This window comes from Amycolatopsis sp. NPDC051716 (assembly GCF_040681595.1).
Lineage (GTDB): Bacteria > Actinomycetota > Actinomycetes > Mycobacteriales > Pseudonocardiaceae > Amycolatopsis.
Map to the genome: position 1 here is coordinate 55,640 of NZ_JBFAZA010000018.1, position 57,671 is coordinate 113,310.

Sequence of the window (57,671 nt, forward strand, 5' to 3'; positions counted from 1 at the left end):
GGCTTTGGCGCCGTTTTCGCAGAACTCGGCCAGCTTGCGCTTCTCGCCGTCGACTTCGCGGGGTTCCGGCCACGCGCAGCCGGGGCAGTCGAAGCCTTCGCGCTGGTTCAGCAGCCGCAGCGCCTTGATCGTCCGGCCGGTGCCCATCTGCTCGACGCTGCGCGCGAGCGACACGGCGACACCCGGTATCCCGGCCGCCCAGCCCTTCGGCTTGCCCACCTCGAGGCGGGTTTCGTCCACGTCCTGCGCCGGCGCTTCACGGGTCATGTGTTCATCGTGCGCCTCGATGATCGCCCGGCGCCACGAGGGTCAGGCCTTTTCGGCCCGCAGCCCGCGGTCGGGGACGGTGACCACGAGCAGCAGCCCGCTGATGACGACCAGCGCGACGGCCAGCCGGTGCAGGCCGGCGGAGTCGGCGTGCGGGCCGTAGCAGAGCGCGATCAGCGTCGAGGCCACGATCGCGCCGAGGTACTGGGCCGTGCGGAACAGGCCGCTCGCGGTGCCCATCTGCTCGGCGGGTGCCTCGCGGTAGAGCGTCGTCTGGTTCGCGACGCTGGTCAGGCCCTGGGCGAGGCCGAACAATGCGGCCAGCGCGAGCAGCGCGCCGACCCACGTGCCGTCGTGGACGAGCAGCAGCAGCGCCGAGCCGCCGGCCAGCGCGACGGCCACGGTGACCAGCCGCGCCTTGATCCCGGACCCGCGTCCGGAGAAGGCCGCGGCGCAGACGGCGGTGCCCGACATCGGCAGCAGCATCAGCCCGGCGGCCTCCTCGGACAGCCGCCGGGTGGTCTCCAGCCACTGGACGTACCCGAACATGATCGCGTAGATGGCCATGAAGCTGAGCGCCTGCCGCAGGTAGGTCCGCAGGATCGCGCCGTTGGCCGCGAGCATCCGCAGGTCGAGGAATGGGGTGTCGCGCCGGAGCTCGACCAGCGTGAACGCGGTCCCGAAGGCGGCGACGACGGCGAGCAGCCAGACCTCGGCGCCGGGGTCCATCAGGAAGAACAGGAGCGCGAGCAGGGTCGCGGAGAACAGGGCGATGCCGAGCACGTCGATCCGGGTGGCGGTGCGCTCGCCGCGGTCGTCCTTCGGCACCCACAGCAGGGCCAGGACCAGCGACAGCCCGGCGAGCGGGATGTTCACCGCGAAGATCGCCGGCCAGCCGAAGAGGCCGATCAGCAGCCCGCCCAGCGTGGGGCCGATCACCATCACCGTCTGGGCGGACATCGACAGCAGCGACAGCACCCGCGCGGGCACGCCCTGGCCGTGCGCTTCGGCGTGGTGGCGCAGGACGGCCATCGCGGCCGGGAACCCGGCACACGTGCCCAGGCCCAGGACGACGCGCACACCGGTCAGCCAGCCGACCGAGACGGGGATCATGCCCGCGATCCCGGCGACGATCACCAGGCTCGCGCCGCCGAGCAGGACGCGGCGGGCGCCGTGGCGGTCGACCAGCAGGCCGACCACCGGCTGCCCGACCGCGGTGGCCAGGTAGAGGGCCGAGATCAGCCAGGCGGTCTGCCCGGGGCCGGCGCCGAAGCTCTGCCCGATCGGCACGAGCGCGACGGCGATGAGCGTGGAGTTGATCGGGTTGAGCACCGCGCCGGCCACCAGCGGGGTGACCAGGCGGGCGCCGAACTTGGCGGGAGCGGTGACGGTGCTCGTGAGAACTCCTCTAGTGCTGGGCCACGCGCTGCAGCAGCGGCAGCGCGCGCGTGACGGCGTCGAGCTCGGCGGGGGACAGCTCGTCCAGCAGCGCCTGGGCCAGCCACTCGTCGCGGTGCTGCTGGATGCCGCGCACGGTGTCGCGCCCGGCGTCGGACAGGCTGATCACCACCCGCCGCCGGTCGGCCGGATCGGGCGTGCGGCCGAGGTAGCCGAGCTCGTCGAGGACCCCGAGGGTGGCGGCCATCGACTGCTGCCGCACGTGCTCGGCGGCGGCGAGCTCGCCCTGCGTGGCCGGACCTTCCCGGTGGAGCCGATGGAGCACGGCGGACTGCGACGGCGTCAGGATCCCGGCGTTGTCGACTTGGCGCAGCCGCCGGTGCAGCTGCCCGACGACCCCGCGGATCCAGCCGGCGCTCTCGGCGACGTGCGGAGGTACTTCGCCCATACACACAGTCTAACTGTTCAGTCCAGGCTGTGTATCTTCGAGGTTGCGAGTGAGGGTGGCCGTCGAGGGGCGGATCGGGTACTTCGGGGCGTAGTAGCCGGAGGCGTCCTGATCACCGGTGGCCGGGAGGCTGGTGGGCGGGTTCGCGTAGCCGGGGCCAGGTAGCCCTCCTTGAAGGCGGCGCAGCCCACCGCGAGAGCGTGCTATGCCCGCCGTCGTCCTACGGGCCTCGGCTGGTCTACGCGACTCCGGAGCCGGTGGCGTTCATGTACGTCTCGTCCGCGCGCGGGAAGCTGACGATGTCGTTCGGGCTGGTCAGCGACTTGGGCCTCCGTGACCACATCGGGCTTGAAGGCGCTGATTGCGACGGCGGCCGGGGATGAGGCCGTCGAGGCCTTTCAGTCAGACGTCGGCTGGGGTGCGCACGGCCGGGCGGTGAGGTCGATCGCCGTTGTGCCACGGCGAGGACCAGCAGGAACGGGGCGACGAGCCACCAGTGCCGGCGTGGGCCCGTTCCGCTGCTCGCGCGCTGCTTCAGGTCCAGCCCAGGCGTGCCTCTGGTCCATGTGCATCCCCCTGGGTCGACGATCGATCATCGACGGCGGAGGGCGGGCGTCAGCCGAAGTACGCGAGTTCGTTGACGCCGAAACCCTGCAGCTGGTGCACGATGATCGCCGCGGCGACCAGTCCGACCACGATGAGCAGGGCCAGCACGCCCGGCCAGCGGCTGTGCCCGGGCTGCTGGAAACCGCCCGACCGGCGCTCGCGCTTGCGGCGCTTCTTCAGGTCCTTCTTCGCGCCCAGCCAGGCGTCCCGCTGGGCGTGCTTCTGCCAGTCCGGGTTCATCAGGTCCGGGTGCGTCTCGAGGCGCCGGTCGTCCGGATCCTGCGGCTGCTGAGGCTCTGCCATCCCGAGTGCCTTCCCCCTGGGTGACCCGCCGTGACGGGTTCGTAGACTTGTCCATTGTGACCGAGAACGCTCCGCAGCAGACCACCGACCTTCCGGGTGCCTGGGACCCGGCCGCCGAGGAAGCCCCGATGTACGACCGCTGGGTAGCGGCCGGGTACTTCACGGCCGATGCTTCGTCGGGGAAGCCGCCGTTCTCGATCGTACTGCCGCCCCCGAACGTCACCGGCAGCCTGCACATGGGCCACGCCCTGAACCACACGCTGATGGACGCGATGAGCCGTCGCCGTCGCATGCAGGGCTACGAGGTGCTGTGGCTGCCGGGCATGGACCACGCGGGCATCGCGACGCAGAACGTCGTCGAGCGGCAGCTGGCCGGCGAGGGCCTTTCGCGCCACGACCTGGGCCGCGAGAAGTTCGTCGAGCGCGTCTGGGAGTGGAAGGCCGAGTACGGCGGCAAGATCCTCGGCCAGATGAAGCGCCTCGGCGACGGTGTCGACTGGTCGCGTGAGCGCTTCACGATGGACGAGAACCTGTCGAAGGCCGTCCAGACGGTGTTCAAGAACTTCTTCGACGAGGGCCTGATCTACCGGGCCGAGCGGATCATCAACTGGTGCCCGCGCTGCCAGACGGCGCTGTCCGACATCGAGGTCGACCACAACGACGACGACGGCGAGCTCGTGTCGATCCGCTACGGCGACGGCGACAACGCCATCGTGGTGGCCACCACCCGCGCCGAGACGATGCTGGGCGACACCGCGGTCGCCGTCCACCCGGACGACGAGCGGTACGCGCACCTGGTCGGCACCGAGGTCGAGCTGCCGCTGACCGGCCGCCGCATCCCGATCGTGGCCGACAAGCACGTCGACCCGGAGTTCGGCACCGGTGCGGTGAAGGTCACCCCGGCGCACGACCCGAACGACTTCGAGATCGGCCGCCGCCACGACCTGCCGATGCTGACGATCATGAACGAGCGCGCCGAGATCACCGCGCCGGGCCCGTTCGAGGGCCTCGACCGGTTCGAGGCGCGGCCGGCGGTCGTCGCGGCGCTGCGCGAGGCCGGCCGGATCGTGGCCGAGAAGCGCCCGTACGTGCACGCAGTCGGGCACTGCTCGCGGTGCGACACGGTCGTCGAGCCGCGGCTGTCGCTGCAGTGGTGGGTCAAGGTCGAGGAGCTGGCCAAGCTGGCCGGCGACGCGGTCCGCGACGGCCGCACCAAGATCCACCCGCCGGAGCTGGGCAAGCGGTACTTCGACTGGGTCGACAACATGCACGACTGGACGATTTCGCGCCAGCTGTGGTGGGGTCACCGCATCCCGGTGTACTACGGCCCGGACGGTGAAGTGGTGTGCGTCGGCCCGGACGAGCAGCCGCCGTCCGGTGAGGGCTGGACGCAGGACCCGGACGTGCTGGACACGTGGTTCTCGTCGGGCCTGTGGCCGATGTCGACGCTCGGCTGGCCTTCGTCTTCGGAGGACCTGGCCAAGTTCTACCCGACCAGCGTCCTGTCGACCGGCTACGACATCCTGTTCTTCTGGGTCGTCCGGATGATGATGTTCGGCGTGCACCAGATGGACGGCAAGCAGCCGTTCGACCACGTGTACCTGCACGGCCTGATCCGCGACGCCCAGGGCAAGAAGATGTCGAAGTCGCGCGGCAACGTGATCGACCCGCTGGAGTGGATGGACGCGTACGGCGCGGACGCCACCCGGTTCACGCTGGCCCGCGGCGCCAACCCGGGCGCGGACATGGCGCTGGCCGACGAGTGGGCGGCCGGTTCCCGCAACTTCTGCACGAAGCTGTGGAACGCGACGAAGTTCGCGATGATGAACGGGGCTTCGGTCGCTTCTGAGTTGCCTCCCGCCGCTTCGCTGACCGAAGCGGACCGCTGGATCCTGGGCCGGCTCGGCGCGCTGGTGTCCGAAGTGGACGGCCTGCTCGAGGACTTCCAGTTCGCGAAGGTGGCGGGCGCGCTCTACCAGTTCACCTGGAACGAGCTGTGCGACTGGTACCTGGAGCTGGCGAAGGTCCAGCTGTACCAAGGCGATGACGCGCGGGTGGCCGCGACCCGTGCGGTGCTGGGCCACGCGCTGGACACGGTGCTGAGGTTGCTGCACCCGTTCATCCCGTTCATCACGGAGAAGCTCTGGACGGCGCTGACCGGCGGCGAGTCGCTGGTGGTCGCTTCCTGGCCGGTTCCGTTCGAGGGCTACGCGGATGCTTCGGCCGACGCGCACATCGCGGACGTCCAGAAGCTGGTGACGGAGATCCGCAGGTTCCGCGCGGACCAGGGCCTGAAGCCGGGCCAGAAGGTGGCGTCCCGCTTGGCGGGTTACGCGGGCGGCCACGAGCCGGCGATCCGTTCGCTGGTCCGCCTGACCGAGCCGGCGGACGACTTCGCGGCGAGCGCGTCGCTGGAGGTGGCCCTGCCGGACGGCGTGGTGACGGTGGAGCTGGACCTGTCGGGCACGGTCGACGTGGCGGCGGAACGCAAGCGTCTCCAGAAGGACCTCGCGGCGGCGGAGAAGGAGCTGTCGCAGACCGAGGCCAAGCTGGGCAACGAGGCATTCATCGCGAAGGCCCCGGAGCAGGTGGTGGCCAAGATCAAGACCCGCAAGGACACGGCGGCGGCGGACATCGACCGCATCACGGCTCGCTTGGCGGCTCTGCCGGCTTCCTGAGGTTGTTGACAAGCCCGGCACTTCCTGATGGGAGTGCCGGGCTTTGTCGTACCCCTCGGGTAGCGTGGAAAACGGGGGCTGCTCAGTTCGTTCTGGTGCGTATACCGATGCCCCTGAACCGGGCGAGCTCGAAGCCCGCGGAATTGATTTGAGACTGCGCCGACAAGTGGAAGCCGGTCTTTCCGTTCGGACATACTTGCTGCGGGCGCACTGAATACCGGTCTCACGGTCGCCTGAACTGTCAGTTACACCGAGCAGGAGAGCCGAGGATGTCCAGCAATTCCGTGGTGCCGGTCGTGGCATCGCGTCCACACGGGACCACCGCACGAGCCATGCGGTGGCTGTACTTGACCGTGTTCACCAGTATTGCCCTGCTGACGTGGATCATTCAGCACGACGGGGTCGCGTTCCTGGCGGCTTTGACGGTGGCGAACGGGGAAGCTGCCGTCGTGGTGGCCCTGGTGAACAGCCTGCTCAAGACCCGGTGTGGCGGAGTCTCGATGGTTCCGTGCTCGAAGCATGCCGGTCGCCCCCGGCCGCCGGCTTGAGGGGAACCGGATGATGGCGAAGCCGGGGCGCCCGGAGTCGAATCTGGATCTCGGGTCCGGTCCCGAGGCCCGGTTCGGCGCCGCCCTGCGTCAATTGAGGGAAAACAGGGGCAGCCCGACTTACCGGGAACTGGCGGCGCGTCCCGGAGTGCACTTCTCCGCGTCCGTCCTGTCCACGGCGGCGAACGGTAAGAAGCTGCCTCGGTGGGAGCACGTCCTTGCCTACGTGATTGCCTGCGAGGGTGTGGACTGTACGGGCGCGATCAAGTATTGGAAACGCCAGTGGCGGCGATACTTCGCGGAACTGCACGGGGATTGCGGAGAATCGGAGATACCGCCAGGCGGCGATGCTCCACTGCCGGTGAACCAGAGGAAGGGCTGCCGGCGTCGGCTTATCGCGACCGCGGGAACGGTGGTCGCCGCTGTCGCCGCCGCCGTTCTCATGGCGTCGGGGGAGACTTCGCTGCCGCCGGCCACCCGATTGGAGCTGGGAGTCCCCTGCGAGTCCGTCGGGGCGGGTGGGAATGCCGCCAGGCCGGTTCGAGTGCCGCCCGGTTACCTGGACGGGCTGCACTACGAGGTCGGATATCGCTTCACCCTGCGAAGCGGCGGGGGCGTTCAGAAAGTTGCTTGTGCTGTCAACCACGAGGTGAACTCCGTGTCTCCCCGTCCCGTCCTGGGGATGATCAAGGTCAGGGTGGGCCTGCCTGACAGGTCGGTGAGCGAGACGGCGGTCACCGCGCGGATCGCCGGCGGCCCCGGATCGATGAACGATGTCGAGACCTTCGGTGGTCAGGGGGGCAGGCATCCCGCGGACGTCGTTCAGGTGTTCTCGGTTCGACCGGGCTCGTCCGTGGAGCGAGTGGTCTTCGAGTTCGAGACCCCTCCTGGCGCCGGGGAAGTAGCCGTGGTGATCGCTGATCCGGACTTCAAGATCCTCTGGGGAACGGACGGCTGGTAGCCGGTGCTTCGGTGGCCCGCGCCGCTTCGATCAACGCCACCAGTTCCGGCGTCAACCGCCGCTCCGAGGACGTCGCCAGGTACGTCGGCATCCGCGGCGAAGGATCCCGAGGCGGCCGGAACACCACGCCCGGCACCGGCAGCAGGTTCGCGTGCGCCCGGTAGAACACCGTCCAGTGTGGACGGCCGAAGCCCAGCGTTCCCAGGGTGTCCTGCGCTGTCGTGAATTCCTTCCCGAGCACCGGCTCGAACCCCGCCTCCCGGCAGGAAGACATCACCAAGTCGTACAACGGCTGATTCCGCGAAGGCGGACTCAATCGCGCCGGAAGCGAAGCCAGCGAGGCGAACTCGACGACCGGCGAAGAAGCCAGTGGATGCGAAGCGGGAAGCGCCACCCAGACCTCGTCCATCCACAAAGGAGTGAAGTCGAGTCCCGGGGAAGGCCATGACCCTCGCACGATGGTCGCGTCCAGGGACCCGTCCCGGACCCGCTGAAGCCGCTGAAGAGTCGGCGCGTGAAGCAACTCCAACGAAGCCGAGGGTGCCAAGCGGGCGAACGCCCCCAGTAAAACCTCCAGCCGGTCACCCAGACCCTCGCTCGTCCCCAGCCGGACCAAGGCCCCGGAAGGCCGGAACTCCGCAACCGAGTCCACCGCGCGGTCCGCGGCCGCCAGGACCGATCGCGCCTGCGGCAGGAACCGCTGTCCCGCCTCTGTGAGCGCCACCGAACGTGTCGTGCGCGCCAGCAGTGTCACCCCCAGTTCCCGCTCCAGCCGCCGGACCTGCTGGCTCACCGCCGGCTGGACGATGTGCAGCCGCTCGGCCGCCCGGCCGAAGTGGAGCTCCTCCGCCACCGTGACGAAATACCTCAGCTGACGCAGCTCCACGACCGGCCCCATTCATCAGGTTTCGTGATCAGTGTAGGAGCGGACTGCCCATCGAAAACCCGGACCGCAGCGACTTCCATGACCCTCATGCCGTTCCTGGAAGTCAACGAAACCCGCCTCCACTACGAAGACGCCGGCACCGGGCCCACCCTGCTGTTCCTGCACGGCTGGGGGACCAGCGGCCGCGTCTGGCAGTCGTGCCTGCCCGATCTGGTGCGCGACCACCGCGTCGTCACCCTCGACTGGCGCGGGTGCGGCCGCTCGGACCACCCCGCCGACGGCAACACCATCGCCGGTGTCACGGCCGACCTCGTGCAGACGATCGAGGCGCTGCGGATCAAGCCCACCGTCGTCGGGTCGAGCATCGGCGGCCTCTTCGCCACCGAGCTCGCCCTCGCCCGGCCGGACCTGGTCGAACGCGTCGTCGCGGTCGACAGCCCCGGGTACTGGCCGAGCACCGGCATGCTCGAAAAGGTCCACGACCTGCGGAAACGGCTCGTCGACGACCGGGCGGGCACGCTCGAGGACTGGGTGCCGAACTGGTTCGCCCCGGGCACCGGGCGCGGGCTCGTCGACTGGACGATCCGCCAGCTGCTCGACTCCGGCGTCTACATCGACGAGCTGTTCACCGAATGCACCACCTACGAGCCGCGGCGCCGGCTCAAGGACCTCGCCGTCCCGATCACCTACCTGCACGGCGAGCTGGACGCCGAGATCCCGCTCGAAGTGCCGCGCAGCTGCGCCGCGGCGACCCCCGGCGCGCGCGTGCACGTGCTCGCCGGCTGCGGGCACGTGCCGCACCAGGAAAACCCGCGCGCGTTCACCGCCGCGCTCCGGACCATCGCCGCCTGAAGGAGACAACCATGCCCAAAGTGACGCTCGGAGACACCGTCGTCCACTACGACCGGACCGGCGACGGCCCCGCGCTGCTCCTGCTGCACGGCACCGCCGCCTCCCGCGAACAGTGGGCGCCGCTGACCGCGCAGGCGGCCGGCTTCACCGTCCTGGCCCCCGACTTCCCCGGTTCCGGCCTGACCACCGACGACGGCGGCCCGATCACCGTCGAAGCCCTCGCCGCCCAAGCCGTGGCCGTCCTGGACCACGCGGGAATCGGCACCGCCCACGTCGCCGGGCACTCGCTCGGCGGGGTCGTGGCGGCCCACCTGGCCGGCACCCGCCCGGACCGGGTGCGCTCGGCGGTGCTGCACGCCGCCTGGCCGGCCACCGACGTCCGGCAGGACGCCGAGTTCCGCTACTGGCTGGACCTGCTCGAAACGGGGACCTTCGCGCGCATGCTCCCGCTGATGGCGTTCGGCCCGCGCTACTGGGAGCAGGCCACCGCCGAGAGCAACGAACAGCTCGTCAAGACCCTGGAATCGGTGATCGAGCCCGGCGCTGGCCGCCAGATCGAGACCGATCGCGCGGTCGACCTGCGCCCGGTCCTCGGCCGGATCACCGCGCCGGTGCTGGTGCTCGGCAGCGCGCACGACCGGATCATCACGGCGGACCAGCAGCGGGAGCTGGTGGCCGCGATCCCGGACGCACGCGCCGCCGAGATCGACGCGGGTCACGGCGCCCCGGCCGAGCTGCCGGACGAGTTCGCGCGGCTCGTGCTGGACTTCGTCAGCGCAACGCCTTGAGCACCACCCCGGCCATCCCGGCCCGCAGTGGGTGGTAGGCGGCCGCCTCGGTTCGTGCGCCAGGCTCGGAGGGCGACCTCGGCGTGGGCCGTGGCCCGACCTGCCGGCCGTAGGGAGAATTATCCGAGGGGCGGCCCACCCGGCCGGGCGGCCGAGATCGACGCGGGCCACGGCGCCCCGGCCGAGCTGCCGGACGAGTTCGCCCGGCTCGTGCTGGAGTTCGTCAGCGCAACGCCTTGAGCACCACCGCGGCCACTCCGGCCATCCCGGCCCGCAGCGGGTGGTAGGCGGCCGCGGCGAAGAAGTTCTGGTCCTTGCCGTTGATCCACGCCGAGCCGCCGCGCGCGCAGGCGTCGTGGCCGCTCGACGGGCCGAAGGTGTCGACGTACTCGGCGGCGCTGTTCAGAGCCGCGTCCGAAAGGGCGGCGTTGAGGTCGCTCTCGACGCGGTTCAGCCAGGCGTAGTCGCCGTCCGCGAACGGGAGGGTGTCCGGGCAGGAGCCGCTCTCCGGCGCGATCCGCGGGTAACCCACGACGACCACCCGCGCCCCGGGCGAGCGCTGGTGGATCGTGGCCAGGACGGCCTGGATCCGCGGCTGGACGGCGGTGATGGCCAGCTGCACGGTTTCGACGCCGTTGACCGTGAAGTGCTGCTCGCAGGGGTTGCCGGCCGGGGCGCTCGCGCGCAGCCCGGGCACGTCGCGATCAGCCGGCCGATCAGGTCGAAGTCGTTGCCGCCGATACCGAGGGTGACCAGGTCGGTGTCGAGGCGCAGGGCATCCAGCTGCGGGGGGTTCGTGGCGTTGAACGCCACCTGCTGCGGTGCGGTCATCGAGCCCGTGTCGGCGCCGGAGCAGCTCACGTCGGTGAACACGGCGGGGTGCAGCGCGGCCGCCACGACCGACGGGTAGTTCGCCGTCGACCGGCCGCAACCCAGCGGGTCGGAGCGCTGGAGCGGGATGAACGGCCCGGAGGTGTAGGAGTCGCCGAGGGCGACGTAGTGCTGGATGCCCTCGGCCGAGGCGGCGGCCGCGGTAGCGGTGAGCAGGATGGCTGCGGAGGCGACGGCGACGAGCAGCCGGGTGGTGCGCATGGAGACCCCGTTCTGTTCCGGAAACGCTCCTTCCACCTCTAGCGAGTGCCGGCCGGTTCGGGGCGCGGTTTCACCCGCCGATCGGGTCACCCTCACCGTGCTCACGGTAAGTGATCAAGGTGCGCCAGAAGAGCAACGGCCGGACCGTGCTCCCGGGCAGCAGCCGGGCCGCCTCGCGGCGCAGCTCGGCCAGCGACGGGTAGTCGTCGGCCACCGGGGCCGTCGGGCCTTCCTCGGCGCCGCCGTTCAGCCGGTCCCCGGCGTGGACGACCAGCCGCGCGAGCGCGTTGAGCGGAACCGCCGCGGCGGCGCGCGCCCAGTCCGCCGGCGTGCTCGGTTTCGCCAGGCCGAGCACCACGAGGACGCCGCCCGGCACCAGCGCGCGGCGCAGCTTGGTCACCGTCTCGAACGGCATGTGGTGCAGCGACGCCAGGCACGAGATGTAGTCGTAGTGGGCCTCGGGCAGGGCGTCGGTGGTGACGTCGGCCCGCCGGTAGACGATCTCGCCGGGCCCCGGCGACCCCAGCCCCGCCGCCGCTTCGACCATCGCCGCCGAGACGTCGACCGCCTCCACCGCCATGCCCGTCGCGGCCAGCCGCCGGGCGAACCGGCCGGTGCCGCACCCGACGTCCAGCGCGATCCCCGGACCGGGCGGCAGCAGATCCAGCAGCAGCGGGTGGTAGTGGTGGTTGTGGTTGAACGGCATGCGTCGAGAGTGCCATCAAGCACGCACGTAGACTCGGATCGCCAGTGCGAAAACCCCAGGCCGGAGGAGATTCAGTGCCGCAGGATGAGACAGGTCGCAGGCCGGACCTGTCGGATCTGGACAGCTTCGCGGGCGTCGACGAGCTGGGTGCCGAAGGGTACGAAGACTCCGACGACCACGACCCGGAGCTGGACGCGCGCGACACCGCGTTCGACGTCGGCGGCGGCTCGCGCGGCGGCATCGGCGGCGTCGGGCAGCTGGGCGACAACCTCGCCACCGGCCCGGTGCCCGACCTCAGCGTGCCCGAGGACGCCGAGCTGCACGAGCTCGACGACCAGGGCGAACCCGAGGTGTACGGCAACCCGGACGGCCCCGAGGCGCGGCGCGAGCTGATGGCCGTCGAGGCCGAGCTGAACCAGCGCTGGCCGGAGACGAAGATCGAGCCGTCGCTCACCCGGATCTCGGCGCTGACGCAGCTGCTGGGCGAGCCCCACCGCGGCTACCCGGTGCTGCACGTGGCCGGCACGAACGGCAAGGGCTCCACGGCCCGGATGATCGACGCCCTGCTGACCCGGATGGGCCTGCGCGTCGGCCGCTACACCAGCCCGCACCTGCAGCTGGTCACCGAGCGGATCGCGCTCGACGGCCGGCCGATCTCCGCCGCCCGCTACGCCGAGCTGTGGAACGACATCGCGCCCTACGTGTCCATGGTGGACGGTGCCGCCGCGGACGGCGTCGCGATGAGCAAGTTCGAGATCCTCACCGGGATGGCGTTCGCCGCGTTCGCGGACGCTCCGGTGGAGGCCGCGGTGCTCGAAGCGGGCCTGGGCGGCGCCTGGGACGCCACGAACGTCGCGGACGCCGACGTCGCCGTCATCACCCCGATCGGCCTCGACCACGTCGAGTACCTCGGCCCGGACATCCTCGGCGCGGCGCGCGAAAAGGCGGGCATCATCAAACCCGGCTCGGTCGCGGTGATCGGCGAGCAGGACCCCGAGGTGCTGAAGGTGCTGCTGGAGCGCGCGGTCGAGGTCGACGCCGCGGTCGCCCGCGCGGGCAGCGAGTTCGGCGTGCTGGAGAAGGAGATCGCCGTCGGCGGGCAGCTGCTGAAGCTGCAGGGCCTCGGCGGCGTGTACGACGAGATCTTCCTCCCGCTGCACGGCGCCCACCAGGCCGCGAACGCCGCTCTGGCGCTGGCCGCGGTCGAGGCGTTCTTCGGCGCGGGCAAGGACAGGCAGCTGGTCGTCGAGGCGGTGCGCGAAGCGTTCGCCGAGGTCGAAACCCCGGGACGGCTCGAGCGCGTCCGGTCGGCCCCGACGGTCCTGCTCGACGCGGCCCACAACCCGCACGGCGCCCGGGCGCTGGCGAAGACGGTGTCCGAGGAGTTCGCCTTCCGCCGCCTGGTCGCGGTGGTCGGCGTGATGGCCGAAAAGGACGCCCACGGCATCCTCGACGCGCTGGAGCCGGTGGTGTCGGACATCGTCGTGACGCGCAACTCCTCGCCCCGCTCGATGCCGCTGGAGGAGCTGAACGAGCTGGCGATCTCGGTGTTCGGCGAAGACCGCGTCGTCGCCGAGACGGACCTGGAGACGGCGGTCGAGACGGCGATCGCGCTGGTGGAGACCAACGACGACCCCGAGGAGCCCCTGGCGGGCGGCGGCGTGCTGGTCACCGGTTCGGTGGTCACGGCGGGCGAGGCGCGCACGCTGTTCGGGAAGGAGCCGGCGTGAGCTCGGAAACTCCCAAGCCGAAGGACCCGATGAAGGGCTTCCGCGGCGTGATGTCCGGAACGCTGATCATGGAGGCGATCACGGTCGCCCTGGCGCTCCCGGTGGTGAACAAACTCGGCGGCGGCATCTCGACGGGCACCGGCTGGACGGTCATCGCGGTGGCCGTGGCGCTGATCGTGACGTGCGGGTTCGTCAAGCGCCCGTGGGCGGTGCCGCTGATCCTGGCGCTGCAGGTGGTGCTGATCGCGCTGGTGTTCTGGCTGCCGGCGATCACGGTGCTGGGTGTGATCTTCCTGGCGGTGTGGCTGTGGCTGCTGTGGCTGCGCCGGGACGTGGCACGCCGCATGGCGGCCGGGACGTTGGCGAGTCAGCAGCCCCAGCCGTGACGTTTCGCTCCCGCCGTGCGACTCCCTGAGGGAATCGCACGATGGGAGCGAGTCTTGGCCAGGAAAGCCTTTCTCATCAGCTCTTCGCCATACGAACCGGATGTGCTGCGGCTGAGCGAAATCCTCCGTGATCCGGACATCGGCCGGTATGGCGAAGTCGAGTACCTCATCGAAGCGCCGCTTCGGGACATTCAGGCGCACCTGAGGCGGTTCTTCTCCTCGGCCCAGCCGGATGACGAACTGTTCCTCTACCTCACCGGGCACGGGTTCGAATCCGAGCTCGGTCCCGCCGGCTACTTCCTCGCCGCTGCGGACACCGACCTCACCAGGCCGATGACGACCGGACTGAACTGTGGTTTCGTCCGGGGCTGTCTCAGGGACAGCCAGTGCCTCAACCGGGTGATCGTTCTCGACTTCTGCTACTCGGGCTCGTTCATGGCGGCCTTGGAGCTGCCCATGGAGTACTGGCAGCGGACGCTGGTCGTCACGGCCACCGAGGTCCACCGGGAGCTCAGGGTAGCGCCGGGCTGGTCCGAGGGGATGCTGACCGGTGTCGTGATCGAGGGGTTGCGGACCGGTGCTGCGGACCTCGACGGGGACGGGATCGTGAGCGGGGACGAGTTCGCTGGGTATTTGGCCGATCACGCCCGGACGGCCGCGCAGGAGCCGCAGGTTTCCCGGGGAGACGTGGTCGATCACCTCGTGGTTGCCTGGCGCCCGGGGTCGTCTCCGAGCCGGCAGCCCGCGGCCGAAGCAGTCGCCGTCGACGAGGTGACTCAGGACGACCCGCCGGATTCGGATGTCGACTGGCTCAGTGACACACCGGCCGACCACGACCTGCTCGACCGCAAGGCCCTCGCCACCGTGGTCCGCGACCGCCTCGCCCGGATCGCCGGCGAACGGCCGGAGTCGTCGTTCCTCGTCCACCTCGACGGCCGGTGGGGGACCGGGAAGAGCACCCTGCTGAAGTTCCTGCGCGAACGCCTCGAACCGGACTTCCTCGTCGTCGAGTTCGACGCCTGGCGCCAAGCCCGGCTCGCCCATCCCTGGTGGTTCCTGCTCACCGCCGCCCGGGAGGCGATCGCCGGGGACCTCGGGTGGTGGCGCCGGAAGAAGTTGCGGATCAAGGAGATCTTCGACCGGGTGCGGCGGACCGGGGCACCGTACGTCGCCGCTGTCGCCGTCCTGCTCGTGCTGGCCGGAGCCATCGCCATGTGGCTCTGGCCACGGCAGGGCACGTCGGACCAATGGGGCTCGGCGGCGAAGGTCGTCAGCGCCGTCGCCGGGGCGCTGATCCCGTTGTGGGCCGGGGCGCTCGTGGCGAGCCGGTTCCTGCTGTGGAACTCCGCCCGTGGGGCGAAGCTGTTCGAGCAGTCCGGGACCAATCCGCTGCACGAGGTCTCGGCGCACTTCTCCTGGCTGCTCGGGCAGACGCGCAAGCCGGTGGTCTTCTTCGTCGACGACCTCGACCGCTGCCCGCACGCGCAGGTCGTGGACCTGCTGGACACCGTGCAGACGCTCTTCCGCGACGCACCCCGCCGAACGGGGGCCAAGGATGTGCCGGCGCCGTTCTTCGTCGTCGCGGCCGATGGTGCCTGGCTGCGCAAGAGCTACGAGCTGACGTACGAAACCTTCGGTGACTGCGTTGCCCTGCCGGGGAAACCGCTGGGTTACCTGTTCCTGGACAAGATCTTCCAGCTGACGGTCCGCATGCCCTTGCTCACCGAAGCGAAGCAGCAGCACTACGTCGACCGGCTCCTGCGGATCGGCGACCAGGACGAGACGGCTGTGACCGTCGAAACGGAAGACCTGCGTCGGCGGCTGAACGAGGGACAAGGCCGGGAAAGCGAGATCCTCGACCTCGTGGCGGAAGCATCGCCGGCGGCGAAGGCCGCTGTCGCCGGCGACGCGGCCATGGCGCTCCTCCAACCGGAGGTCGTCCGGCGAACCGAACACGAAATCCGGAAGTTCCGCCCCTTGCTCGGCGAGAACCCCCGTGGCATGAAGCACTTCTTCAACACCTACAGCATCTTCCGCTGCGTCCGCACGCTCGAAGGGAACACGCCGAGCCGGGACACACTGGCGTTGTGGAGCATCGTGCGGATGCGCTGGCCGAGCTTGTTCGACTACCTGGAGGCCTCCCCCGACGCCGCGGCCGGGGTGCTGGAGCCCATCCTGGTGGCCGACCACTTTCCCGCGACCCTGCACGACGTGGCCACCTCGCTGCCCGTGCGCCAAGTGTTCCTCTCGGCGCTGGGCGGCCCGCTGACGGCCGCCAGGATCCGGCAGTGCGCGGGGCACCCGTGACGCTCACGCGTGCGGCGCCGCCTGGCAGGCCCGCACTTCGGCGGTGAGCGCGTCGAGCGCGTCGAGGGCATCGGTGGGTACGTCGAGGCGGTAGATCCGGTGCGGGCCCGCCCGGCTCACCGCCAGCAGGCGGGCGTCGAGCAGGATGCGCAGGTGCCGGGACACCGTGGACTGCGGCAGCCCGAGCGCCGCCTGGACCTCGCCGACCGTGGCGGATCCGCCCCGGTCGATGAAGACTCCGACGATCTGGACCCGGGTCGCTTCGCCGAGCGCCCGCAGCACGGGCAGCGCCGTGGTGAGTGCGTCCTGGATCATGCGCTCACCCCCGCCAGAAGCTCTTCGAGCTCGCCGGTCGGGAGGCCGTGGCGCCGGCCGAGGTCCACCCAGTCCCGCAGCATCCTGGCCGTCTGCGGGCCGTGGCCGCCGAAGTGGTCGCGGAGGTAGTGCGGCACGTCGAACGGCGCCAGCCGGGGCAGCACCGCCAGTGCCGCACCCACGGCCTGCGGGCGGACCGGGCGGGGGCTCGGCCCCCCGAAGCCGGCCGCGACCGCGTGCCGTGCCTGGGTCGCGGCCGCGGCGAGCTGCCGGGACGACCGGCGGGCGGCCGCGAGGTCGAAGCCCACGGCGTGCAACCCGGCCACGACCGGCATCATCGTCGCCGCGGACACCAGCGGAGCCGCGAGCGGGGCCGTCCGCGACCACCGCGGGCGGGCGAACACCGACCGCAGTGACGCCGACGCGGGACCGGCGATCGTGAACCGGGCCCGAGCCGGCGGCCACCACCACGTCGGATCGGTCCCGGCGGCGAAGAACTCGGGTACGACCAGGCCCCACGGCCGGTCGCCCGCCAGTTCGCGAAGCAGCTCCACTTCCGACGGCACCTGCGTGACCGCCGCGACGATCGCCGCCTGCCCGAGCAGCTCGGCGACGCCGGGCGAAGCGGGCGAGGCCGTGCTGATCACCACATCCCAGCCCGGTGCCGGCTCGCCGGCCGGCACCAGGTCGACGCTCCGCCGCTCGACCGGCCGGGCGCTGCGCAGCCGGCGCGTCCCGACGAGCCGGGCTTCCGCCGTCCGCTCGCGCACCGCGAACCCGACCCGGTGCCCCTCGGCCACCGACGTCGCCAACACCCGGGCCACCGGGCCCTGTCCCACCACCAGAACATGCACGTCCGCACTATATCCGCATATCCGGATGTAATGCTAGAGGTAGTCGCCGTGCTCTATGTCGTCGAGCAGGTCCGGCCCGGTGGGCGACCAGCCGAGCAGCTCCCGCGTGAAGGTGCTGGAGACGGGCGCGTCGAAGCCGTAGACCGTGGCCATGAACGGGCTCGCGTAGTGGCCGGCGGCCTCGTCCGGAGTCAGGGAAACCACGGGCAGGTCCAGGCCGCGCCCGATCGTCTCGGCAATGCTCCGGAACGGGACGTTTTCCGCCGCCCCGTGCAGCACGCTGCCGGCCGGAGCCGCTTCCAGGGCCAGGCGGAACAGGACCGCCGCGTCGAGCCGGTGCACCGCGGGCCACCGGTTGGCGCCGTCGCCGACGTAAGCGGACTTCCCGGTCTTGCGGGCGGTGTCGGCGAGCATCCCGAGGAAGCCGTAGTCCCCGGGGCCGTGGACGGTGGGCGCGAGCCGGACGACGCTCGCCCGCACGCCGCGCCCGGCGAAGTCCAGGCAGGCCCGCTCGCCGGCGATCCGGAACGCGGCGAGCCCGGCCGGGTCGGGCTCGTCCCGCTCGGTGCTTTCCCGGCCGGCGGGCATGACCAGCGTGCCGGACGTGCTCACGAACGGCTTGCCGGAGTTCACGAGGACCCGGCCCAGTGTCTCGATCGCCGTCCGGTCGCGGCGCATCATGTCGCCGGGATCGCTGAAGTCGCCGCCGAAGGCCATGTGCAGGACACCGTCGGCGGCTTCGGCACCCGCACGCAGGCTGTCGAGATCGTCGAGCGAGCCGGGGTGCGGGGTGGCGCCCAGCGACTCGAGCCGCGCGGCGGCGGCGTCCGAACGTGCGAGGCCGGTGACGGTGTGGCCGGCCGCGATCAGCTCGGCGACGACGGCGGGGCCGGTCAGGCCGGAACCGCCGGTGACGAAAACGTGCATGGGGACTCTCCCGGTAGCGACAGTGACTGACGCTACCGACTGTACCTCGTAGTGTCAGTCACTGGCGCTACCGGTATGCTGAGGGCGTGCCACGCAGCGGAGAAGAAGCGCGCCGCCGCCTCCAGCAGGCGGCCTTGGAGCTGTACGGAGAGCGGGGTTTCGACGGGACCACCACCGCCGAGATCGCCGCCAGGGCCGGCGTCACCGAGCGCACGTTCTTCCGGCATTTCCCGGACAAGCGCGAAGTGCTGTTCGACGGCGAAGCCGCCCTGCGCGCGGAGCTGACCCGCTCGGTGGCTGACGCGCCCGAAGGCTTGCCACCGTTCGAAGTCCTGCTCCGCGCCTTCCGGAAGGCCGGGCGGATCCTGGCGGAGAACCGGCCGTTCGCCGAACCGCGGCTGGCGGTCATCGCGGCCACCCCGGCGCTGCGGGAGCGCGATCTGGCCAAGGCGGCGGCGATGGCCGACGCTCTGGCGGCGGCGCTGCGTGAGCGGGGGGTCGGCGACCGGCTCGCCGCGCTGGCCGCCCACGTCGGCTGGGTCACCTTCCACCACGCCGCCGGGGCCTGGATCCGGGAATCCGCACGCAGCTTGAACGAGCACCTCGACGAGGCCTTCGCCGATCTGCGCGCGCTGTCGGCGGAGACGAGCGGCTAGCGCCCGCCTCCGCCGAGGCCGTCAGCGCAGCACCACGACCCGCAGCGCGGGGGAGCGCAGGATGTCGGCTTCACAGAACCGGCCCTTCACCCACTCGCCCCGGCTGTAGAGCTTCGTCTGGTCGCTGAAGTACGGCGACGCCGGATTGGCCGACTGCGAATACGTCAGCAACGTCGAGGAGTCCGGGCACCCGCGCTCGCTGAACCCCACCACCTGGATGAAGCTGGACCCGTGCGCGACCTCGGTGTTGCCGCGCGCCGGCTCCCACACCGGGGTCATCACGTTGAGCACGCCGAGCTGGCCCTGCGCGCCGTGGATCGGGATGCGCTCGCCGTTGCGGGTGACGGACTGGCCGTCCCGCAACCGCGCGTCCGGCGCGAGCCCCGCCGCGCGCAGCTCCACGAGCGCGTCCCCGAACGCCCGCTGGATGCCCGGGTCCCCGACGTTGAGCGTGTTCGGGGTGGTCAGCGGCGCCTGCGGATCGAACGGCACGGTGAACCGGGGGAGCCCGCCGAGCCGCGCGGCGAACCGCTGGAACAGCAGCGAACCCCGGCTGTCGAGCGAATACGTGTGGTCCCAGTTCGCCAGCGCGGTGCACGCCGGGCCGACCGGCACCGGGCCGGACGACGACGGCGCCTGCCCGTCCGGGAACGACGCGCACAGCTTCGCCAGGTCCGACGCCGCCAGGTCGGCGAGCAGGCTGTGGTCGGTGAAGAGCATCTTCTTCATCGACTCCGTGCTGAACCCGCCCTTTTCGGCCGTGAGCAACGCTTCCCGGGTGCGTGGGTTGCGCTCGGTCGCCTGGTCTCCGACGATGTGCGGGTACCCCGTGATCGGCGCCTTCGCGTTCGCCAGCCAGGCGCTGTCGTTCGTGTTGAGTTCGTAGTCACGGCGCTGCTGCTGCGGTAGCCGCGACGGCGCGAAGATTCCCGGTTCCAGCGCTCCGGGGTCGGAACCCCACTGGCAGGAGGATTTCCCACCGTCCAAAATGGCCAGTTGATCGCCGGGGAACGTCTGGTGCCCCAAGGGGGTGCTGCACGACTCGGCCAGTGCGTCGGTGACGTGCGGGACGACCTGGATGTCGGCGTAGAGCGCGTTGCCCGTCCGGTCGGTGGCGATCGTGTTGACCCACGGCACGCCCTGCGTGCTGCTGAGCGCGCGGACGACGTCGGCCGTGCTGCGGGCCTGGTCGAGTTCGAACCACGTGTTCAACCCGCGCAGGTTGGTCGCATTGGCGTCACGCAACGCGTACGCCGACTTCGCCGTCCACGGCACCGGGAACCCGCCGACGTCGTTCAGCACCGGCCCGTACCGCGTCGCCCAGAAGGTCTGGTGGACCGGCTTAAGCGAACCATCGGCCTGGCGGACCTGGACCGTGACCTCGCGGGAGGTCATCTTCTCGGGCTTGCCGTCGACCACGTACGTCGTCGGGTCACCGGTGGCCAGCGGCACCTCGAACAGGCCGAACGTGACCGGCGTCGACACCGTGTGCGTCCAGGCCGCGTCCGCGGTGTGCCCGATCATCACGAACGGCATGCCGAGCAGGCTCGCCCCGGCCACGTCCACCCGGCCGGGGATGGTCAGCTGGCTCTGCCAGAACCGCCGCCCGTCGTGCCACGGGTAGTGCGGGTTGCCGAGCAGCACGCTGCCCCGGCCCGCCGCGGTCCCGTCGCTGCCGATGGCGATGCCGTTGCTGCCGAGCCCGCCCTTGCCGAGCCCGTCGCGCAGGCTCGCTGACAACTGCGCGGCCGTCCCGGGGCTCGCGGTCGCCGTGCCGGACGGCGGCGTCGCGAACAGCCCTTCGGTGACGAAGCCCAGGCCGCCGGTGACGGCGATGGAGTAGAAGTGCCGGTAGAAGTCCTGCTCGCTGATCGGCCGGACCCAGTCGGCGCCGCGGCAGGCCGGATCGGTGATCCCGGACCGGCCGGTGCGGGCCAGGAAGGCGTTGAACCCCTTGACGTAGCCCGAAACGATCTGCCGGACCTCGGGCCGCGGCCCCTGCGGCGCGGGTTGCGCGACCAGCCGGTCGACCACGCCGGAGTCGTTGAGCTGCTGGAAGAACAGGTCGCTGTGCAGGTTGTTCTTCGCCTCCGACAGCGACCGGTAGCCCTCGCCGTCCGGGCCGAAGTAGCGCGACCGCTGCGCGCTCACCGTGACGTAGATCTTCGCGAGCTCGCAGACGTTGTCGGTCGCCGCCGCGTAGCCGTACCCGTAGCCGAGGCCGGCGAAGTCCTTGGCGACGATGTGCGGGATGCCGTGTTCGGTGTAGCGCAGGACGGCTTTCGCGCTGTCCTCGCCGGCGTTGGCGACCCCCGCGCCCAGCGTGGAGACAGAGAGCGCGGCCGCGAAAACGGCCAGCGCCTTCCGGATGTGCGTCATTCGTACCCCCTTGTCGTGATCACCAAGCTACCGACGGCGATCGCCGCCGGGTATGGGGGAAAACCCCAATGTTCGTTCATCCGCACGCAAGCCGGTGTTGGCCGCGGCGGGATAGAAACCGCGCATGACCGAACCGACCCACCACTCCCGCCGCACGCTCCTCAAAGCCGGGCTGACCGGCGCCTCCGCGGTCGCCGCCGGCCTCGTCGTGCCGTCCACGGCCTTCGCCGCGGCCCCGCTCGTCCGCGCCGGCCGGCCGCTGCTCACCCACGGCGTCCAGTCCGGCGACGTCACGCCGGGCTCGGCGATCGTCTGGTCGCGCGCGGACCGGCCGGCCCGCCTGGTCGTCGAAATCGCGCGGGACCCGTCGTTCCGGCACGCCCGGCGCGTGCCCGGCCCGCTGGTGGGCCCGGACAGCGGCGGCACCGGCCGCGTGCGCGTCGCGGCGCTGGCCCCCGGCACCGAGTACCACTACCGCGTCACCGCCGAAGCCCCGGACGGGCGCGCCACGAGCGAGCCGCTGACCGGCCGGTTCGCCACCGCGCCGGTGGGCCGCCGCGACGCGCGGATCCTGTGGTCGGGTGACGTCGTCGGCCAGAACTGGGGGATCAACCCGGGCCTGGGCGGGATGACGATCTTCTCCGCGATGGCCGCCCGCTGCCCGGACCTGTTCCTGCACAGCGGCGACACGGTGTATTCCGACGGCCCGCTCACCGAGACCGTCCCCCTCCCCGGCGGCCGGACCTGGCGCAACGTCGTCACGCCCGAGAAGGCGAAGGTCGCCGAGACCCTCGACGAATTCCGCGGCCAGCACGCGTACAACCGGCTCGACGACAACTTCAAGCGCTTCGCCGCGCAGGTGCCCGCCTACGTCCAGTGGGATGACCACGAGGTCTTGAACAACTGGTACCCGGGCAAGATCCTCGACAACCCGGCCTACACCGAGAAGCGCGTCGACGTCCTCGCGCCGCGGGCGTACCAGGCGTTCCACGAGTGGCACCCGATCGACTCGCGCCGGGCCGTCGACGGCCGCGTCTACCGCAGCTTCAGCTACGGCTCCCGCGTCGAAATCTTCGTGCTGGACATGCGGACCTACCGCAACGCCAACACGGCGGCCCAGACCAAGCCGGGGTACATCCTCGGTGACGCGCAGGCCCGCTGGCTGGCCGACGCGCTCGGGCGCAGCACGGCCACCTGGAAGATCGTCCAGGCCGACATGCCGCTGGGCCTGGTCGTCCCGGACGGCACCGACATCGAAGCCGTGGCGAACAACCTGCCGGGCGCGCCGGGCGGGCGGGAGACGGAACTGGCGTGGGTGCTGCGGGAGATCCAGCGCCGCCGCGTCCGCAACGTCGTCTGGCTGACCGCCGACGTCCACTACACCGCGGCGCACCACTACTCACCCGACCGGGCCGCCTTCCAGGACTTCGACCCGTTCTGGGAGTTCGTGTCCGGGCCGCTGAACGCGGGCGCGTTCGGGCCCAACAAGCTCGACCCGACGTTCGGCCCCGAAGCGGTGTTCGTGCACGCCCCGCCGGCGGCGAACACGGCCCCGATCGACGGCTTCCAGCACTTCGGCGAGCTGAACGTCGACGGCGCGAGCGGCGACCTCACGGTCGATCTCCGCGACGCCACCGGGGCATCGCTGTGGTCGAAGACACTGCACCCGGCCGGGCGCTGAGCAGGGTCGGCTACGCTCACGCGCACCGATACGCACCCGTACCAATGACATCCGGGGCTTCGCCCCGAGCCAGGGGCTTCGCCACCCGGACCCCCGAAAAGCATTAAGGAGAAATACCGTCGTGACTGAACGCACGCTGGTCCTGGTCAAGCCCGATGGCGTCGCGCGCGGCCTCGTCGGCGAAGTGATCTCGCGGATCGAGCGCAAGGGCCTCAAGCTCGCCGCGGTCGAGCTGCGGACCGTCCCGCAGGCGCTGGCCGAGGAGCACTACGCCGAGCACAAGGAGCGTTCGTTCTTCGGCGACCTGCTCGAGTTCATCACCTCGGGCCCGCTGGTCGCGCTCGCCGTCGAGGGCCCGCGGGCCATCGCCGCGTTCCGCCAGCTGGCCGGCGGCACCGACCCGGTCGAGAAGGCCACCCCGGGCACCATCCGCGGCGACTTCGCGCTGGAGACCCAGTACAACCTGGTCCACGGCTCGGACTCGCCGGAGTCGGCCGAGCGTGAGCTGAAGCTCTGGTTCCCCGACCTGTGATCGGCACCGGGGCCGCGCACCGCGCGGCCCCGGTTTCCCGGGAGACCCCATGACGACGATGCCGTTCCCCGCCCGCGCGTACCTGCCCGTGCTGCGCGAGCTGACCAGCGCCTTCGCCGAGCGGCTGCGCACCGGCGACCTGGCGGCGAAGGTGCCGGACTGCGTGGGCTGGACGCTGGCCGACCTCGGCACCCACCTCGGGAACGTGCACCGATGGGCCGCCACCGTCGTCACCACCGGGCAATCCCACCCCCAGGACTTCGAACAGGCGCCGGGCGCCGAGCTGGTGTCCTGGTACGCCGAGAGCGCCGGAATCCTCCTGGACGCGCTGGCCGCGGCCACCCCTGAAGACCGGTGCTGGCACTTCGGCGGTACCGAGAAGACCAAGGCGTTCTGGTTTCGCCGCCAGGTCCACGAAACCGCCGTCCACCTCGCCGACGCGGGGAGCGACCACGCGCTCGACCCCGCCGTGGCCGCGGACGGCGTCGACGAGGTCCTCGCCGCGATGCTGCCGCGCGTGACGCGCTGGCACGCCGTTCCCCAGCTGCCCGGGCCCGTCACCCTGCGCGCCACCGACACCGGCGACGTCTGGACCGTGCACCCCGGCGAGCCACCCGCCCTGGGCCCCGCCGCTTCCGGCGGCGCGAGCGTGGAGGGGCCTGCAAGGGATCTCCTGCTGCGGTTGTGGAAGCGCTCCGGGCCGGACCCGCGTGCCACCGGCGAGGCCGCGGAAGCGCTCCTCGCCGCACCGCTGACCCCGTAAGGGTGTTCTAGACCATTCAGGCGGCGTTCACCGGGAAGTCTTCCCCCGGCCGTGCCGCTGCGCTGTGCTGGTCCGGCTCACTCTCACTCGATACTGGGGTACCTGGTGAAGAAGTCACGCGCAGCGCTGCCGCTCGTCGCCCTGTTCGCGACGGCGTTCGTCGTTCCGGCCCACGCCGACCCCCTCGCCGCACCGCTCGGCACGCCACCGGTCGAGGCCGCGCCGGCCGCGTCGTCGGACCACCAGGGCCCGGCCGCCTTCGCCGCCGCGAACCCCGACGACGGGCTCGTCACCGGCAGCGCGACCACCGAGGTCGCGCCCGGCCTGAACCTCACCCAGTTCGACCGGTTCGACCCGGCCGGCTGGATCCGCGGCGACACCCTGACCGTCGACCTGGGCAGCAAGGTGCTCAAGCCGACGTACCTGAGCCCGGGGACGGTTTCCGCGCGCACACCGCTGTCGCAGCAGGTCGCGCGGGCGGGCGCGGTGGCCGGCGTCAACGGCGACTTCTTCGACATCAACGCCACCGGCGCGCCGATCGGCGTCGGCATCGACCGCGGGCAGCTGCAGACCGCCCCCGCCGCCGGGCACAACCTGACCGCGTCGATCACCGACGCGGGCAAGGCGCAGCTCGCGTCGATCTTCCTCGAAGCCACCGTGACACTGCCCGGGGGCACGGTGCCGGCGACCAACTTCAACAGCCCGGTCCTCGGGGCGGACACGATCGGCGTCTACACGCCGTTGTGGGGCGCTTCGGGCCGTCGGACGTCGGTCGCGGGCGCCGCGCGGGTGCGGGAGGTCGAGGTGCGCGACGGCGTCGTCACGCAGGTGCGCACCGCGCCCGCCGACGGCCCGATCGCGGCGGGGACGACCGTGCTGCTGGCCCGCGAAGCCGGGGCGGACGCGCTCGCCGCGCTGCGGCCGGGTGACGCGGTCGGCGTCACCTACGCGCCGCGCTCGGACGCCGGGAAGATCGCGGTCGCGGTGGGCGGCAACGAAGTCCTGCTCCGCGACGGCGTCGTGCAGCCGGTCGACGACGTCGCCATGCACCCGCGGACGGCGGTCGGCTTCTCCGCCGACGGCCGGAAGCTGTGGCTGGCCACCGTGGACGGGCGGCAGGCCGACAGCCGCGGGATGACCGAGCTCGAACTGGCGCGGCACATGAAGAGCCTCGGCGCCGACGACGCCCTCAACCTCGACGGCGGCGGGTCGTCGACGCTGCTCGCGCGCAACGAGGGCGAAGCCGCGCCGAGCGTCCGGAACGCGCCGTCCGACGGCGGGGAACGCCTGGTGCCCAACGGGATCGGCTTCTCCACCGTGCCCGGCAGCGGCAAGCTCGCCGGCTTCGCTCCGGCGCCGGCCGTCGCGACGACCGACGCGAATCGCGTGCTGTCCGGCCTGACCCGGCACCTGGTCGCCGACGGCCATGACGAAACCGGCGCCGCGGTGGCCGCCGACCCGCGCTGGAGCACGTCGGACCTCCGGCGGGCCACCGTGACGCGCGGGGTCGTCACCGGGCACGGCGCGGGTGCCGTCGACGTCGTCGCGCGCTCCGGCCGGGCGGCCGGGAAGGTGGCGCTTTCGGTGCTGGGCAAGCCGGTCCGGCTCGGCACGAGCACCGAGCAGGTCGCGCTTTCGGCCGCGGGCGCGCGAAGCACCTTCAAGGTCTACGGCTACGACGCCGACGGCTACGGCACCTGGCTCGAGCCCGACGACGTCAAGCTCGACTACGACCACTCGGTCGTGCGGGTCGAGCCGTCCGGTGACGGCTACGCGGTGACCGCGCTGACCTCGTCCGGCGCTTCGGCGATCACCGCTTCGGCGGCCGGCCTGACCACGCACCTGGCCGCGTCGGTCGGCACCGTGGCGCGGGTGGCGTCGCCGTTGGACGGTCCGGCGGGCTGGACGGCCACCGTGTTCCCGGCGGTCGTCGGTGCGGCGCTCTCCGCGGCACCCGGCCACGACGGCGGCGCCGGGCTGGCGCTGGACTACCGGCTGACCGGCACGACCGCGACGCGCGCGGCCTACGTGACGCCGTCCACGCCGCTCCCGGTTCCCGACGGCACGCAGAAGCTCGGCCTGTGGGTGAACGGCGACGCCAAGGGCGCGTGGCTGCGGGCGGAACTGCGCGACGCCGCGAATGTGGCGTCCATAGTGGACCTTTCGCTGAGCGTGGACTGGACGGGCTGGCGGTACGTCACGGCCGCGATCCCGGCCGGGCTGCCCGCGGGACAGCGCCTGGCGCGCTTCTACGCCGTCGAGAACGTGCCCGACCAGCAGTACGAGGGCCGGCTGGGGTTCGACGACCTGACGTTCGAGGTGGCGCCGACGACCGCCGTGCCCGCCGATCCGGCCCCGCACGACCCGGCGCTGGTCACCGACGGCGTCCTGACCGGCGGTCTGCGCGTCGCGGTGGTCAGCGACGCCCAATTCACCGCGGACGACCCGGCGGGGCCGCTGGTCGCCCAGGCCCGGCGGGCGCTGCGCGAAGCCGTCGCGGCGAAACCGGAGCTAGTGCTGATCAACGGCGACTTCGTCGACCGCGGCACCGCGCCCGACTTCGCGCTGGCTCGGCAGGTGATCACCGACGAGCTCGACGGCAAGGTGCCCTGGTACTACGTGCCGGGCAACCACGAGGCGGAGGCGGGCAACGGCCTCGCGAACTTCCAGGCCGCCTTCGGGGTCACGCACCGGGTCGTCGACGTCCGCGGCATCCGGCTGGTGCTGCTGGACTCCTCCCGCGGCTCGCTGCGCGCGGGCGGGTTCGACCAGGTCCGGCTGCTGCGGGACGCGCTCGATTCGGCGGCGGCCGACCGGTCCGTGCGCGGGGTCGTCGTCGCCATGCACCACCCGGTCAAGGACCCGAGCCCGACCGGGAACTCCCAGCTCGGCGACCGGAAGGAAGCGACCCTGCTGACCCAGTGGCTGACCGGGTTCGAGCAGGCGTCCGGCAAACCGGCCGCCGCCGTGGCGTCGCACGCCGGCGTGTTCTCCCTGTCGCGGGTCGACGGCGTGCCGTACCTGGTCAACGGCAACTCGGGCAAGGCGCCCGCGGCCGCGCCCGGCGACGGCGGGTTCGTCGGCTGGACGCTGCTGCGCGTGGACCCGGCCGACCGGGCGCAGCCGGTGCGGTTCGAGACGCGGCCGAACGTGGACTCGCTTTCGCTGCCGGGGCCGTCTTCGCTGGCCCGCGGCGAACGCGCGGTTGTCCGTGCTTCCCTCCGGCAGGGCACGCGGGACGTGCCGGTGTCGTACCCGGTGAGCGCCGGCTGGGCGGTCTCGCGGGGTGTCGTCGCGTTCGATCCCGCGTCCGGGGTGCTGACCGCGTTGCGGCCGGGGGTCGCGCGGCTGTCGGTGACGGTCAACGGGGTGACGGCCACGCTGGTCGTGACGGTCCGCGGCTAATCCGCTCGGTTTTTGTCGGTGGCGCGTCCTATGGTGCGGGGTGTGGACGAATCGGAGGACCGGGAACCGGCACTGGTGCAGGCCAAGGCACTGGTGAAGCGCTTCGGCGAGTTCGAAGCGGTGCGCGGGATCGACGTCGAGGTGCGGCGCGGGGAGGCGTTCGGCTTCCTCGGCCCGAACGGCGCCGGCAAGTCGTCGACCATGCGGATGATCGCGTGCGTGTCGCCCCGCACCGACGGCGACCTCCGCGTGCTGGGGCTGGACCCGGAGGTCGCCGGGCCGCGGATCCGCGCGCGCCTCGGCGTGGTGCCGCAGCAGGACAACCTGGACGTCGAACTGACGGTCCGGGAGAACCTGCTGATCTACGGCCGCTACTTCGGCCTTTCGCGGGCGGCGGCGCGGAGCAAGGCCGACGAGCTGCTGGAGTTCGCCCAGCTCGGTGACCGCGCCGGCGACAAGGTCGACCCGCTGTCGGGCGGCATGAAGCGGCGGCTGACGATCGCCCGCTCGCTGGTCAACGACCCGGAGCTGCTGCTGCTCGACGAGCCGACGACGGGCCTCGACCCGCAGGCGAGGCACCTGCTGTGGGATCGGCTGTTCCGCCTCAAGGCCCAGGGCACGACGCTGATCGTCACGACGCACTACATGGACGAAGCCGAGCAGCTGTGCGACAGGCTGGTGGTGATGGACCACGGCCGCGTCGCGGCGGAGGGCTCGCCGGCCGAGCTGATCCGGCGGTATTCCACGCGCGAGGTCGTCGAGCTCCGGTTCGCGCCGGGGGAGCAGGTCGCGGCGGCCCGGCAGGTCGACGGGCTGGCGGAGCGGGTGGAGATCCTGCCGGACCGGGTCCTGCTCTACAGCGACGACGGCGAGGACGCGCTGGAGCACGCGCATTCCCGCGGGCTGCGGCCGCTGTCGAGCCTGGTGCGCCGCAGTTCGCTGGAGGACGTCTTCCTCCGGCTCACGGGCCGGACCTTGGTGGACTGACTCGGGATGAGGGAGAACCATGCTCGCGGAAATCGCTCGCCCATGACCCTCGTCGATGTGTTCTGCGGGGGCGCAGCCCCCGCGCCCCACCCGGGGGCGAGCCCCCGGACCCCCGGCTGTCTTCCGCGGCTTCAGCCGTGCGCGGGGAGGCGGGCATGACCACCGTCGCATCGACCGGCCGCGTGGTCGGCAAGTGGCAGGGCGCCTGGCTGCAGGTCGAGGGCCGCTGGACCTGGTACCGCCGCCACTGGCTGTCCACTTTGTACTCGACCGGGCTGCAACCGGTGCTGTTCCTCGCCGCGATGGGGCTCGGCTTCGGCTCGCAGGTGCGGCCCGGCACGGTCACCGGCGGCCTGTCCTACCTGCAGTACATCGCCCCCGCGCTGCTGGCCGCCGGGGCGGCGCAGCAGGCGTTCGGCGAGTCCAGCTATCCCGTGCTCTCCGGGTTCAAGTGGCAGAAGGAGTACCTGGCGGTCACGGCCACCCCGGTGTCGCCGGGCCAGGTGTTCGGCGGGCACCTGATCTGGTCGGCCCTGCGCCTGACGCTGGCGGGCGCGATCTACGCGTTCGTCGCGCTGTTCTTCGGCGCCTGGACCGGGCCGGGCGTGCTGCTGGTGATCCTGGCCGGCACCGCCACCGGGCTCGCCTGCACCGCGCCGATGGCCGCGCTGGCCGCGCGGACCTTCGACGAGGGCCAGCGGTTCGGGCTGATCTTCCGGTTCGTCGTGATACCGATGACGTTGTTCTCCGGCACGTTCTTCCCGATCGCCCAGCTGCCGGCCGCGATCCGCTGGCTGGCCTGGCTCTCCCCGCTGTGGCACGGCACGCAGCTGGCCCGCGGCCTGAGCATCGGCGGCGTCGGCGGCTGGGCGATGCTCGGTCACCTCGCCGTGCTGGCGGCGTTGTTCGCGGCCGGGTGGGTGCTCGCGCACCGGGCCTTCTACCGGAGGCTGGTGGTCTGAAGTGACGACGGTCGAGGCCCGCGCCGGGCTGCTGCTGCGCATCCTCCCGCCCGGGCTGTACGCCGGCCGGGCCCGCATGCTCGTCGAGCGCTCGGTCATGGTGTCCCGTGCGAGCTGGCTGCTGTTCGTGTCCGGCGCGATCGAGCCGTTCCTCTACCTGCTGGCGTTCCAGCTGGGCTTCGGCAAGCTGGTCACCGAGGTGACGGGCCCGGACGGGCACCCGATGAGCTACGTCGCGTTCGTGGCGCCGGCCCTGCTGGCGACGTCGGCGATGAACGGCGCCGTGTTCGAATCGACGTACAACCTGTTCTTCAAGCTGCGCTACGCGAAGCTGTACGACGCGATGCTGGCGACCCCGATCGGCCCGCTGGACGTGGCACTGGGCGAGATCGGCTGGGCGATGACCCGCGGCGGCATCTACGCGGTGGCGTTCCTCGCGATCGCGGCGGCGATGGGCCTGCTGACGTCGTGGTGGGCGCTGCTGATGGTCCCGGCGGCGCTGCTGGTGGGCCTGACGTTCTCGGCGATCGGGATGGCCCTGGTGACGTTCCTGCGGTCGACGGCCCAGTTCGACTACATCCAGCTGGTCCTGACCCCGATGTTCCTCTTCGCGACGACGTTCTACCCGCTGTCGGTGTACTCGGAGCCGCTGCAGTGGGTGGTCCGCTGCCTCCCGCTCTACCACGCGATCGAGCTGATGCGCGGCCTGGCGACCGGCCTGCTGTCGGGCGGCATGCTGATCAACCTGGCGTACCTGCTGGTCCTGGGCGCTTTGGGCCTCTGGGCCTCGACGCGCCGGATCGCGAAGCTCCTGCTGACGTGACGCCCCGGGGTCAGCGGGCCTGGTCGGGCCGGCCGTCCGGCTCCGCGGCCGGCGCCGGAACGTGCACCATCCCGTGCCCGTAGAACCCGTTGTAGCCCTCGTACCCGGCGCAGTAGGCGTCCTGGAGCCCGTCCCCGGTCAGGTCGTAGTCGGCCGGGCACGGCATCGGCAGCGCCGCCGCCTCCAGTGTCCGGCGCAGCTGCCGCGGCCGGGCCTCCGGCGCGGCGGACGCCAGCAGCGCGAGCACCCCGGTGACGTGCGGGGCGGCCATCGACGTCCCGCACAGCGGCGCGTACCCGCCCGGCACCGCCGACACCACGCAGCCGCCCTGCTCCCCGCCCGGCGCCGTGACGTCGATCACGCCCAGGCCGTACGAGCTGTACCCCGCCTTCACCCGGTCCGCGCCGACGGCCGACACCGCGACGACGTCCCGCAGCCCGGCCGGCAGGGCCTCGCACCCGGTGCTCGCCCCGCGCGCCCCCGAACGCGCCGACGGCGTCAGGTCGACCGCCTCGTTGGTCGCCGCCGCCACGTTCAGCGTCCCCGCCGACGTGCTGTACTCGACCGCCCGGGCCAGCACCTCGTGCACCACGCCGCGGTCGTGGCCGCGGATGCACGACAGCGACCACGGGTTGACGAAGAAGCTGCTGTTCGTCACCCGCATGTGCCGTGAGGCGGCCCACATCAGGCCGCACACCGCGGCTTCCGGGTCGGCGTACCCGCGGTCGTCGATCACCTTCACCGACGCCACCCGCACCCCGGGCGCCACACCCGTCACGCCGTGCCCGTCGTCGGCCGCGGCGATGATGCCCGCCACGTGCGTGCCGTGCACCGACGTCGTCGGCGACCACGCCGACGGCGCCTGGTCGGGCGCCCCGGTCAGGCAGCCGGCGGAGTCGTCGCGGTCGACGGCGTCGCTCAGCTCCGGGTGGTCCGGGTCGATCCCGGAGTCGAGCACGCCGACGACGACCTCCCGGGAGCCGGCCGGCCCGCCGTGCGACCGGTCCGCGCCGATCATCCGCATGTCCCACTGCTGGTCGCTCAGGTCCGCGGCCGGCACCTTCGCGGGATCGGTCGCGGGCAGCGCGGCCCGCGCGGGCTGCGGCTTGGCCTCGGTGACGCGCTGGGCGGCCAGCCGCTCGGCCTGCGCGCTGAACGCGCGGTCGAGCCCGATCCGCTCGCCGAATCCCGGGTCGCCCGAGGTGGCGACCGCGACGGCGATCTGGGGGTAGAAGACGGTGGTGGCCCCGCAGGCGCCGTCGATCTCCGAACGGGCCGCGGCCTCGGTGGTGCCGCGGTCGAAGGTGACGACGTAGCGCAGGGTCCGGCCGTGGGCGCAGCCGTCCTCCCCGGCCACCGCCGGACCGGCGGTGACGCATCCCGAAAGCACCACGACGGTGCACACGGCCGCTCGCAGCGGCCGCGCCAGCAGGGACACCGGACCTCCCACCGGATGCAGGAACCGCGGGTGCCGGCGCGCGAGATCCCGGTCACCCCGAGCCGCACCGTAGCCACCCGGTGCCCGGTGGACAAGCGCTGCGGCGAAGTTCCCCCGGGCGTGGGCGGGTGGGGGGCGCCGCGGCGCGCCCGGATGCCTGCGGGAGGTACCGAGTACACCGGAGCGGTCACCCGGTGTGGGATACTCGGGGTGGCCGCTGGGCCGCGGGGCGCATGTGAGAGGTGCTGCCTGCGGCGTTGTGGCCCGGTGATGTGCGTGAACTCCTGCGACGCGCGTCGCCGCCCGCGAACCGGGCGGCTGGACGACGTGGCGGGCGGCCCGGGGGCCGCGGATGCCTCGCGTACGCCGCCGAGCAGACCTTTGACCGGGTTGCGTCCCACCGGAAGCGGTGGTGCGGCGCCCGGTTGTCGGGCCAGGATTCCCGCCGTTGGTGACCACCACGGCGGAACGAACAGAAAGGGGCCCCTGCGCGGCCGCGTCCCTGCCGGTGCGAACCGGCAGACGCGCCCGGGGGCGGAGGAGACATATGTCGAACGCGGAAACACCCGCCGAGCACACCGGCGGGAATCCCGCCACACCCACGGGCGGCCCGCTGGCCGACCTGCCGCCCCGGATCCGGGTGCACGCGCTGGCCAAGCTGCTGCAGTCGCACAGCCGGGACGTCCTCGCGAAGCTCACCGAGCTGGGCGAAAGCGTGCGCAGCGCGCAGTCGAGCGTGACCAGGGACGTGGCGCTCAAGGTGGCCGAGGCCTTCGCGCCCGGTGAGACCGAAGACACGCCGGCCGAGCCGGAGCCCCAGGAGGCCCGGCCGCCCGCCGAGACGCGCCCGCAGGCGGCCGAGCGCCCGCAGGCGGCCGAGGTGCCGGCCGCCGAGGCCGAGAAGCCGCGGCCGCGGCAGAAGACCCGCGCCCACCTGCCGGTCTTCGCCGCGCCGTCGCCGGTCTTCCTGCCGCCGGAGCCGGCGGAACGCGCGGCCAAGCCGGCCCGCAAGCCGGCCGACCCGTTCGCGGAGCCGCCCTCGCGCCCCGAACCCGAGGTCGCCGAGGAAGAGACCGAAGACACGACACCGGGCGCCGACGTCGGTGCCGACGAAGACGACGACGCCGGCAGCCGCCGCCGTCGCCGCCGGGGCCGTCGCGGCCGTGGCCGTGGCAAGGGCGCCGAGGGCGGCGACGAGACCGCCGAAAACGACGACGACCAGGTCGAAGAGCAGCCTCAGCCCCGCCGCAAGGGCCGCAACGCCGACGAGAAGCCCGAAGCGGAGACCGAAGAGACCGAGGACGCAGAGTCGTCTTCGGAGTCCGAGAGCGACGCGGACGACGGCGAAGGCGGCACCCGCCGTCGCCGCCGCCGTCGTCGCCGCAAGGGCTCGGACGGCGAAGACGCCGAGGCCACCGGCACCGACGACCCGCCGAACACGGTCACCCACGTCCGCCAGGCCAAGGCCGAGGCGGCCGAGCGCGAGCGCCCGGCGCGCGACGAGGTGCGCAGCGTCCGCGGGTCCACCCGGCTGGAAGCCAAGCGCCAGCGCCGCCGTGACGGCCGTGAGGCGGGCCGCCGCCGCGCCCCGATCCTGTCCGAGGCCGAGTTCCTCGCCCGCCGCGAGGCGGTCGAGCGCACGATGGTCGTCGCCGAGCACGGCGACTCCACCCAGATCGCGGTGCTGGAGGACGGCGTCCTCGTCGAGCACTTCGTGACGCAGTCGGGCTCCGGCTCGATCGTCGGCAACGTCTACCTGGGCCGCGTCCAGAACGTGCTGCCGAGCATGGAGGCCGCGTTCATCGACATCGGCCGCGGCCGCAACGCCGTGCTGTACGCCGGCGAGGTCGACTGGGACGCCGCCGGCCTGGAGGGCAAGGCCCGCAAGATCGAGCAGGCGCTCTCCACCGGCGACTCGGTGCTGGTCCAGGTCACGAAGGACCCGGTCGGGCACAAGGGCGCCCGGCTGACCACGCAGATCTCGCTGCCCGGCCGCTTCCTCGTCTACGTGCCCGCGGGCGGCGCCACCGGCATCTCCCGCAAGCTGCCGGAAAACGAGCGCCGCCGGCTCAAGGACATCCTCAAGCGGATCGTCCCGGAGGACGCGGGCGTCATCATCCGCACCGCCTCCGAGGGCATCGGCGAGGTGGAGCTGGGCCGCGACGTCGACCGCCTGAAGGCGCAGTGGGACGTCATCAAGGAGAAGGCCGCCGCCGGTTCCGGCAAGAAGGGCGGCGCGCCGACCATGCTCTACGAAGAGCCGGACCTGCTGGTCAAGGTCGTGCGTGACCTCTTCACCGAGGACTTCACCAAGCTGGAGATCCAGGGCAACCGGTCCTGGGAGACGATCAACGGCTACGTCAGCCACGTCGCCCCGGAGCTCACCGAGCGCCTCCGGCGCTACACCGGCACCGGCGACGCGTTCGCCGACCACCGGATCGACGAGCAGATCACCAAGGCGCTCGACCGGAAGGTCTGGCTGCCCAGCGGCGGTTACCTGGTCATCGACCGCACCGAGGCGATGACGGTGATCGACGTCAACACCGGCAAGTTCACCGGTTCGGGTGGCAACCTCGAGGAGACGGTGACCCGCAACAACCTGGAGTCGGCGGAGGAGATCGTCCGCCAGCTCCGGCTGCGGGACATCGGCGGCATCATCGTCATCGACTTCATCGACATGGTGCTCGAGTCCAACCGCGAGCTGGTGCTGCGCCGCCTGACCGAGTGCCTCGGCCGCGACCGCACACGCCACCAGGTCGCCGAGGTCACCTCGCTCGGCCTGGTGCAGATGACCCGCAAGAAGATCGGTACCGGCCTGCTGGAGGCGTTCTCGACGCCGTGCGAGCACTGCAAGGGCCGGGGCGTGCTCGTCTCGACCGAGGTGCAGCGCACGGCCGGCAACTCGCCGCAGTCGCAGGGCGGGAACGGCAACGGCGGCAACAGCGGTGGCAACAGCGGCGGCGGGGAGAAGAGCTCCCGCCGGTCGCGGGGCCGCGGCAAGGCCGAGGAGGCCGCCAAGGAGGCGGCCGAGGCCGCCAAGGCCGAGGTGCACGCCGTTCCGCCGCCGGAGCGGCGCGAGTCGATCGCGTCGGCGGTGGCCGCGGTGGCCAACGCCGCGAAGGCCGCCAAGGACCACGACCACGGCGCGCTGAACGGCAACGGGCCCGTCCCGGAGCCGGCCAGGGAGGTCGCGGGCGTCCCGGCGACCACGGAGGCGGACGAGACGCCGGTGGCGGCCGAGCCGGCCGCCGAGCCCGCCGAGCCCGCCCAGGAGGTCGCCGGCACCCCGGTGACCACCGCGGCGGACGAGGTGCCGGTGCCGCAGGACGAGGAGCCCGAGGTCGAACGGTCCTCGGCTCCGGAACCGGCGGAAGAGCCGGTCACCGAGCACGCCGACCCCGAGGTCAGCGTGCCCGAACCGGCCGTGCGCTCCACCCGGCGCCGTCCGCGCCGGGCGGCGTCGCGGCCGGCGGGGCCGCCGGTGCACGCCTCCGACCAGAGCAAGTGAACAACTAGGGGGACCCCGGTGGTAACGCACCGGGGCACCCCACGTAACCTGTAGTACGGCCTGCCACCAGAGCAGGTTGTCCGCGTGAGTCCAGGACCGCCGTTCCATCAGGTGGGCCGGTCGCGTGGAGCCCCCACCCATTGTCGAGTAATGCAGGAGACTTCCGTGTCGGCGTACGCGATCGTCAAGACCGGCGGCAAGCAGTACAAGGTGGCCGTCGGCGACGTCGTCGAGGTCGAGAAGCTCGAGGGCGAGCCGGGCACCGAGCACATCCTCCCCGCCGTTTTGTACGTCGACGGTGGCGATGTCACCACGGACGCTGACGCGCTGGCGAAGGTCTCGGTCACCGGCAAGGTCGTCGAGCAGACCAAGGGTCCGAAGATCCGGATCCACAAGTTCAAGAACAAGACCGGCTACCACAAGCGCCAGGGTCACCGGCAGAAGCTGACCCGCGTCGAGGTCACCGCCATCTCCCTGTAAGGGCTTCTCCGGATCTTCGTTTTTAGAAAGAGGATTGAGCTATGGCTCACAAGAAGGGTGCGTCCAGCTCCCGCAACGGTCGTGACTCGAACGCCCAGCGCCTCGGCGTCAAGCGCTACGGCGGCCAGGAAGTCAACGCGGGCGAGATCCTGATCCGCCAGCGCGGCACCAAGTTCCACCCCGGCGTCAACGTCGGCCGTGGCGGCGACGACACGCTGTTCGCCCTGGCCGCCGGTGCGGTCCAGTTCGGCGAGAAGCGTGGCCGCAAGACGGTCAACATCGTCGTGCCAGTCGAAGCCTGATTTTCGGCTTCAACGTAGCTTTCTCTGAGCGAGGGGTGGGCCGGAATATCCGGCACCACCCCTCGCTTCTTTATGTGTCCGATCTTCCGCAGGTGAAAGAGGCAAGTGATGGCGTCCCGGTTCGTGGACCGTGCGGTGATCCACCTGACCGCAGGTGACGGTGGGAACGGCTGCGCCTCGGTGCACCGCGAGAAGTTCAAGCCCCTCGGCGGCCCGGACGGCGGCAACGGCGGCAACGGCGGTGACGTCCTGCTGGTCGTCGACCCGAACGTGCACACCCTGCTCGACTTCCACTTCCGCCCGCACGCCAAGGCCGGCAGCGGCAAGATGGGCCAGGGCAGCAACCGCGCGGGCGCGGCGGGGGAGACGCTGGTGATGAAGGTGCCGTCCGGCACCGTCGTGTTCACCGAAGACGGCGAGATGGTCGCCGACCTGATCGGCCCCGGCACCACGTTCGTCGCCGCCCAGGGCGGCCGCGGCGGGCTCGGCAACGCCGCGCTGTCGTCGAAGGCCCGCAAGGCGCCCGGGTTCGCGCTGCTGGGTGAGCCCGGCGAGACCCGCAACCTCGTGCTGGAGCTGCGGTCGGTCGCCGACGTCGGCCTGCTGGGGTTCCCGTCCGCCGGCAAGTCGTCGCTGATCTCGGTGCTGTCCGCGGCCAAGCCGAAGATCGCCGACTACCCGTTCACCACGCTGGTGCCGAACCTCGGCGTCATCACCGGCGGCGACACGGTGTTCACGATGGCCGACGTGCCCGGCCTCATCCCCGGTGCGTCCGAGGGCAAGGGCCTGGGCCTGGACTTCCTCCGCCACATCGAGCGCTGCGCGGTGCTGGTGCACGTCGTCGACTGCGCGACGCTGGAGCCGGGCCGCGATCCGGTGTCCGATGTGGACGCTCTGGAGGCGGAGCTCGCGAAGTACACGCCGAGCCTCGGCGGCAAGCTCGAAGAGCGGCCGCGGGTGGTCGTGCTCAACAAGATCGACGTCCCGGAGGCCGCCGAGCTCGCCGAGTTCGTCCGGCCGGACTTCGAAGCCCGCGGCCTCAAGGTGTTCGCCGTCTCGACGGCGTCCCGCAAGGGCCTGCGGGAGCTGACCTTCGCGCTCGCGGCGATCGTCGAGCAGAACCGCGAGGCGGAGCCGGTGCTGGAGCCGGAGACGATCGTGCTGCGGCCGCTGGCCGTCGACGACTCCGGGTTCACCGTCGAGGTCGACCCCGAGGAAGAGGGCGCGTTCATCGTGCGCGGCGCTCGCCCGGAGCGGTGGATCCGCCAGACCGACTTCGGCAACGACGAGGCCGTCGGCTACCTCGCCGACCGGCTCAACCGGCTCGGCGTCGAGGATCAGCTGGCGAAGCTCGGCGCGCGGCCCGGCAGCCCCGTCACGGTCGGCGACGTCCAGTTCGAATGGGAGCCGTCGACGCCGAGCGTCGCGATGCACATGTCCGGGCGTGGCACCGACGTCCGGCTGGAGCGCAACGACCGGATCGGCGCCACCGAGCGCAAGGAAGCCCGTCGGATCCGGCGGGCGGGCTCGGACGAGTTCGAAGACGACCTGGACGTCGAGGAGTGAGCGGCACGCGCGAAGCCATCGCTGCCGCGCGGCGGCTGGTGGTCAAGGTCGGCTCGTCGGCGCTGACCAGCGCGGGCAGCGGGCTCGACGCGGCCCGGCTGGACGCGCTGGTCGACGCGATCGCCGAGCGCGTCGCCCGGGAAACGCAGATCGTGCTGGTGTCGTCGGGCGCGATCGGGGCCGGCCTGGCCCCGCTCTCGCTGGGCAAGCGGCCGCGTGACCTCGCCACGCAGCAGGCGGCGGCGAGCGTCGGGCAGCTGGCGCTGGCGCACGCGTACGCGGAGTCGTTCGGGCGGTACTCGCTGACGGTCGGGCAGGTGCTGCTCACCTCCGACGACGTCGTCCGGCGTTCGCACTACCGCAACGCGCAGCGGACGTTTTCGCGGCTGCTGGCGCTCGGCGCGGTCCCGGTCGTCAACGAGAACGACACGGTGGCGACCGAGGAAATCCGCTTCGGCGACAACGATCGCCTGGCGGCCCTGGTCGCCCACCTGATCGGCGCCGACGCGCTGATCCTGCTGTCCGATGTGGACGGCCTGTACGACGGTGACCCCCGCGGCGGCGCGACCCGCAAGCTGACGGAGGTCCTCTCCGAGTCCGATGTGGACGGAATCTCGGTCGGCATGTCCAGCTCCGGCCTGGGCACGGGCGGCATGGTCTCCAAGCTCGCGGCGGCCCGCACGGCGGCGGGAGCGGGCATCCCGGTGCTGCTGGCGGCGGCTTCGGAAGCCTCGGCGGCGCTGACTTCCGCTTCCCCGGGAACCGCCTTCGCCCCGGCGGACACGCGCCTGTCGGCCCGCAGGTTCTGGCTGGGCTACGCGGCGGACACCACGGGCAAGCTCCGCCTCGACGACGGCGCGGTGACGGCGGTGGTCCGCCGCCGCCGATCCCTCCTGGCCGCGGGCATCACGGGCGTGGACGGCGAATTCCAGGCAGGCGACGTGGTCGACCTGGTGGACACCAAGGACCGCCCGGTCGCCCGCGGCGTGGTCGCCTTCGACGCGACGGAACTCCCGGACCTGATCGGCCGCTCAACCCCGGAACTCCCGGCCGAGCAACGCCGCGAGGTCGTCCACGCCGACGACCTCGTCCCCCTCCGCCGCTGACCCCACCCGTGTCGTCCCGCCAATCACGCGTGTCGACCCGCCAATCACGTGTGATGCCCCTTCAATCACACGAGATTCCCTTTTCGTCACGGGTGTGGAGCCTCAACCCAGCGAGACCAGCCGGGCTCCGCCGTCGGCCTCCAGGACCGTGCCGGTCAGGTTCCGGTTCGTCGCCGCCAGCGTCACCACCTCCGCGACGTCGTCCGCCGTCGCGACGCGGCGCACCGGGATCGAAGCCGCCGTCTGAGCGAAGAATCCCTCCCGCATCTCCTCCGGAAAGCCGCTCCACCACGCCGTGTCGACCACTCCCGGCGACACCGCGTTCACCCGCCTCGGCGCCAGCTCGACCGCCAGCGGCTTGACCAGTGCTTCGATCGCCGCGTTCAGCGCGCCGATCCCGGCCGTGCCGGCCATCGCCGCCCGGGCCGTGATCGCGCTGAGCAGCGTGATCGACCCGTCCGCCGCCAGGTGCGGCAGGACGGCCTGGATCGTCGCCAGGTGCGCCCAGAACTTCGCGTCGAACGCCCGCCGCAGCACGGCGAGGTCCAGCGCATCGATCGGCCCCATGCCTTCGGTGCCGGACAGGCTCACCACCAGCACGTCGACCGTCCCGAGTGCCGCGGCCAGCGCGGCCATCGCCGAGGCGTCGCCGCCGTCGGCCTGGTGGCCGGTCAGCTCCGGGTCGCTCGATGCGACGTCATCGAGACGTTCTTTGCCGCGCCCGGTGACGTGGACGTCGTATCCCCGCTGCCGGAGCCGCCGCGCGGTCGCCAGGCCGATGCCCGAAGTGCCGCCGGCCACCAGAGCGATGCTCATGTTTGTTCCCCATTTCGAACCGGTACGTCTCGTTTCGAAATGGACGCTACCATCGGATCCCATGACCGACCAGTCCCGCCCCGGCCGCAAGCGCAGCGAACAGAGCCGGCTGGCGATCCTCGCCGCGACGCTCGAACTGGTCGCGGAGGCCGGCTACGGCGCACTGACCATCGAAGGCATCGCCGCGCGCTCGGGCGTCGGCAAGCAGACGATCTATCGCTGGTGGCCGTCGAAGGCCGACGTCCTGCTGGACGCGCTCGCGACGAAGGCGGACCTGCAGATCCCCGTCCCCGACCAGGGCTCCTTCCGCGCCGACCTGGCCCGGTTCTTGGGCAGCACGTTCGAGCTGGGCGGGAAGTCCCCGGTCGCGGACACGCTCCGGGCGCTCATGGCCCAGGCCCAGATCGATCCGGAATTCGGCAAACGCTTCCGCGAGGACTTCCTGTTCCGCCGCCGTGACGCGCTCGGCACGCTCGTCGACCGCGCCCGCGAGCGCGGCGAACTCCCGGCCGGCGTCCGGCCCGGCACGGTGCTCGACGTCGTGTTCGGGACGCTCTGGTACCGGCTCCTCGCGACACGCGAGCCGGTCGACCGGGGTCTGGCGGACGAACTAGTGGCGCTGCTGGCGGATCACGGCGCCTCGACCGCCGAGATCCGGTAGCGCGCCACCGAGGCGTCGAGGATCTGCGCCGCCTGCTCGTCCGACGGCCCCGAGCCGCGGAAACGCTCCAGGTCTTCGTCGGACTCCCAGCGCTCGTACACCGTGATCCGGCCGGGGTCGAGCAGGTCGGCACCCAGCGCGTACTCGAGGCAGCCCGGCGCCTCCCGCGCGAGACGGACGGCTTCGGCGCACCCCGCCAGGTAGTCCTCACGCTCTTCGGGAGCGACGGCGAGCCAGCCGGCGATGATGATCACGACGTGATCCGATCCGCCTTGATCGTGAGCAGCAGCCGCGTCTGGTCGCGGCCACCCCACCACGGGTAGGGGCCGCCGAGGTAGCGCTGCGACAGCTTCTCGATGTGCTCCACCGCGCCGTCTTCGGTCGTATCGATGACCTGCCCGCGGATCGCGAAGTAGCGCGACGGCCGGGCGCGGTCGGCGACGTTGAGCGCCACCCGCGGGTCACGCGCGATGTTGCGCTGCTTCTGGTGACCCAGCACGGTGTTGACGAGGACGTGCGTCCCGTCGGTGTCCACCCAGGTCTGGGTGAGCTGCGGCGAGCCGTCGGGCATCAGCGTCGACAGGAAGCAGAGGCTGGGCTCGCGCAGCAGAGCGAGCAGATCGCCGGGCAGTTCCACAGTGGTCTCCCGCTAGAGCCGGTCGGGCGCTTCGATGCCGAGCAGGGAAAGCCCGAGCGCGAGTGTGTGCGACGTCAGCGTAGTCAACCTCAGCCGAGACGCGCGCAGCGACGGTGAAGACGCCTTCAGAACGGGACATTCCTCGAAGAACCGCGAGAAAGCGACGGCGGTCTCGTACAGGTAGGTGCAGAGCTTGTGCGGCGCGTAGGCGCTTGTCGACGCCTTCAGTGCTTCGCCGAACCGGAGCAGCTTCAGCGCCAGCGCACGCTCCGCCGGCGCCTCGAGCAGTACGTCGGCGCCCTCCGGCAGGCCGCCCGACTTCCGCAGGATCGACCGCGTCCGCGCGTGCGCGTACTGGAGGTACACCGACGTGTTGCCCTCCTTGGCCAGCATCCGGTCCCAGGCGAAGACGTAGTCGCGCTCGCGGTCGCCGGACAGGTCCGCGTACTTGACCGCGCCGATGCCGACCGCCCGGGCGACCTCGGCCTGCCCGGCCGCGTCGAGCTCACTGCGTTCGGCGACGACCGCGGCGGCCTGCGTCACGGCTTCGGTGAGCAAGTCCGCCAGCTTGACGGTCTCGCCGGCCCGCGTCCGCATGGCCTTGCCGTCCGCGCCCAGCACCGTGCCGAAGCCGACGTGCTCGGCGTGCCCGGTCAGCCAGCCCGCGGCGCGGCAGGTGGCGAACAGCATCGCGAAGTGCTGCGCCTGCGGCGTCCCGACGACGTAGAGCAGGTCGGTGGCGCCGCGCTCGGCCGTCCAGTACCGGACGGTCGCCAGGTCCGTGGCGGCATACCCGTAACCGCCGTCGCGCTTGCGGACGATCAGGGGCAGCCGGTCGCCTTCGCGGTTGCGGAACCCGGCCGGGAACACGCAGATGGCGCCGTCGCTGACTTCGGTGAGACCGGCTTCCTCGAGGTCGTCGACGACCGTGGCGAGATGCGGGTTGTAGAAGCTCTCGCCGTGGATGTCCTTGTCCGTCAGGGAGATCCCGAGCAGCGCGTAGACCTCATTGAAGTGCCGTGTCGATTCGTCGACGAGCTCCTGCCAGACGGCGAGAGTCTCTTCGTCGCCGCGCTGCAGCTTGACCACGCGGGTGCGCGCCCGCGTCGCGAACGCTTCGTCGCTGTCGAACTTCCGGCGCGCTTCGCGGTAGAAGGCGTCGAGGTCGGCGATCGCGCGTTGCCCGGCGGAGACGTCGAGGAGGTGCTCGATGAGCATGCCGAACGGCGTGCCCCAGTCGCCGAGGTGGTTGTGCGGCAGCACTTCGTGCCCGGCGAAGCGCAGCAGGCGGGCGAGCGCGTCGCCGATCACGGACGAGCGCAGGTGCCCGACGTGCATTTCCTTCGCCACGTTCGGGCTGCTGTAGTCGAGCGCGATCCGCCGGGGCGTCGCGGTTTCCGGCACGCCGAGCCGCGGATCGCCGAGCAGCGCGCCGGTGCGTGCTTCGAGCCATTCCGTGCGCAGCCTGAAATTCAGGAACCCCGGCCCGGCGACTTCCGGCGGATCGGCGATCCCGTCGAGCTCCAGCGCTCCGGCGATGCGCCCGGCGACTTCGCGTGGCGGACGACCGAGCTGCTTGCCCAAGCTCATCGCGAGGTTGGCCTGGTAGTCGACGCCGTCGCGCGGCGACGCCTGGACCAGCGCCTGCTCCGGCGTCAGTTCGACGTCCAGCGCCCCGCCGGCGGCGGTCACCACACGGCGCGCCAGCTCCTCGGTGACGTCGGCGGTCTGCACGGTGTCCCTCCTTCGGCTCGGTCACGGAAGCCCGCAGCGTAACGAGCGTGACCGGCCGACGACGAAGGGTTTACCGCAGCTCGCTGCCCTTCGTCTCGGGGAGCGTGAGGATCACCGCGAACGCGATCGCGGCGCCCGCGGCGACGTACCAGAAGTAGAGCGTCTGGGACACGGTGCCGAACAGGGTGATGAGCAGGGGAGCGGTGCCGCCGAAGATCGCGACGGTCAGGTTGTACCAGGCCCCGATGCCCAGCCCGCGCAGTTCGGTGGGGAACAGCTCGCTCATGATGGCCGGCGCGATCGACGTCATCGCCGTGTACAGCCCGAGCCCGACGCAGAACACGACGAGCAGCCCTCCGACGCCCGGACCGATCAAAGTGGACAGCGGCACGACGGCGACCGCGGTCGCCCCGGACCAGACGAGCAGCTGCGGCTTCCGGCCGACCCGGTCGGCGAGGGCGCCCATCGGGTACTGCAACGCGATGAACAGTGCCGTGCCGACGGACAGCGCGAGGAAGACCGTGTCGGCGTCCGCGTGGCGGTTCTTCACCGCGAACGACGTCAGCGCGCTGAAGAACGTGTAGTAGCAAAGCGTCGAGAGCATCGTGAAGCCGACGAGCCTGCCCACGGCCTTGGGGTGGTGGGTCAGCGTGGTCAGCAGCGGCCGCTCGAGCTTGCGCGCTTTGGTCTTCGTCTGCTCGAACAGCTCGGTCTCGGCGAGACTCCGGCGCAGCCACAGCCCGACCAGGCCGAAGACGCCGCCCAGCAGGAACGGCAGCCGCCAGCCCCAGGACACGAGCTGCGCCTTGTCCAGCGTCCGGGCCAGGACGAACCCGAGCACGGTCGCGATCAGTACGGCCGACCCGGTCGAGATGTAGAAGAACGCCGAGTACCGGCCGCGACGCTCCGGCGGCGCGATCTCGCCCAGGTAGGCCGACGCGTTCGACACCTCACCGCCGAGCGAAAGCCCCTGCGCGACGCGGGCGAGCAGCAGCAGGATCGGCGCGAGCCAGCCGACCTGCGAGAACGTCGGCAGCAGCCCGATCGCCACCGACCCGCCCGCCATGAGCAGGATGGTGAGGATCATGGCCGGCTTGCGGCCGCGGGTGTCCGCGAAGCGCCCGAGCAGGACTCCGCCCAGCGGCCGGAAGAAGAACGCGAGCGCGTAGGTGGCGAACGTGTTGATCAGGGCCAGGGTGTCGTTCCCGGCGGGGAAGAAGGCGCTGGCGAAGTAGATGCTGAACGTCGCGTAGATCGTCCAGTCGAACCACTCGAGCGCGTTGCCGGCGCTCGCGGCGAACAGCTTGCGCACCGGCAGCCGGTGGCGCTGCGGCACCTGGACGGCGGATTCGGTCATGGCGGCCTCCCATGTCACCCGAAGGTGGAACGGGACTTTGCCACATTCATTCGCAGTGCGAAAGATCCTGACCGCCGCGGTTCCTCGTCATCCCCTCCTCAGGCCGTGCTGGCCAACGCGAACGGCAGCACCGCGGGCGCCCCGGCCCGCCGCAGCAGCCGCGCGGCGAGCGTCATCGTCCAGCCGGTGTCGATGACGTCGTCCACCAGCAGGACCGGCCCGGACGGCAGGACCGCCGCGAGGTCCGCGGGCATGCTCATCCGCCGCCACAGATCCGCCAGCCGCTGCGCGCTGTTCGCCTGGCGCGGGGGCGGTCCCTCGGCATCGAGCGCGCCGAGGAAGTCGAGCTTGCCGATCTCGGCCAGCCGGGTCGCGAGGCTGTACACAAGCTGCGGTCGCGTCTCCGACGGGACGGCGACCACCGCCACCGGCCGTTGCGCCCACTGCCACCCGGCGAGCACCTGGACGCAAGCCTTGAACACCGAGTCCGGCACTTCGGTGTCCCGGGCGCCCGGCCCGACGAGCTCCCGCAGCCGGTTGCCCCAGCCGACGTCGGTGAGCCGCCCGAGCACCTGGCCCGGCTCGGCCTGGTCGTCGGCCGAGATCCGGCCGGAGACCGGAACGTCCAAAGAGGACATCCCGGTGGGCCACTGCTTCCGCGGCGCGACTTCGACGCCGGGCCGCTGCAGGCGTTCCCGGGTCGCGTTGACGACGTCGTCGGCCACCGCCGTGTCCCAGTGCTGCCCGGTGCAGTTGTCGCACCGCCCGCACGGCGTCGCCTCGGGGTCGTCGAGCTGGCGGCGCAGGTACTCCATCCGGCAACCGTCGGTCGCGAGGTAGCCGAGCATCGCCTCCTGCTCGCGCTCCCGGGCTTCGGCGACCCGCTTGTACCGCCCGCGGTCGTACTGCCAGTCCTCGCCCGTGCTCGTCCAGCCGCCCTTCACGCGCCGGACCGCGCCGTCGACGTCCAGCACCTTGAGCACCATTTCCAGCCGCGACCGGGAAAGCTCGACCGACGGCTCGAGCGCGGCCGTCGACAATGGACGGTCGGCGTAGGAGAGCGTGTTCAGCACCTGGGTCACCCGCAGCTCGTCGGGGAAGGCCAGCGACCCGAAGTACGCCCAGATCGCCTTGTCCTCCTCGCCGGGCAGCAGCACGACCTCGGCGCGCTCCACGCCACGCCCGGCGCGGCCGACCTGCTGGTAGTACGCGATCGGCGACGACGGCGCCCCGAGGTGCACGACGAACCCGAGATCCGGCTTGTCGAACCCCATGCCGAGCGCCGACGTCGCGACCAGGGCCTTGACGCGGTTGCCGAGCAGGTCGTCCTCGGCCGCCTGCCGGTCGGCCGGGTCGGTCTTGCCGGTGTAGGCCGCCACCGGGTAGCCGCGGTCCTTCAGCAGCGAAGCGACGTCGTGCGCCGCCGCGACGGTCAGCGTGTAGATGATCCCGGACCCGGGCAGCTCGGCCAGGTGCTCCGCGAGCCACGCCAGCCGCGCCTGTGACGTCGGCAGCCGGCACACCGACAGCCGCAGGCTTTCCCGGTCGAGGCTGCCGCGCAGCACCAGCGTGTCCGCGCCGGTGCCGAGGCCCAGCTGTTCGGCGACGTCGGTGACCACGCGGTCGTTCGCCGTTGCCGTCGTCGCCAGCACCGGCACGCCGTCCGGCAGGTCGCCCAGCAGGGTGCGCAGCCGCCGGTAGTCGGGCCGGAAGTCGTGGCCCCAGTCCGAAATGCAGTGTGCTTCGTCGACCACCAGCAGGCCGGTGCTCGCGGTCAGCTTCGGCAGGACGTTGTCGCGGAAGTCCGGGTTGTTCAGCCGTTCGGGGCTGACCAGCAGCACGTCCACCTCGCCGGCCGCGACCGCCGCCTGGACCTGATCCCACTCCTGGGCGTTCGCGGAGTTCATCGTCGCCGCGTGGATCCCGGCGCGCGCCGCCGCCGAGATCTGGTTGCGCATCAGGGCCAGCAGCGGCGAGACGATGACCGTCGGCCCGCTGCCCTGCTCGCGCAGCAACGCCGTGGCCAGGAAGTACACCGCCGACTTGCCCCACCCGGTGCGCTGCACGACCAGCGCGCGGCGCCGCTGCGCGACCAAGGCCTCGATGGCCGTCCATTGGTCTTCGCGCAGCTTCGCCGCATCGCCGGCCAGTGCCCGGAGGAGGGTCTCGGCGCGGTCGCGGAGGGCTGGGGTGGTGCTGGTCGTGTCCACGTCCCCACGTCTACCCCATGACACCGACAGATCGGGAATCGGCGGCGTCGCGAACGGACCGTTCGCGACGAATACGGGCCGTAATGTGATCCGAATCACAACTTCTGCCCGGTCGGGCGAGGTGGCGAAGAGCACCCGGCCGCGCGGCGCCCGGCCTTATAGGCTCTTCGGTCATGTCACCACGGCGGATCGGGGTCATGGGCGGCACCTTCGACCCCGTGCACCACGGCCACCTCGTCGCGGCCAGCGAGGTCCAGTCCCGGTTCGGCCTCGACGAGGTGATCTTCGTCCCCACCGGGCAGCCGTGGCAGAAGACCGATCGCGAAGTGACCAGGGCCGAGGACCGCTACCTGATGACCGTGATCGCGACGGCGTCGAACCCGGTCTTCTCGGTCAGCCGCGTGGACATCGACCGCGGCGGCCAGACCTACACCGTCGACACCCTGCGCGACCTGCACGCCGAATACCCCGGAGACGAGCTCTTCTTCATCACCGGCGCCGACGCGCTCGAACAGATCCTGACCTGGCACAAGGCCGACGAGCTGTTCGACTTCGCGCACTTCATCGGCGTCACGCGGCCCGGTTACCGGCTCAACTCCCACCACCTGCCCAGCGGCAAGGTGAGCCTCGTCGAGGTCACCGCGATGGCCATTTCGTCCACCGGCTGCCGCGATCGGGTCGAGCGCGGGGAGCCGGTCTGGTACCTCGTTCCCGACGGCGTCGTCCGCTACATCGCCAAGAAGGACCTGTACCGGAAGAGCGACTGAAGCACTGTCGGTCCCTGCGGGTACCCTTCTCGGGCGAACCCGATCTGGAAAAGGAGCACCGTGGCAGCCACGTCCGAGGCTCGAGAGCTGGCCGTAGCGGCCGCCCACGCGGCGGCGGACAAGAAGGCCAGCGACGTCGTCGTGCTGGACGTGTCCGAACAGCTCGTCATCACCGACGCCTTCGTCATCGCCTCCGCGTCCAACGAGCGCCTGGTGGGCGCGATCGTCGACAACGTCGAGGAAAAACTGCGCGAGAGCGGCCACAAGCCGGTCCGCCGTGAAGGCGCCCGCGAAGGGCGCTGGGTGCTGCTCGACTACGTGGACGTCGTCGTGCACGTCCAGCACGTCGAAGAGCGCACCTTCTACGGCCTCGAGCGGCTCTGGAAGGACTGCCCGCGCATCGAGGTGGCCGGTCTCGAGGAGGCACCCGCCGACGAGGACCCGGACGTCCCGTGAGCCCGCGGCGGCTGGTGCTCTGGCGTCACGGCGAGACGGACTACAACGCCGCCGGGCGGATGCAGGGTCACCTCGACTCCGCGCTGACCCCGCGCGGCTGGAACCAGGCCCGGTTCGCGGCGCCCGCACTGGCCCGCTTTTCCCCGGACCTCGTCATCGCCTCCGACCTGCGCCGGGCCACCGACACCGCCACCGTGCTCACCGACGCCATCGGCGTCCCGCTGCGGATCGACAAGCGGCTGCGCGAGACGCACCTTGGCGAATGGCAGGGCCTCACCGGCGAAGAGGTCGACAAGGCCTACCCCGGTGAACGCGACCGCTGGCGCACCGACGCGACCTGGGCCCCGCCGGGCGGCGAGAGCCGGGTCGACGTCGCCGACCGCGCCGGCGAAGTCGTCACGGACCTGCAGCAAGCCAATTCCGACGCGGGTGACACCGTGCTGCTGGCCGCGCACGGCGGCCTGATCATCGCGCTGACCGCCCGGCTGCTGGACCTGCCGGTCGTGACCTGGCCGTCGCTCGGCGGGATCTCGAACTGCCACTGGGTCGAGCTCGGCCGCCGCGACGGGAAGTGGCGGCTGCACGCCTACAACGCGGGGATGCACGGCTAGCCGATGGGGCCGCGCCTGCTGGTGTTCGGCGATTCGCTGAGCTTTCACGGTCCCGAAGGACCTTGCGCCGCGGACGAACCGCGGCTGTGGCCCAACATGGCCGCCGCCGCGTTGGGAGGCACCGCCGACCTCGTCGCCGGCATCGGCTGGAACGCCCGGGACGCCTGGTGGTCGCTGACCGGCGACCCGCGGGTCTGGGCCGACCTGCACCACGTCGACGCGGTCGTGTTCGCGATCGGCAGCATGGACACGCTGCCCTCGCCGTTGCCGACCTACCTGCGCACCGGGCTGCGCTACCTGCGGCCCGACCCGGTGCGGCGCGTCGTGCGCAAGGCCTACCTCGCCGCGCAGCCGCGGCTGGCGGTGGCGCTGCGCGGCCGGCCCACGGTGCTGCCGGCCAAACTCACCGTGCAGTACCTCGACACGGCCGTGGGCGCGCTGCGCGTCCTGCGGCCCGAGCTGCCGATCTTCGGCTGGCTGCCGTCGGTCCACCGCGCGGCGGCCTACGGCGGCGTGCACACCGCGCGCCCGGCCGCGGCGGCGGCGATGGCGGCCTGGAGCGCGCGAGCGGGAGTTCCGTTGCTGGACCTCGAAGCCGTCGTCGGGGAGCACGTGCTGAGCGGCGCGGGCAACCCGGACGGCATGCACTGGGGCTGGGCGGGGCACGCCGCGGTGGGCGCGGCGATGTCCGTGTTGATGGCGCCGGTGCCGGCACCCGGCCACGTAGGCTGACGGCGTGTCGGTCGCCGTAGTCACGGATTCCACCGCCCACCTGCCGGAGGGCTTCGCCGAACGGCACGCGGTCCGGGTGGTGCCCCTGCACGTCCTGGTCGACGGCGTGGTTTCCCTCGACGGCGTCGAGACCGGACCGGCGGCCGTCGCGGAGGCGATGAAGCAGCGGAAGATCGTCACGACGTCGCGGCCGACACCCACCGAGTTCGTCAAGGAGTACCAGGCGGCGTTCGCCGACGGCGCGGACGCGATCGTGTCGGTGCACCTCTCGCGCGAGCTGTCGGGCACCTGGGAAGCGGCGGTGCTCGCGGCGCAGGAGGTGGGCCCGGACCGGGTCCGCGTCGTCGACTCCCGGACCACCGCGATGGGGCTCGGGTTCGCCGCGCTGCACGCCGCTTCGGCCGCCTCCACCGGTGCTTCCGCGGCCGCCGTCGAGGCCGCCGCGGTGACGGCGGCCGGCTGTTCGTCGACGTTGTTCGTCGTGGAAACCCTGGACCACCTGCGCCGCGGCGGCCGCATCGGCCCGGCGGCGGCGCTGCTGGGCACGGCGCTGGCGGTGAAGCCGGTGCTGCACATGTCCGAAGGCCGGATCCTGCCGCTGGAGAAGGTCCGCACGATGAACCGGGCGATCGCGCGCCTGGTCGAGCTCGCGGCCCAGGCGGCGGCCGAGGACGACGTCGAGCTCGCCGTCCACCACCTGGCGTCACCGGAGCGGGCGGTCGAGCTGGCGAACCGGCTCGAGGAGGCTGTGCCGCGCTCGGCGGGCTGCGTGGTTTCCGAGCTGGGGGCGGTGATCGGGGCGCACACGGGTCCCGGCGTGCTGGGGGTCGTCGTCCAGCGGACGGTCCTGCCCCGAAGCTAGCGCCCATACCACCGGGGAACGCCTGCTCCGGGGCTCGCGCCGCGAATCCATCCACAACACCCCGGTTGTCCACAGGACGCGCCGTCACCCCTGTCGGACACCTCCCCGCGGGTCCTAACGTCGATCGTGTGTTCGAGCAGCCCGCCCGGGATCCGGGCTCCCCCGTCAACGACCGGCTCTCCTGGCTGGCCGACCAGCTCTCGCCCGATGCGAGCACGGTCGGCCCGGGCGGCCGGCTGGTCCGGCGCTGGCTACCGGCCGCACCGGCCGGCACCGGCCGCCGCCGATGGGCGCTGGCCGGCGTCCTCATAGCGGTGGTGATGATCGTCCTCGGCGCGGTAGCGCTCGTGGGCGGCGGTCCACCGCCCGAGCCACCACCCGCGCTGCCGAGCGCAAGACCGGCGGCGGAGGCACGCGCCGCGCCGCCGACGGGCCTGGTGATCAGCGTGATCGGCCGCGTCCGGACGCCGGGCCTGGTCACGGTCCCGCAAGGCGCCCGGGTGGCGGACGTTCTGCGAGCGGCCGGCGGCCCCGAGCCGGGAGCGGACGTCGGCGCGCTGAACCTGGCCCGCAAGGTAACGGACGGCGAGCAGCTGGCGGTCGGCATCCCAGCCCCACCGCCGGCTCCCGACACCCCGGCGGCGGCCGCCGGAAAGCTCGACCTCAACACGGCAACGGCGGACCAGCTGGACACCCTCCCCGGAGTCGGCGAGGTGATGGCCAAGCGCATCGTCCAGTGGCGCACCGACCACGGCGGCTTCGCGAAGGTCGAGCAACTCCGCGACGTCGACGGCATAGGGGAAAGCAAGTTCCAGAAATTACGGGAGAAGGTGACGGTCGGATGAGCAGCTTCCCCGCGACACCTACCCGGGCCGGCTGTGGTGGGTATCGGCGAGGTGGGTCGAGTTCGTTCGCCGGCTTCCCCGTGGCCGCCATCCGGCTGGTCTGGGCGGCGTGGCCAAGGGCCGGTCCGCTCGTCGCGGGAGGCGCGGCGAGCGGGCCAGGCTTCCCGATGTCAGCTGCCTGGCTGACTGCGGCCGGTCCTGGCGGCGTGGGCGAAGGCGAGCCCGCACCTGTGAGTGGCGGTGCGATGAGTGCCTTTCCGATGGCGCATGCCTGGCGGCACTGGGTGTCAGCGAGGTGGACGAGTTCGTTCGCCGGGTGGCGCCGGGTGAGCGCCTTTCCCGTGGTCGCCACGCGGCTGGTCCTGGCGGCGTGGGCAAGGGCCGGTCCGTTCGTCGCGGAAGGAGTGGCGATCGGCGAGGTTTGCCGACGGTGCCTGCCTCGCTCGCTGCGATCGATCTTGGCGGCGTGGGCGAAGGCGAGCCCGCACCTGTGAGTGGAGGTGGCGGTCCGGCTCGCCACCGGCCAGGTAGCGATCGGCGAGCCTTTCCCGATGGGCCTGAGCCGACGGCACAGGCGAAAACGCATTCGTTCGTACACGGAAGCAGGTGAAACTCGCTTGAGCACCTCCCTCACGACCAACACCGGGCCGGCTGCGGCCCACGCCCGCAGCATCGCCGAACGCGAGTTCGCCCGCCCCCGAAAGCAGGTGGCCCCCGGATGAGCACCGACACCCGCCAGGACATGCGGCTCGTCCCGGCGGCAGCGGCCTGCTGGCTGGCGGCATTGGCCGGCCTGCTGCTCGGCTGGTGGACGGCCGTCGCCACCGGCCTTGCCGCGGTCGCGCTCGCCGGGCTGCTGCTGTGGCGGGCCCGCGACCGGCCCCGGGTGCGCGACGCGGCGGCAGCCCTGCTGATCCTCGGCCTCCTCGCCGCCGGCCCGATCTCCTGGCGAATCCGCGAAGCCCAAAGCGACGAACTCCGCGCCTCCGCCGCAGAAGGCCTCCCGTCGGCGTTGCGAGTCGTCGTCGCGGAACGTCCGAAGCCCGTGCGGAGCGCGGGGTACGCCGATCAGCAAGCCGGTGCCCGGTCGGTCGTCCTCGCCGCCGATGTGCGCACCGCATCGGTCGATGGCCGACCCGTCCCCTCCTCCGGCCGCGTCCTGCTGTTGGCCCCGGTCGCGCAGTGGGCGTCGCTGCTACCGGGCCAAGAGGTGACGGCAACGGGTCTGCTGATGCCGCCGCGCGGCTCGGACCTGACCGCCGCGGTGCTGTCGGTGCGCGGCCCGCCGGGTGACCCCGGCCCGGCGCCGTGGTGGCAGCGGGTGGCGGCTGCGCTGCGCACCGGCCTCCACGACCTGTGCCAGGTCCTGCCGGACGAACCCGCGGGCCTGCTCCCGGGACTGGTGCTCGGCGACACCAGCGCGCTGTCCCCGCGCGTCGAGCAGGAGTTCGTCTCCGCGGGGCTCACCCACCTCACCGCGGTCAGCGGCGGCAACCTCGCGGTGATCTGCGGGGCGGTCCTGCTCCTGTTGCGCCTGCTCCGGCTCGGCCCCCGGCTGTCGGCCGCGGCGGCCGGGACGTGCCTGGCCGGGTTCCTCGTCCTCGTCGGCCCGGAGCCGAGCGTGCTGCGCGCGGGTGTCATGGCGGCCGTGGCGCTCCTGGCCCTCGCGCTGGGCCGCCGCGGTTCGGCGCTGCCCGCGCTGGCCTTCGCGGTGTGCTTGCTGGTGGTCGCGGATCCGGCGATGGCCACGGACTTCGGCTTCGCGCTGTCGGTGTGCGCCACCGGTGGGCTGGTCCTGCTCGCGCCCCGCTGGGCCGACGCGCTGGTCCGCCGCGGGATCCCGCCGGGTTTCGCCGAAGGGCTGGCGATCCCGCTGGCGGCGTTCCTGGTGACGGCGCCGGTGCTCGCGGGCATGGCGGGTTCGGTGAGCCTGGTTTCGGTGCTGACCAACGTCCTCGCCGCGCCCGTGGTGGCCCCGGCGACGGTGCTCGGCGTGCTGGCGACGGTCACCGGCCCGTGGTGGCCGGGCGCCGGGAAGGTCCTGGTGCACTTGGCCGACCCGGAGGCTCGGTGGCTGATCACCGTCGCCCGGCACGGTGCGCGGGCGCCGGACGCGGTCATCGCCTGGCCCGGTGGCTGGGTGGGTGGTCTCCTGGCCGCTGCCGTCCTCGTGGTGCTGGTGCTCGCGCTCCGGCACCGGCGGGTGCGGGTGCTGATGGCGGTGCTCGTCGCCGGCGCGCTGCTGGTGTTCGTGCCGGTCCGGGTGGTGGCGCCGGCGTGGCCGCCGCGGAACTGGGCGATGGTCGAATGCGATGTCGGCCAAGGTGACGCCGTCGTGTTGGCGACCGCCGAACCGGGACGGGCGGTCGTCGTGGACGCCGGACCCGAACCTGGGCCGGTCGACGAGTGCCTGCACCGGCTGGCGGTCGACCGGATCCCGCTGCTGGTGCTGAGCCACCTGCACGCCGACCACATCGGCGGCCTCGCTTCGGTCTTCGAGGGCCGTGCGGTCGGCGCGATCGCCGTCGGGCCGGGGCGGTCGCCGGGGTGGGCGTGGCGGCAGGTGGCCGCCGAGGCCACCCGGCGGGCGGTGCCGCTGGTGGAGCTGACCCCGGGCGAGCGGCTGGACTGGCCGGGCCTGGCGCTCGACGTCCTGGGGCCGCGCTACGTACCGGCCCGTTCGGACGCGCCACCGGACGGCACGACGATCAACAACAGCTCGGTGGTGCTCCGAGCGGAGACGACGGCGGGCCGGGTCCTGCTGACCGGCGACGTCGAACTGGCCGCGCAAGCGGACCTGCTGGCCGACATCGGAGATCTGAAGGCGGACGTCTTGAAGGTGCCGCACCACGGAAGCCGCTACTCGCTGCCCTCGTTCCTCGCGGCGGTGGCCCCACGGGTGGCCTTGGTCAGCGTGGGCGCGGGAAACACGTACGGGCACCCCAGCAAGTCCACAATGGACACCCTCACGGCCCTTGGTGCACGAGTGACCCGCACGGACGTGGACGGCGACACGGCAGTCGTCGCCGGAACGGCGATAGCCCGCCGCGGCGAGCCCCGCGGCCCGCCGCGGCGGTGATGGCCGGGGCGGGGAAGGCGCCGCGGTCCGGTGACTCTCGCTGGGGAAGGCGCCGCGGGCCGGTGACTCTCGCCGGGGAAGGCGCCGCGGGCCGGTGTCTCTCGCCGGGAAGGTGCCGTGGGCCGGTGACTTTTGCCAAGGAAAGGTGCCGTAGTGGGCCCGGCGACTCGCGTCGGGGAGGCGACACGTGTTCGAGCGCCTGGGCGGACAAGGTGCGCCGCCGGGGCCGGTGAGCTTGAGCCCGGGAGAGGCGACACGTGGCCGTGCCTCTCCACCGAGCGCCGGGTCGGGCAGAGCGCCGGGTCGGGCAGAGCGCCGGGGCGGGCCGAGTGCCGGGGCGGGCCGAGTGCCCGCCCCGGCCGGAGCTCAGTAGCCGAGGGCCTTGTTCACGGCCGCGGCCGAGGGCGGCAGGGTCGCCTTGGGACCCACGTGGTTCTCGATCGCGTCGAGGGTCTTGAGGCCGTCGCCGGTGATGAGGAGCACCGTCTCGGCGTCCGGGTCCAGCTTGCCCGTCTCGACCAGCTTCTTCGCCGTGGCGACGGTGACCCCGCCGGCCGTCTCGGTGAAGATGCCTTCGGTGCGGGCCAGCAGGCGGATGCCCTCGACGACCTCTTCGTCGGAGACGTCCTCGATCGCGCCGCCGGTGCGGTTGACGATGTCGAGCACGTACGGGCCGTCGGCGGGGTTGCCGATCGCCAGCGAGCGGGCGATCGTGTCCGGCTTCACCGGCTGGACCACGTCGTGGCCCTCGCGGAACGCCGTCGACACCGGCGAGCAGCCGGTGGCCTGCGCGCCGAAGACCTTGTACGGGCTGGCGTCCACGAGGCCGAGCTGCCCCAGCTCACGGAAACCCTTGTCCACCTTGGTCAGCTGCGAACCGGAGGCGATCGGCACGACGATCTGCGGCGGGATGCGCCAGCCGAGCTGCTCGGCGACCTCGAAGGCCAGCGTCTTCGAGCCCTCCGAGTAGTACGGCCGGACGTTCACGTTGACGAACGCCCACTTCGGGTGCTCGCCGGCGAGCTCGGTGGCGAGGCGGTTGACGTCGTCGTAGTTGCCGTCGATGGCGATGAGGTCGCCGTCGTACACCGCGGTGGTGAGGATCTTGGCGCGCTCGAGGCTCTTGGGGATCAGCACGACCGACCGCCAGCCGGCGCGGGCCGCGGCGGCGGCCGTCGCGTTGGCCAGGTTGCCGGTCGAGGGACACGCGAGCACCTCGAACCCGAACTCGCGGGCCGCGGCCAGCGCGACGGCGACGACGCGGTCCTTGAACGAGTGCGTCGGGTTGCCGGTGTCGTCCTTGACCCACACGCGCTTGAGGCCGAGCTCCTTGGCGAGGCGGTCGGCGCGGACCAGCCGCGTCGCACCCGGCTCGGTGTTCGGGATCTCTTCGACGTTGGACGGAACGGGAAGGAGTTTCTTGTAGCGCCAGATGTTCTTGGGGCCGGCCTCGATGTCTTCGCGGCGGACGCGGCCGAAGTCGTAGGCCACCTCGAGCGGCGAGAAGTCTTCAGCGGAGACGAACTCCGGAGCGAGCGGCTGCCGGTGGCCCTCTTCCTTCGACACCAGTTCGACGGCGGGTCCGAGATCCGGGGTCTTGGTGGTGGAGGTCGTGCCGAGGGTGGCGGTCATCGCGAGGTTCCTTTCCTCATCTGCCCCGCCGAAGCGGGCCGGAATTGGCACCGTGGTCGTCAGCTATCCCGCGATCGCGGGATGACAGGCTGTACGCCGGTTGCCGGGGCTTCGTCGGGCCGTTCCCTCTGCCCCTCTGGATGAGCGGTATTCAATTGTCGGTGCGCGCACGCCGGATCCTCCGGGGCGGGCTGCCTCGGTTACACCGTACGACATCGCGCTCGGGCCGTGCCACGGTGGCCGCTCGACATCACCGGAGCGGGCGCATCGGAGCGCAAGTGAGAGGATTCCCGGGTGACCGCGCAAGCCACCGCCCCGGCCCCGCTGCACCTGGTGCTGGGCGAGGAAGAACTGCTGATCGAGCGGGCCGTCCGCGAGACGCTCGCCGCCGCGCGCGCGATGGACGCGACCGCCGAGCTGACCCGGGTCCGGGTGTCCGATCTCACAGCCCCCGAGCTGGCCGAACTGGTCAGCCCGTCGCTGTTCAGCGAAGGCCGGGTGATCGTCCTGGAGTCGGCGCAGGACATCTCCCAGGAGCTGGCCGATGCCGTCGCGGCCTACCTGAAGGACCCGGCCGACGGGGTCGTGCTCGTCGTCGTGCACACCGGCGGCGGCCGCAGCAAGGCGGGCAAAGCGCTCCCGGCGGCGCTGAAGAAGGCCGGCGCCGAGATCACCGAGTGCCCGAAGCTGACCAAGCCGGCCGAGCGGGAGCAGTTCGTGCGCCACGAGGTGCGCCGGGTGGGCGGCAAAATCGATCCGGCGGGGGTCGCCGCCCTGCTCGACGCCGTGGGCTCCGACCTGCGGGAACTCTCTTCGGCGGCGACGCAGCTGGTCGCGGACACGGGCGGCACCGTCGACGCCGACGCGGTCCGCCGGTACCACCGCGGCCGCGCCGACGTCACCGGCTTCGCGGTCGCGGAGAAGGCGGTCAGCGGCGATCGCGCGGCGGCGCTGGAGTCGCTGCGCTGGGCGATGCAACTGGGCGTCCCGCACGTGCTGGTCGCCGACGCGCTGGCCGACGCGGTCCGCACGATCGCCCGGGTCTCCGGCGCCGGCCGGGGCAACCCGAACCAGCTGGCGGGCGAGCTGGGCATGCCGCCGTGGAAGATCCGCAAGGCGCAGGGGCAGTCCCGGGGCTGGAACCCCGACGGCCTCGCGACGGCGATGCGCGTGGTCGCGCGGCTGAACGCCGAGGTCAAGGGCGTGGCGGCGGACCCGGGCTACGCGCTGGAGCGCGCGGTCCTCCAGGTGGCGGCGGCCAAGGGCGACCGCTGACCGCGGCTCCGGACGCGAATGACCCAGACACGACGACCTTCAAGCGCGAAGACCCGGAGGAGCGCAGGCGCGAAGTGCCCGGACATGAAGAAGGCCCCGGCCGAAGCCGGGGCCTTCCCAAAAATCAACCAGCTCAGAGCGCGTTGACGCGCTTCGCCAGCGCCGACTTCTTGTTGGCGGCCTGGTTGGCGTGGATGACGCCCTTCGAGACGGCCTTGTCCAGCTTCTGGGCGGCGTCGCGCTGCAGCTCGACGGCCTTGGCCTTCTCGCCGGCCTCGGCGGCTTCGCGGACCTTGCGGATCGCGGTCTTCACCGAGGACCGGATCGCCTGGTTGCGCTGACGCGCCTTCTCGTTCGTCGTGATGCGCTTGATCTGCGACTTGATGTTGGCCATAGGGCAACTCCTGTTTCACTCGGTGAGATTCGCCGCCGCGCTGAAGTGGCCCCGCTCGATGAGCGGGTTTCCTCCATGACGGAATGCCGCACGGGCAGCGAGCGATCACTCTAACAGCCGGGCCGCCGGCGGCCGGAGCCGGGAGTACCGTGGGCGGCGGCAGTGCCTAGGGTTCCGTCGCCGGTCCGAGCAACCCGCACCACCCGCACCACATGCACCACATGCACCTCAAAACCAGGACCGGCGGGCCTGGTCCGAGCGGCACCATCGGCGGGCCCGGACGGCCGGTCGTTCATCTGACGGGGCAAAAGCCTGGAGGACCAGCTTTTCGCGCGCGCGAAAAGCCGAAGGGGTCCCGTGAACGCCACCGCCTTGTCCCTCGTCCTCGTCGCCGCCGTCGTGCACGCCGCGTGGAACCTCGCGGCCAAGCGGATCTCCTCCGGCGGCACCCAGTTCGTCTGGCTCTACTACACGGCCGGCGCCGTCCTGCTCCTGCCCGTCACGATCGTGCTGCTCGTCGTCGAACACCACCGTCCACAGTGGAGCTGGCTGCTCGCCGCCGCGGTCACCGCCGTCCTGCACATCGCCTACGGGATCGTGCTGCAGCGCGGGTACCGCGTCGGCGACCTCTCCGTCGTCTACCCCGTCGCGCGGGGCACCGGGCCGCTGCTGTCGGTGCTGGCCGCCGTCCTGGTGCTCGGCGAGCGGCCCGGGCCGCTCGGCCTGCTCGGCGCGTTCCTGGTCGTCGCCGGGGTGCTGGTGATCAGCACCGGCCGGAAGGGCGGCGACCCCCGCGCCGTGAAAGCGGGGATCCTCTACGGCCTGCTGACCGGGGCCGTCATCGCCGGCTACACGCTCTGGGACGCGCACTCGGTCACCGGCCTCGGGGTGCCGCCGGTCGTCTACTTCGGCCTGGGCTCGGTCCTGCAGAGCGTGCTGCTCGTGCCCGGCGCCCTGGCCGAT

Annotated in this window: 50 protein-coding genes, 1 pseudogene and 1 riboswitch (2 of these 52 running past the window's edge); of the genes and pseudogenes, 31 read left to right on the plus strand and 20 right to left on the minus strand. The window is 72.0% G+C overall.

Going from position 1 to position 57,671, the window contains the following annotated elements:
- The 4 genes from AB0M30_RS24775 to AB0M30_RS24790 form a co-directional block, all read right to left on the minus strand.
- Positions 1-267, minus strand: the beginning of a protein-coding gene (locus AB0M30_RS24775) for an FdhF/YdeP family oxidoreductase (RefSeq protein WP_364587740.1). 2,058 nt of this gene lie to the left of the window's left edge; only the first 267 of its 2,325 coding nucleotides appear in the window; its start codon is at positions 265-267; its stop codon lies beyond the left edge, outside the window.
- A 42-nt stretch (positions 268-309) separates the two neighbouring features.
- Positions 310-1,611 carry an MFS transporter gene (locus AB0M30_RS24780; RefSeq protein ID WP_364587743.1) on the minus strand — a complete coding sequence of 434 codons (1,302 nt, stop codon included), beginning with the start codon at positions 1,609-1,611 and terminating at the stop codon, positions 310-312.
- 64 nt (positions 1,612-1,675) lie between these two features.
- Positions 1,676-2,113: a MarR family transcriptional regulator gene (locus tag AB0M30_RS24785; protein WP_364587746.1), complete on the minus strand. Its 438-nt coding sequence runs from the start codon at positions 2,111-2,113 to the stop codon at positions 1,676-1,678.
- A 615-nt stretch (positions 2,114-2,728) separates the two neighbouring features.
- Positions 2,729-3,022 (minus strand): hypothetical protein, encoded by a 294-nt coding sequence (locus tag AB0M30_RS24790; protein ID WP_103343410.1) that lies wholly within the window; start codon positions 3,020-3,022, stop codon positions 2,729-2,731.
- Between the two features lie 56 nt (positions 3,023-3,078).
- On the opposite strand from AB0M30_RS24790, the gene AB0M30_RS24795 reads away from it, so the two are divergent.
- The 3 genes from AB0M30_RS24795 (at position 3,079) to AB0M30_RS24805 (ending at position 7,209) form a co-directional block, all read left to right on the plus strand.
- Complete coding sequence (locus AB0M30_RS24795; protein WP_364587750.1) at positions 3,079-5,700, plus strand: valine--tRNA ligase; 2,622 nt, start codon at positions 3,079-3,081, stop codon at positions 5,698-5,700.
- A gap of 347 nt (positions 5,701-6,047) precedes the next feature.
- Complete coding sequence (locus AB0M30_RS24800) at positions 6,048-6,248, plus strand: hypothetical protein (protein ID WP_364587753.1); 201 nt, start codon at positions 6,048-6,050, stop codon at positions 6,246-6,248.
- A gap of 10 nt (positions 6,249-6,258) precedes the next feature.
- Positions 6,259-7,209: a hypothetical protein gene (locus AB0M30_RS24805; RefSeq protein ID WP_364587756.1), complete on the plus strand. Its 951-nt coding sequence runs from the start codon at positions 6,259-6,261 to the stop codon at positions 7,207-7,209.
- Here the strand turns inward: AB0M30_RS24805 and AB0M30_RS24810 are convergent.
- Positions 7,178-8,095, minus strand: a complete 918-nt coding sequence (locus AB0M30_RS24810; RefSeq protein WP_364588057.1) for a LysR family transcriptional regulator — start codon at positions 8,093-8,095, stop codon at positions 7,178-7,180. The two genes, AB0M30_RS24805 and AB0M30_RS24810, sit on opposite strands and share 32 nt — an antisense overlap.
- A gap of 87 nt (positions 8,096-8,182) precedes the next feature.
- On the opposite strand from AB0M30_RS24810, the gene AB0M30_RS24815 reads away from it, so the two are divergent.
- The gene (locus AB0M30_RS24815; protein ID WP_364587758.1) at positions 8,183-8,947 is read left to right on the plus strand and encodes an alpha/beta hydrolase; all 765 of its coding nucleotides are present in this window, start codon (positions 8,183-8,185) and stop codon (positions 8,945-8,947) included.
- Positions 8,948-8,958: 11 nt separating this feature from the next.
- Entirely contained in the window at positions 8,959-9,735 is a 777-nt protein-coding gene (locus AB0M30_RS24820) for an alpha/beta hydrolase (RefSeq protein ID WP_364587760.1), read from the plus strand.
- Positions 9,736-9,958: 223 nt separating this feature from the next.
- Here AB0M30_RS24820 and AB0M30_RS24825 read toward each other — a convergent pair.
- Both AB0M30_RS24825 and AB0M30_RS24830 read right to left on the minus strand, forming a co-directional pair.
- Positions 9,959-10,827 (minus strand): annotated as a pseudogene (locus AB0M30_RS24825) (SGNH/GDSL hydrolase family protein).
- Positions 10,828-10,897: 70 nt separating this feature from the next.
- The gene (locus tag AB0M30_RS24830; RefSeq protein ID WP_364587763.1) at positions 10,898-11,533 is read right to left on the minus strand and encodes a class I SAM-dependent methyltransferase; all 636 of its coding nucleotides are present in this window, start codon (positions 11,531-11,533) and stop codon (positions 10,898-10,900) included.
- Between the two features lie 74 nt (positions 11,534-11,607).
- Between AB0M30_RS24830 and AB0M30_RS24835 the strand changes: the two genes are divergently transcribed.
- From AB0M30_RS24835 to AB0M30_RS24845, 3 genes are all read left to right on the plus strand, one after another.
- Entirely contained in the window at positions 11,608-13,263 is a 1,656-nt protein-coding gene (locus AB0M30_RS24835) for a folylpolyglutamate synthase/dihydrofolate synthase family protein (RefSeq protein ID WP_364587766.1), read from the plus strand.
- Positions 13,260-13,649, plus strand: a complete 390-nt coding sequence (locus AB0M30_RS24840) for a DUF4233 domain-containing protein (RefSeq protein WP_364587769.1) — start codon at positions 13,260-13,262, stop codon at positions 13,647-13,649. Before AB0M30_RS24835 ends, AB0M30_RS24840 begins: the two co-directional genes overlap by 4 nt.
- Positions 13,650-13,751: 102 nt before the next feature.
- On the plus strand, positions 13,752-15,956 hold the full coding sequence (locus AB0M30_RS24845) for a P-loop NTPase fold protein (RefSeq protein WP_364587772.1): 2,205 nt from the start codon (positions 13,752-13,754) through the stop codon (positions 15,954-15,956).
- Positions 15,957-15,959: 3 nt separating this feature from the next.
- On the opposite strand, the gene AB0M30_RS24850 is transcribed toward AB0M30_RS24845, so the two are convergent.
- From AB0M30_RS24850 to AB0M30_RS24860, 3 genes are read right to left on the minus strand one after another with little or no spacing between them, the layout of a single operon-like run.
- Positions 15,960-16,271 carry a metalloregulator ArsR/SmtB family transcription factor gene (locus tag AB0M30_RS24850; RefSeq protein WP_364587775.1) on the minus strand — a complete coding sequence of 104 codons (312 nt, stop codon included), beginning with the start codon at positions 16,269-16,271 and terminating at the stop codon, positions 15,960-15,962.
- Complete coding sequence (locus AB0M30_RS24855) at positions 16,268-17,125, minus strand: hypothetical protein (protein WP_364587778.1); 858 nt, start codon at positions 17,123-17,125, stop codon at positions 16,268-16,270. Before AB0M30_RS24855 ends, AB0M30_RS24850 begins: the two co-directional genes overlap by 4 nt.
- A 33-nt stretch (positions 17,126-17,158) precedes the next feature.
- A complete protein-coding gene (locus AB0M30_RS24860) occupies positions 17,159-18,052 on the minus strand; it encodes an SDR family oxidoreductase (RefSeq protein WP_364587781.1) in 894 nt (297 codons plus the stop codon).
- Positions 18,053-18,138: 86 nt separating this feature from the next.
- Here AB0M30_RS24860 and AB0M30_RS24865 point away from each other — a divergent pair, with 86 nt between their 5' ends.
- Positions 18,139-18,708 (plus strand): TetR family transcriptional regulator, encoded by a 570-nt coding sequence (locus AB0M30_RS24865; RefSeq protein ID WP_364587784.1) that lies wholly within the window; start codon positions 18,139-18,141, stop codon positions 18,706-18,708.
- Between the two features lie 21 nt (positions 18,709-18,729).
- On the opposite strand, the gene AB0M30_RS24870 is transcribed toward AB0M30_RS24865, so the two are convergent.
- A complete protein-coding gene (locus tag AB0M30_RS24870) occupies positions 18,730-21,087 on the minus strand; it encodes a penicillin acylase family protein (protein WP_364587787.1) in 2,358 nt (785 codons plus the stop codon).
- 124 nt (positions 21,088-21,211) lie between these two features.
- On the opposite strand from AB0M30_RS24870, the gene AB0M30_RS24875 reads away from it, so the two are divergent.
- The 7 genes from AB0M30_RS24875 (at position 21,212) to AB0M30_RS24905 (ending at position 30,240) form a co-directional block, all read left to right on the plus strand.
- Positions 21,212-22,768, plus strand: a complete 1,557-nt coding sequence (locus AB0M30_RS24875) for an alkaline phosphatase D family protein (protein WP_364587790.1) — start codon at positions 21,212-21,214, stop codon at positions 22,766-22,768.
- A gap of 121 nt (positions 22,769-22,889) precedes the next feature.
- On the plus strand, positions 22,890-23,300 hold the full coding sequence (ndk, locus tag AB0M30_RS24880; protein WP_013228487.1) for a nucleoside-diphosphate kinase: 411 nt from the start codon (positions 22,890-22,892) through the stop codon (positions 23,298-23,300).
- Between the two features lie 49 nt (positions 23,301-23,349).
- Complete coding sequence (locus AB0M30_RS24885) at positions 23,350-24,063, plus strand: maleylpyruvate isomerase family mycothiol-dependent enzyme (RefSeq protein WP_364587793.1); 714 nt, start codon at positions 23,350-23,352, stop codon at positions 24,061-24,063.
- A 105-nt stretch (positions 24,064-24,168) separates the two neighbouring features.
- Positions 24,169-27,468: a phosphodiester glycosidase family protein gene (locus AB0M30_RS24890; RefSeq protein ID WP_364587796.1), complete on the plus strand. Its 3,300-nt coding sequence runs from the start codon at positions 24,169-24,171 to the stop codon at positions 27,466-27,468.
- 30 nt (positions 27,469-27,498) lie between these two features.
- The gene (locus AB0M30_RS24895) at positions 27,499-28,455 is read left to right on the plus strand and encodes an ABC transporter ATP-binding protein (protein WP_364588060.1); all 957 of its coding nucleotides are present in this window, start codon (positions 27,499-27,501) and stop codon (positions 28,453-28,455) included.
- A gap of 155 nt (positions 28,456-28,610) precedes the next feature.
- Positions 28,611-29,417 (plus strand): ABC transporter permease, encoded by an 807-nt coding sequence (locus AB0M30_RS24900; protein ID WP_364587799.1) that lies wholly within the window; start codon positions 28,611-28,613, stop codon positions 29,415-29,417.
- A gap of 1 nt (position 29,418) precedes the next feature.
- A complete protein-coding gene (locus tag AB0M30_RS24905) occupies positions 29,419-30,240 on the plus strand; it encodes an ABC transporter permease (protein ID WP_364587802.1) in 822 nt (273 codons plus the stop codon).
- 10 nt (positions 30,241-30,250) lie between these two features.
- Here the strand turns inward: AB0M30_RS24905 and AB0M30_RS24910 are convergent, their stop codons facing one another.
- Positions 30,251-31,678, minus strand: coding sequence for a S8 family serine peptidase (locus AB0M30_RS24910; protein ID WP_364587805.1), 1,428 nt, complete (start codon positions 31,676-31,678; stop codon positions 30,251-30,253).
- Positions 31,679-32,225: 547 nt separating this feature from the next.
- Here AB0M30_RS24910 and AB0M30_RS24915 point away from each other — a divergent pair.
- The 5 genes from AB0M30_RS24915 (at position 32,226) to proB (ending at position 38,640) form a co-directional block, all read left to right on the plus strand.
- Positions 32,226-35,186, plus strand: a complete 2,961-nt coding sequence (locus tag AB0M30_RS24915; protein ID WP_364587808.1) for a translation initiation factor IF-2 N-terminal domain-containing protein — start codon at positions 32,226-32,228, stop codon at positions 35,184-35,186.
- Positions 35,187-35,351: 165 nt separating this feature from the next.
- A complete protein-coding gene (rplU, locus tag AB0M30_RS24920; protein ID WP_003067132.1) occupies positions 35,352-35,666 on the plus strand; it encodes a 50S ribosomal protein L21 in 315 nt (104 codons plus the stop codon).
- 41 nt (positions 35,667-35,707) lie between these two features.
- The gene (rpmA, locus tag AB0M30_RS24925; protein ID WP_103343431.1) at positions 35,708-35,968 is read left to right on the plus strand and encodes a 50S ribosomal protein L27; all 261 of its coding nucleotides are present in this window, start codon (positions 35,708-35,710) and stop codon (positions 35,966-35,968) included.
- A 108-nt stretch (positions 35,969-36,076) separates the two neighbouring features.
- A complete protein-coding gene (gene obgE / locus AB0M30_RS24930; RefSeq protein ID WP_364587811.1) occupies positions 36,077-37,534 on the plus strand; it encodes a GTPase ObgE in 1,458 nt (485 codons plus the stop codon).
- Positions 37,531-38,640, plus strand: coding sequence for a glutamate 5-kinase (gene proB, locus AB0M30_RS24935; RefSeq protein WP_364587814.1), 1,110 nt, complete (start codon positions 37,531-37,533; stop codon positions 38,638-38,640). The genes obgE and proB overlap by 4 nt, the downstream gene beginning before the upstream one ends.
- 102 nt (positions 38,641-38,742) lie before the next feature.
- Here proB and AB0M30_RS24940 read toward each other — a convergent pair whose 3' ends face one another.
- Positions 38,743-39,456, minus strand: coding sequence for an SDR family oxidoreductase (locus AB0M30_RS24940; RefSeq protein WP_364587817.1), 714 nt, complete (start codon positions 39,454-39,456; stop codon positions 38,743-38,745).
- A 61-nt stretch (positions 39,457-39,517) separates the two neighbouring features.
- Between AB0M30_RS24940 and AB0M30_RS24945 the strand changes: the two genes are divergently transcribed.
- A complete protein-coding gene (locus AB0M30_RS24945) occupies positions 39,518-40,117 on the plus strand; it encodes a TetR/AcrR family transcriptional regulator (protein ID WP_103343434.1) in 600 nt (199 codons plus the stop codon).
- Here AB0M30_RS24945 and AB0M30_RS24950 read toward each other — a convergent pair.
- The 5 genes from AB0M30_RS24950 to AB0M30_RS24970 form a co-directional block, all read right to left on the minus strand.
- Positions 40,087-40,371, minus strand: a complete 285-nt coding sequence (locus tag AB0M30_RS24950) for an antibiotic biosynthesis monooxygenase family protein (RefSeq protein ID WP_364587820.1) — start codon at positions 40,369-40,371, stop codon at positions 40,087-40,089. The two genes, AB0M30_RS24945 and AB0M30_RS24950, sit on opposite strands and share 31 nt — an antisense overlap.
- Positions 40,368-40,754 carry a PPOX class F420-dependent oxidoreductase gene (locus AB0M30_RS24955; RefSeq protein ID WP_103343436.1) on the minus strand — a complete coding sequence of 129 codons (387 nt, stop codon included), beginning with the start codon at positions 40,752-40,754 and terminating at the stop codon, positions 40,368-40,370. The genes AB0M30_RS24950 and AB0M30_RS24955 overlap by 4 nt, the downstream gene beginning before the upstream one ends.
- 12 nt (positions 40,755-40,766) lie before the next feature.
- Positions 40,767-42,488 (minus strand): arginine--tRNA ligase, encoded by a 1,722-nt coding sequence (gene argS, locus AB0M30_RS24960; protein WP_364587823.1) that lies wholly within the window; start codon positions 42,486-42,488, stop codon positions 40,767-40,769.
- Positions 42,489-42,558: 70 nt separating this feature from the next.
- Entirely contained in the window at positions 42,559-43,845 is a 1,287-nt protein-coding gene (locus AB0M30_RS24965) for an MFS transporter (RefSeq protein WP_364587826.1), read from the minus strand.
- Positions 43,846-43,943: 98 nt separating this feature from the next.
- Positions 43,944-46,055, minus strand: coding sequence for a RecQ family ATP-dependent DNA helicase (locus tag AB0M30_RS24970; protein WP_364587829.1), 2,112 nt, complete (start codon positions 46,053-46,055; stop codon positions 43,944-43,946).
- Between the two features lie 173 nt (positions 46,056-46,228).
- Between AB0M30_RS24970 and nadD the strand changes: the two genes are divergently transcribed.
- From nadD to AB0M30_RS25005, 7 genes are all read left to right on the plus strand, one after another.
- Positions 46,229-46,822 (plus strand): nicotinate-nucleotide adenylyltransferase, encoded by a 594-nt coding sequence (gene nadD, locus AB0M30_RS24975; protein ID WP_103343440.1) that lies wholly within the window; start codon positions 46,229-46,231, stop codon positions 46,820-46,822.
- Positions 46,823-46,882: 60 nt separating this feature from the next.
- Positions 46,883-47,278: a ribosome silencing factor gene (gene rsfS / locus AB0M30_RS24980; RefSeq protein ID WP_360178674.1), complete on the plus strand. Its 396-nt coding sequence runs from the start codon at positions 46,883-46,885 to the stop codon at positions 47,276-47,278.
- Positions 47,275-47,889, plus strand: coding sequence for a histidine phosphatase family protein (locus tag AB0M30_RS24985; protein ID WP_360178671.1), 615 nt, complete (start codon positions 47,275-47,277; stop codon positions 47,887-47,889). The genes rsfS and AB0M30_RS24985 overlap by 4 nt, the downstream gene beginning before the upstream one ends.
- Before the next feature lie 3 nt (positions 47,890-47,892).
- Positions 47,893-48,621 carry a diglucosylglycerate octanoyltransferase gene (octT, locus tag AB0M30_RS24990; protein ID WP_364587833.1) on the plus strand — a complete coding sequence of 243 codons (729 nt, stop codon included), beginning with the start codon at positions 47,893-47,895 and terminating at the stop codon, positions 48,619-48,621.
- Between the two features lie 4 nt (positions 48,622-48,625).
- Positions 48,626-49,483, plus strand: a complete 858-nt coding sequence (locus AB0M30_RS24995; protein ID WP_364587836.1) for a DegV family protein — start codon at positions 48,626-48,628, stop codon at positions 49,481-49,483.
- A 128-nt stretch (positions 49,484-49,611) separates the two neighbouring features.
- Positions 49,612-50,328 (plus strand): ComEA family DNA-binding protein, encoded by a 717-nt coding sequence (locus AB0M30_RS25000; RefSeq protein ID WP_364587839.1) that lies wholly within the window; start codon positions 49,612-49,614, stop codon positions 50,326-50,328.
- Between the two features lie 718 nt (positions 50,329-51,046).
- Positions 51,047-53,407, plus strand: a complete 2,361-nt coding sequence (locus tag AB0M30_RS25005; RefSeq protein WP_364587842.1) for a ComEC/Rec2 family competence protein — start codon at positions 51,047-51,049, stop codon at positions 53,405-53,407.
- 366 nt (positions 53,408-53,773) lie between these two features.
- Here AB0M30_RS25005 and thrC read toward each other — a convergent pair whose 3' ends face one another.
- Entirely contained in the window at positions 53,774-55,039 is a 1,266-nt protein-coding gene (thrC, locus tag AB0M30_RS25010; protein ID WP_103343447.1) for a threonine synthase, read from the minus strand.
- Between the two features lie 13 nt (positions 55,040-55,052).
- Positions 55,053-55,186, minus strand: a riboswitch (SAM riboswitch).
- A gap of 147 nt (positions 55,187-55,333) precedes the next feature.
- On the opposite strand from thrC, the gene holA reads away from it, so the two are divergent.
- Positions 55,334-56,314, plus strand: coding sequence for a DNA polymerase III subunit delta (holA, locus tag AB0M30_RS25015; RefSeq protein ID WP_364587845.1), 981 nt, complete (start codon positions 55,334-55,336; stop codon positions 56,312-56,314).
- 133 nt (positions 56,315-56,447) lie between these two features.
- On the opposite strand, the gene rpsT is transcribed toward holA, so the two are convergent.
- Complete coding sequence (gene rpsT / locus AB0M30_RS25020; RefSeq protein WP_103343449.1) at positions 56,448-56,708, minus strand: 30S ribosomal protein S20; 261 nt, start codon at positions 56,706-56,708, stop codon at positions 56,448-56,450.
- A gap of 357 nt (positions 56,709-57,065) precedes the next feature.
- Here rpsT and AB0M30_RS25025 point away from each other — a divergent pair, with 357 nt between their 5' ends.
- On the plus strand, positions 57,066-57,671 hold the 5' portion of the coding sequence (locus tag AB0M30_RS25025; RefSeq protein ID WP_364587849.1) for a DMT family transporter. 258 nt of this gene lie beyond the right edge of the window; 606 of the gene's 864 nt are visible here — the first part of the coding sequence; the start codon lies at positions 57,066-57,068; its stop codon lies beyond the right edge, outside the window.

Excerpts from the sequence above, each read along its gene's own strand:
- AB0M30_RS24885 (WP_364587793.1), top strand. The coding sequence starts at position 23,350 with ATGACGACGATGCCGTTCCCCGCCCGCGCGTACCTGCCCGTGCTGCGC.
- AB0M30_RS24895 (WP_364588060.1), top strand. The coding sequence starts at position 27,499 with ATGGTGCGGGGTGTGGACGAATCGGAGGACCGGGAACCGGCACTGGTG.
- AB0M30_RS24815 (WP_364587758.1), top strand. The coding sequence starts at position 8,183 with ATGCCGTTCCTGGAAGTCAACGAAACCCGCCTCCACTACGAAGACGCC.
- octT (WP_364587833.1), top strand. The coding sequence starts at position 47,893 with ATGGGGCCGCGCCTGCTGGTGTTCGGCGATTCGCTGAGCTTTCACGGT.
- AB0M30_RS24790 (WP_103343410.1), bottom strand. The coding sequence starts at position 3,022 with ATGGCAGAGCCTCAGCAGCCGCAGGATCCGGACGACCGGCGCCTCGAG.
- AB0M30_RS24860 (WP_364587781.1), bottom strand. The coding sequence starts at position 18,052 with ATGCACGTTTTCGTCACCGGCGGTTCCGGCCTGACCGGCCCCGCCGTC.
- AB0M30_RS24965 (WP_364587826.1), bottom strand. The coding sequence starts at position 43,845 with ATGACCGAATCCGCCGTCCAGGTGCCGCAGCGCCACCGGCTGCCGGTG.
- AB0M30_RS24805 (WP_364587756.1), top strand. The coding sequence starts at position 6,259 with ATGATGGCGAAGCCGGGGCGCCCGGAGTCGAATCTGGATCTCGGGTCC.
- thrC (WP_103343447.1), bottom strand. The coding sequence starts at position 55,039 with ATGACCGCCACCCTCGGCACGACCTCCACCACCAAGACCCCGGATCTC.
- AB0M30_RS24900 (WP_364587799.1), top strand. The coding sequence starts at position 28,611 with ATGACCACCGTCGCATCGACCGGCCGCGTGGTCGGCAAGTGGCAGGGC.
- AB0M30_RS24945 (WP_103343434.1), top strand. The coding sequence starts at position 39,518 with ATGACCGACCAGTCCCGCCCCGGCCGCAAGCGCAGCGAACAGAGCCGG.
- obgE (WP_364587811.1), top strand. The coding sequence starts at position 36,077 with ATGGCGTCCCGGTTCGTGGACCGTGCGGTGATCCACCTGACCGCAGGT.
- AB0M30_RS24915 (WP_364587808.1), top strand. The coding sequence starts at position 32,226 with ATGTCGAACGCGGAAACACCCGCCGAGCACACCGGCGGGAATCCCGCC.
- rpsT (WP_103343449.1), bottom strand. The coding sequence starts at position 56,708 with ATGGCCAACATCAAGTCGCAGATCAAGCGCATCACGACGAACGAGAAG.
- AB0M30_RS24830 (WP_364587763.1), bottom strand. The coding sequence starts at position 11,533 with ATGCCGTTCAACCACAACCACCACTACCACCCGCTGCTGCTGGATCTG.
- nadD (WP_103343440.1), top strand. The coding sequence starts at position 46,229 with ATGTCACCACGGCGGATCGGGGTCATGGGCGGCACCTTCGACCCCGTG.
- AB0M30_RS24940 (WP_364587817.1), bottom strand. The coding sequence starts at position 39,456 with ATGAGCATCGCTCTGGTGGCCGGCGGCACTTCGGGCATCGGCCTGGCG.
- AB0M30_RS24870 (WP_364587787.1), bottom strand. The coding sequence starts at position 21,087 with ATGACGCACATCCGGAAGGCGCTGGCCGTTTTCGCGGCCGCGCTCTCT.
- AB0M30_RS24875 (WP_364587790.1), top strand. The coding sequence starts at position 21,212 with ATGACCGAACCGACCCACCACTCCCGCCGCACGCTCCTCAAAGCCGGG.
- rpmA (WP_103343431.1), top strand. The coding sequence starts at position 35,708 with ATGGCTCACAAGAAGGGTGCGTCCAGCTCCCGCAACGGTCGTGACTCG.
- AB0M30_RS24785 (WP_364587746.1), bottom strand. The coding sequence starts at position 2,113 with ATGGGCGAAGTACCTCCGCACGTCGCCGAGAGCGCCGGCTGGATCCGC.
- AB0M30_RS25005 (WP_364587842.1), top strand. The coding sequence starts at position 51,047 with ATGAGCACCGACACCCGCCAGGACATGCGGCTCGTCCCGGCGGCAGCG.
- AB0M30_RS24850 (WP_364587775.1), bottom strand. The coding sequence starts at position 16,271 with ATGATCCAGGACGCACTCACCACGGCGCTGCCCGTGCTGCGGGCGCTC.
- AB0M30_RS24820 (WP_364587760.1), top strand. The coding sequence starts at position 8,959 with ATGCCCAAAGTGACGCTCGGAGACACCGTCGTCCACTACGACCGGACC.